This window comes from Aureimonas pseudogalii (genome assembly GCF_014196835.1).
Taxonomy (GTDB): Bacteria; Pseudomonadota; Alphaproteobacteria; order Rhizobiales; family Rhizobiaceae; genus Aureimonas; species Aureimonas pseudogalii.
In genome coordinates this window covers 1-57,099 of sequence record NZ_JACIEK010000011.1, presented here as the reverse complement: position 1 = coordinate 57,099, position 57,099 = coordinate 1, and the positions used below count along the sequence as shown (strand labels likewise).

Sequence of the window (57,099 nt, the reverse complement as noted above, 5' to 3'; positions counted from 1 at the left end):
GCAGAAGATCCTCGGCCTCGTCGAGAAGGGCATCGAGGAGGGCGCGACGCTCGCGGTGGACGGGCGCTCCTTCAGGATGCAGGGCTACGAGGACGGCTTCTTCGTCGGCTCCTGCCTCTTCGATCACGTGACGCCGGACATGGCGATCTACCGGGAAGAGATCTTCGGCCCGGTGCTCTCGGTGGTGCGCGCCGCCAGTTACGAGGACGCCATCGCCCTGCCGATGCGCCACGAGTACGGCAACGGCGTCGCGATCTACACCCGCGACGGCGACGCGGCCCGCGACTTCGCCTCCCGCATCAACATCGGCATGATCGGCATCAACGTGCCGATCCCCACGCCCCTGGCCTACCATTCCTTCGGCGGCTGGAAGAAGTCCTCCTTCGGCGACCTCAACCAGCACGGGCCGGACTCGATCAAGTTCTGGACCCGCACCAAGACGGTGACGAGCCGCTGGCCCTCCGGCATCAAGTCGGGCGCCGAGTTCTCGATGCCCGTGATGCGCTGACCGCAAGGCGCCTTGCCTCATGAGAAAGGCCGGCCCGCTCTCATCGAGCGGGCCGGCCTCTTCGTTTCAGCGGTCCGGGTTCAGCCGTCCCTGTTCAGCCGGCGCCCCAGAGCTTGGGCGCCTGCTGCACCACCGTGATGCCCGACAGGATGCCGAACAGGAGGAAGGCCCAAATGAGCGTGCCCACCCGCAAGGCGCCGGGTCGCAGTTGCGGCACCAGGAAGGTGCGGTTCAGGCGGATCAGCAGGAACGAGTACAGGAACATCATGAGACCGCCGACGCAGGCCGAGATGACGAGCAGCACCAGGGGCTGCGCGAGGCCGGCGAAGAGCACCACGATGCCGATCGTCACGAGGGTCCAGACCGTGACGAAGTAGAGCCGGCTCTCGTTCTGGCCCTTGAGGTAGGAGGTGCGCAGCACGTCGGCGACGAGACGCGCCGTGTAGTCGACGATGCCGGTGGCCGCGCCGAACAGCGAGAAGGCGCCGATGAACCAGAACAGGATGCCGAACCACGAGCCGACCCGCTCGCTCAAGACCTGCCCCTCGCGCTGCACGAAGGCGACCGAGTTCGCGAGCCCCTCCTCGCCGTAGACCGTGGCGTAGGCGAGGAGCGAGGTGAAGGTGATGGTCACGAAGGTGATGAGCACGAAGGTGACGAGCTGCTCGAAATTCGCGAAGTGCCACCAGCGGCGCCACCGCGCCATGTTCTCGGCCGTCGGTTCGAACACGAAGCCGGTGGAGGGCGCCGCTTCCGGCGCGCCGGTGACGGGGCTGGTGATGCGCGGCACGTATTTCCCCATGCCGAAGCCCTTGTCGCGGATCCAGTTGGACTGGCAGAGGTTCTGCCCGCCGCCCGCGCCCGCGAACGCCAGCGCCCCGAGGAGCAGCGCGAAGCCGAGCTCGGTCGGCACGGTGGCGGTGGTGGCGATCTGCGGCAGCGCCGCCCAGTCCTCGGCGGTGATCACGAAGAAGGCGGCGATCACGATGAGGAGGCCGACCGCCGCGACCTTCACCATCTGCAGGCGCTCGAGGATCACGTAGACCACGGGCGCGAGGGTGAGGATGAGGCCGATGGCGACGAGCATGCCGACCGCGATCCAGCGCGGCTCGCCGCCCACGATGTAGGAGAGCATCGTCGCCGAGCTGGTGACCCAGCCCGGCCAGAGATTGGCGAAGCAGGTCATGACCGCGAAGACGAGGCCCCAGTGCGGCCAGAAGCGGCTGAAGCCGGTGAGCACCGTCTCGCCGGTGGCGAGCGTGTAGCGCTCGATCTCCATGTTGAGGAAGAACTGCGTGGTGACGCCGAGGAGCGCCGCCCAGACGAAGGCCATGCCGACCTGGCTGGCGATGTAGGGGTAGAGGATGAACTCGCCCGAGGAGAGGCCGACGCCGGCCGCCACGATGCCCGGCCCGATCAGCCGGCCGGTCTTGGCGGGTGCGGCGGGCAGTTCGCGAACCTCCGGCCGGCCGAGCCTGCCGGCGGGAAATAGATCGGCGGCCGAGCCGCCCCTGTCGTCTCTCACGGTGGACATCGTTCCTCCCTCGAATCGTTCTCCTTCCCCGTGTGGGGGAGGGGAGCCGCGGCGTCAATCGCCGAACAGCTTGGGCCAGCTGCCGATCGGACGCCTTCGCCATCGGTCACTGCGACTTGCTCTCGCGGCCGGGATCGGGTCGCAGGAGGAATTGGGGCAACACCAACTGCGGGCGAAAGAGCGTGCCGTCGTCAGTCGGCGGCCGGGGCGGCGGACGGTGGTCGCCGCGCCTGCAGCACCGACCGGACCTCGGCCACCAGCCTCGCCACCGGTTCCGCCGACGAGAGGCGAAGCACGGGAACGGGCCGGGTGGACAGCCAGGCCTCGTGAGCGGCACGGCTTCGCTGCTCGTCGCCGGCCGTGTCGTAGGCCGCTGCCCAGGCGAGGAACGCCGCGCTCGGGCCGGCCATGTCGCCCCCCGGCGCGATGCGTGGGCCGAAGCGCCGGCTTTCGCGTCGGCGCAGCCTCGCCATGCGCAGCGCCGGGTCGAGCGTCAGGAAGACGACGAGATCCTGGAGCGGTTCGAGCGCCTCGGCCCATGGCCGCGCGCAACCCGACCAGACCCAAGCTGGCCGGGACTTGAGCCAATCCGAGAGGAGGTCGATCCGTTCGCCCGCCGGACGCTTCACCCCGAAGGGCGGATCGGTCGGCATCCAGAAGACGTCGTCGGTGTCGACATGCGGCAGGTCGAGGGTGTTCGCCAAGGCCTTCCCGAGGGTGGTGACGCCCGATCCGGCGGCGCCGGTGACATGGATTCGGGGCATGAAATCCCTTCGCGGCCTGCCTTGCGGTCCCGTCGCGTCAGCGCCCGCCGTCGCTGCGCAGCGCGACGTCGGCCGGGCGGCTGTTCTTCAGCACCAGCCGCATGTTGGGCAGGTCGTTGCCCTCCAGCTTCTCGATCAGCGCCTCCGGCTCGTAGCCGAAGCTGAGCCAGCGCTCGGTCAGGCGCTCGATCAGCAGCTCCTCGCGCGCCTCGACCATGACCGTGAGATCGAAGAGCGGGGCGAGGTCGCGCCAGCCGGGCGCGTCGAGGAGCAGGTAGTTGCCCTCCGCGAGGATGATGCGCGTGGTGGCCTCGATGATGCGCCCGCCCGCCCGCGCGATCTCGACCGAGCGGTCGAAGACGGGCACCGCCACGTCGCGGCCGGTGTCCAGGCGCAGCCGCTCCAGCATGGCGCGGAAGCCGTCGAGATCGAACGTGTGGGGCGCGCCCTTGCGCGGGCGGTCGCCGCGCGCGTTCAGGACGGCGTCGTCGAAGTGATAGCCGTCCATCGGCAGAATGTCGGCGACGCCGGGGCGGCGCGCGTTCAGCCGCGCCTTCAGGGATTCGGCGGCGGTGGACTTGCCCGAGCCCGGCGATCCCGCGATGGCGACGATGCGGCGCGTCGCGCCTTCCTCGGTGAGGAGCGCGTCGGCGAGCGCCGCCAGGGTGAGGCTTTCGGTCATGGCGCGTGTCTCCCATCTGCCGGCGCGTATGCGCCGCGCTGTCAGGAGGCCTTTGCCCGAAGCCGCGAGGTTTCGCCAGCCGGGGTGCCCTCTGCGGGCTCGAAGCCTTCGACGACGCTCGCCTCGCAGTCGGCGAAGACGCGGCCCACCCCGATGAGGATCGGCCGGTCGACGCCGATGCGCTCGACGATCGCGCCGAGATCGGCGAGACGGCCGACGGCCCGCGTCTCGTCGTCCCGCGAGATGTTGGCGGCGACCGCCACGGGCGTCTCGCCCGGCAGCCCGTGCGCGATCAGCATGGCCGAGATGCGCGGCGCCATGCGCCCGCCCATGTAGAAGATCGTGGTGGCCCGGTCGTCGGCGAGCGTCGCCCAGTTCATGTCGTCGGGCAGATCCCCCTTCTTCGAATGCCCGGTGACGAAGCGCACCTGCTGCGCCCGGTCGCGATGCGTCAGCGACACGCCGAAGCCCGCCGCGAGCGCCGAGGCCGCGGTGATGCCGGGCACGATGCGCACGGGAATGCCCGCGCGTTTCAGCTCGGCGATCTCCTCGCCCGAGCGCCCGAACACCGAGACGTCGCCCGATTTGAGCCGCACCACGTGCTTTCCGGCCCGCGCGAACTGCACCATCGTGCGGTTGATGTCCTCCTGGCGGCACGAGTCGCGCGAGGCGCGCTTTCCCACCAGCATGCGCTTGGCCTCGCGCCGGGCGAGTTCGAGGATGTCGTCGGAGACGAGGTCGTCGAAGAGGATGACGTCGGCGGCCTGCAGCGCGCGCACCGCCTTCAGCGTCAGAAGCTCGGCCTCGCCGGGGCCGGCGCCCACCAGCGTGACGCGCCCGCCCGCCTGTGGGGCGGCGACGAGATCGGAGACGAAGCGCCGGGCGTCGGCTTCCGCGGCCTCGTCGGGAGCCTTGCGGGTGAAGGCCTCGTCGGAGAAGCGCTCCCAGAAGGCGCGGCGCAGCGGGCCCGGCTCGAGGCGCTCCATCACCTCGGCGCGGACCTTCGCGGCGAGCTTCGCCCAGCCCGTCAACGTCGCGGGCAGCAGCGTCTCGATGCGCCGGCGAATGGCCTGGCCGAGGATCGGCGCGGCGCCGTCGGTGGAGATGCCGACGACGACGGGCGAGCGGTTGACGATGGTGCCGAAGCGGAATTGGCAGAAGGTGGGCTTGTCGATGACGTTGACGGGAACGCCCGCACTGCGCGCGGCGCAGAAGAAGGCCTGCGCGTCGGCCATCGTCTCGCAGTCCGCGACGGCGAGCGCGGCGCCGGCGAAGACGTCGAGCGCCCAGGGGCGGTCGTGGTGGGTGATGCGCCCGCCCGCGAAGCTCATGGCGAGGACGGTGCGCATCTCCTCACCGAGGCCCTCCGCGGGCTCGTAGAGATCGACGAGCGCGCCGGCGGCGGCGAGGAGCTCGGCCTTCCACGCCGCGCCGTCGCCGCCCCCCGCCATGGCGACGCGCCGGCCCTTCAGGTCGAAGAACACCGGCAGCACGCTCAGCTCGCCCACGCGTTGCGGGCGGGCGGCGGCGGCGGTCTCGGTGTCCGGCAGGCCGGGCGTGGACAGGAAACTCATCGGTCGATCCCAAAGGTGTCACCCCCGCAGAGGCCATGATTCGCGCCGGCCATCAAGGGGCGCAAGGCAAGGCGACCTGCGGTGGTGGGCCTCTCCTGCATGTCGTTCCCCGCGCCGCCCGGAACAAGGGCGGGGGCGTTTCCATGCGTGGGACCGGCGCGCCGCTCAGCCGGCGTCGGGGGTGAGGCCGACGCTCTCGATCGCGGCCACCGCCGCCGCCTCGTCGTTGTCCGACGTGTCGCCGGTGATGCCGACCGCGCCGACGATCGCGCCGTTCGAGCGAACGAGCACGCCGCCGGGCACCGGCACGAGCGAGCCGCCGCAGAGCGCGTTCATCGACTGGATGAAATAGGCCTGTTGCTCGGCGCGCGCACCGAGCGCCCGCGAGCCCATGCCCATCTTCACCGCGCCGTTGGCCTTGCCGATGGCGATGTCGGGCCGCAGCGGCGCCGCGCCGTCCTGGCGCTCCAACGCGATCAGCGCGCCGCCGGCGTCGAGCACGGCCACCGTCAGCGGTTTCAGCTTCAGCGCTTCGCCCTTGGCGAAGGCGGCGGCGACGAGGCGCCGGGCGGTGTCGAGGGTGAGGGCGGTCATGTGGGGGGCTCCGGGAGGGTCGGGTGAGGGACCTCGGGGATAGCCGGGATCGCGCTCGCCGCCAAGCATCGCGGATCGGGGGGGCGCCCGTTCAGCCGAAGCGGCGGGCGGCGTCGAGGCCGAGGCCGAGGCCGACGGAGCCGAACGCGTCCGAGAGCGCGATCCGCGCGTCCGGAAAGCGCTTCGTCGCGGCGCTCTTCACCGCCGGCACCTGCGCGCCACCGCCGGTGAGGATCACCGTCTCGATCTCGCCCGAGGCGACGCCGGCGAGGCGCAGCGCCGCCTCGATCGAGCCTTCGATGCGAGAGACGAGCTCAGTGGTCGCGCCCTCGAACTCCTCGCGGGTCGCCAGCGCGTCGAGTGCCAAGCCCGGCTCGTGCAGCGCGATCGGCACGGCGGCCTCGTTCGAGAGCGCGATCTTGGCGCGCTCCACCGCGCCGGCGAGCCGGTGGCCGGAGCGGTGGAGGAGCATGTGCTCCATCGCGCCGAGCTTGGCGGGCTCGCCCGCCTCCTTCTTCAGGGCGCGGATGTCGGCGAGGATCTTCGCGGTGTAGAGCGTGTTGATGCGGTGCCAGGTCGCCATGTCGTTGAAGTACCAGACGGGCATCCGCCGCTTGCCGTCGGCGGTGGCGCTGCCGAGGCCAAGCAGCGGCTGCATCTTGGCGATGTTCAGCAGCCGGTCGAAATCGGTGCCGCCGACATGGACGCCCGTGGTGCCGAGAATGTCGCCGGACCGGTCGGGCGCGCGGGCGCGCTCCGGCGACAGGCGCAGGATCGAGAAGTCCGACGTGCCGCCGCCGATGTCCACCACCATGGCGAGCTGTTCGCGATCGACGGTGGATTCGTAGTAGAGCGCCGCCGCCACCGGCTCGTACTGGAACTCGATGTGGCGGAAGCCTTGCGCGCGCGCCGCCGATTCGAGCTGGCCCTGCGCGGCCGCATCGGCCTCGTCGCTTTCGTCGACGAAGCGCACGGGGCGGCCGAGCACGATCGAATCGGTGTCCACCCCATGGCTCTCCGCCTCGCGTTCGAGGCGGCGCCGAAGGTTGGAGAGGAAGCGCCCGACGAGATCCTCGAAGGTCATGCGCTCGCGCCCGACCTGCGTCGTCTCCTTCATCAGCGAGGTGCCGAGAATGCTTTTCAGGGCCCGCATGAAGCGCCCCTCGGCGCCATCGACATACTCGAAGACGGCCTGACGTCCGAAATAGGTGCGCCCGTCCTCCAGGCTGAAGAACAGCGCGGAGGGGATGGTGCGGTGCTCGTCCTCCACCGCCAGAAGCTCCGGCGCGCCGCCGGGGGCGCAGAGTGCGAGCGTGGAATTAGTGGTGCCGAAATCGAGGCCGGGAAAGAGGCGGGACATGGGGGCTCGACCTTGCAGGGCATGAGAGGCAGGCAGACGCCCGCTTGCGCCGACGAGGGCGGATCGGGGAGCGGGCGGGACGAAGGGCGGCGCTATAGCGGAGGCCCGCCGCGCTGCCAAGGCAGGACCGGCGCAGTGCAGCCCTGCGCGCCGCGCGGAGCGAGATGCCGGCGCAAGCGGGGGTTGCCGCGGGGTGCCGCGACCGGGACGCGATCGTCGCCCCCGACGATCCGCGCGGCGGCTCTCCGACCGCGGGCGCGATCGACCGTACGCCGGCCGCACGACCGTTTCCGGGCTGCCGCGGTGCGGGATCGGAACGGGGGTCGAAGCGAGTCGGTGGTGCCGCAGGCCGGCACGATGGCGGAGTGACCGGACCGCGAGGACGCGAGGGCGGTCGGCAAACGTCGTCGGTGAACGCGATCAGGCCGGCGGCGGGGCGCCGGCGAGCGCCATCGCGCCGTTGCCGTAGCGCGGATCGTCGGTCACCTCGCGGCCGATCCAGCTTGGCAGCGTCACTGCGTGGTCGGCCGCCGGCAGCTCGATCTCGGCGGTGACGAGCGGCGCGAAGGGGCCGGCGAAGACGTCGACCTCGATCGTCAGGCTTCCCAACGGCACGAGATGGCGGCGCTTCTCGATCACCGTGCCGAGATGGGCGGCCTCGAGCGCGTCGGCGTCGGCATCGGGAATGTCGTATTCGAACTCGCCGCGCGAGAGGCCGCTGCCGGTCTTCAGCGTCAGCACCGCGGGCCGGCCCTCGCGCCGGCGCACGCGCACCGTGAGCCCCTCGCGCGAGGCGAGGTAGAACTGGCGGATCCGCGTGCCGGCGTCGGCGAGCGCCCGCCAGTCGTCGCTCGTCACATGGAACTTGCGCTCGATTTCCTGTGCCATTCGCCAAGAGGCGACCAAGCGCGGCGCGGCGTCAAGAGCCCGTGCGAGACGGGCCCCCCTCCGGGATCAATCGTCCTCCACGAAGACGACCTTGCGCTTGCGCCGGATGCTCGGCAGCGCGGCGGCGATCACGGCGGCGAGACCCAGCGCCAGGAGCGTCGCCGAGATCGGCCGAGTGACGAAGATCGACGGGTCGCCGCGCGAGATGATCATGGCGCGGCGCAGATGCTCCTCCAGGAGCGGCCCGAGCACGAAGCCGAGCAGCAGCGGCGCCGGCTCGCAGCCGAGGCGGATCAGCACGTAGCCGAGCACCCCGAAGACGCCGATGGCGTAGACGTCGAACGGGTTGTTGTTGATCGAGTAGCAGCCGATGGCGGCGAACAGCACGATGGCGGGGAAGAGCACCCGGTAGGGGATGGTCAGCATCTTCACCCAGAGCCCGATCAGCGGCAGGTTGAGGATGACGAGGAGGACGTTGCCGATCCACATCGAGGCGATGATGCCCCAGAAGAGGGCGGGCTGCGTGTTGATGACGTTCGGGCCCGGCGTGATGCCCTGGAGGATGAAGGCGCCGACGATGAGCGCCATCACGGGATGGGCGGGGATGCCGAGCGTCAGCAGCGGGATGAAGGAGGTCTGCGCCGCCGCGTTGTTGGCCGATTCCGGCCCGGCGACGCCCTCGATGGCGCCGTGGCCGAACTCCTGCGGGTTCTTCGAGAGGTTCTTTTCCAGCGAATAGGAGGCGAAGGAGGAGAGGACGTGGCCGCCGCCCGGCAGCACGCCGAGGATCGAGCCGAGCACCGTGCCGCGCACCACGGGGGCGGCGATGCGCTTGAAATCTTCCTTCGTCAGCCAGAGGTTGGTGACCTTCTTCACCATGACCTCGCGGTCGTTCTCGTTCTCCAGGTTGCGGAAGATCTCGGCGACGCCGAAGACGCCCACCGCGATCGAGACGAAGTTGATGCCCTGGTAGAGTTCAAGCTGGCCGAAGGTGAAGCGCGGCGTGCCGGTGTAGATGTCCTGCCCCACGGTGCCGAGCAACAGCCCGAGGCAGATCATCGCCAGCGCCTTCACCACCGAGCCGTGGGCGAGCGAGATGGAGACGAGGAGGCCGAGCACGATGAGCGCGAAATATTCGGGCGCGCCGAACTGCAGCGCGACGCGCGCCAGCGGCGGCGCCGCGACGGCGAGCAGCATCGTCGCCACCGATCCCGCGAAGAACGAGCCGAGCGCGGCCGTTGCGAGCGCCGGTCCGGCGCGGCCCTTGCGCGCCATCTGGTAACCGTCGATCGCGGTGACGGCCGAGGAGGATTCGCCGGGCAGGTTGATCAGGATGGCGGTGGTGGAGCCGCCGTATTGCGCGCCGTAGTAGATGCCCGAAAGCATGATGAGCGAGGTGACGGGCGCGAAGGTGAAGGTGATCGGCAGGAGCATGGCGATCGTCGCCGTCGGGCCGATGCCGGGCAGCACGCCAACGAGCGTGCCGAGAAGCACGCCCACGAAGCACCAGAACAGGTTGGTCAGCGTCAGCGCCGTCTCGAAGCCGAGGGCGAGATTGGAGAGGAGGTCCATCGGGCGCCCGTCAGGAGGAGAAGAGGGTGCCGAAGGTCGGCAGCGAGACGTTCAGCCCGACCTTGAAGATCAGCCAGCAGAGCGCCGCCAGGCTGAGCGCGATCGCGAGCGCGGCGAGGGGCGAGTTCTTGGCGGAGGCCAGCGCCACGGTGAAGGTGCAGACGACGACCACGGGCACGAGACCGAGCGCGAGGCCGAACTCGCCGAAGACGGCGAGCGCGGCGCAGACGAGGCCGATGGCCTTCCACGGGATGGGGGTGGGGCTGATCGTCTCGTGGCGCTTGAGGCTGGTGCCGAGCACGATCGCGCCGAAGACGGCCAGCAGCACCGCGAGGAACAGCGGCATGAAGCCCGGCCCCATGCGCAGCGCCGTGCCGAGCGGATAGGTGGACGCTTCCAGGCCGAAGGCGAGCGCGATGGCGATGAAGATCGCCCCCGCGATCACGTCGCGCCGCGAGCGCACGTCGCCGGCCTTCGGCGCCGGGCCCGGCCCGGCTCCCATTCCGGCGGGCCCGATGGCTTCCCTTGATCCCTGCATGCGTCACCTTCCCCCAAAGGCTCTTGGAACCGACCGCCGCGGCGTCGGCCCGCGGTCTTGCCGGCAGGCGAAGCCGTGGATCGGCCTCGCCTGCCGGTGCGGCGTCGCCCGTTCAGTCGGCGTAGGTGCCGGCGGCCTGGATGATCGGGCGCCAGAGCTCGATCTGCGAGGTCAGTTCCGCGGTGAGCGCGGCCGGCGTCGCCTCGCTGGCCGTGACCGGCGCGGTGCCGAGCTCGGCGAAGCGGGACTTCACGGTCTCGTCGACGAGCGCCTTCTGCAGCGAGGCCTCGAGCTTGGCGACGATCGCGGGATCGGTGCCGGCGGGCGCGTAGAGCCCGTGCCAGACGCCGATGTCCAGCTTGTCGAGTCCGACCTCCTTCGTCGTCGGCAGGTCCGGCAGCGAGGCGACGCGGGTCGGCGTCGTCACGGCGTAGGCCTTCACTTCGCCGGCCTTGATCTGGTTGGTGGTGTTGGTGGTCTGGTCGCAGAGGAGATCGACCTGGCCGCCGATGATGTCGGTCATCGCCGGTGCGGCGCCCTGGTAGGGCACGGTGATCATCTGCACGCCCGCCGCCTCCTGCAGCAGCATGCCGCAGAGATGCGAGGCCGAGCCGATGCCGGCATGGGCGTAGGTCGTGTCCGCGCCCTTCTCCTTGAGATAGGTGAGGAGGGTCTTGGCGTCGGCGGGCTCGAAGTCCTTGCGCGCCACGATGGTCATCGGCACGGCGGTGATCAGGCCGATCGGCGCGAAGGCCTTCAGCGGATCGAAGGCGAGGTTGCGGTAGAGGGTCGGCGCGGTGGACATGCCGATGTGGTGGAGAAGCAGCGTGTAGCCGTCGGGCTTGGCGTTCGCCACCTGGCCCGCGCCGAGCGTGCCGCCGGCGCCGCCGACATTCTGCACCAGCACCTGCTGGCCGAGATCCTTCGACATGACCTGCGCCACGAGGCGGGCCACGGTGTCGGTCGGGCCGCCCGCCGAGAAGGGCACCACGACGGTGATGGGCTGCGTGGGATAGTCCTGCGCGAGAGCGGCCGGGGCGAAGGCGACGGCGGCGAGCGCGCCGAGCGAGGCGACGAGCCCCTTCAGGATGTGCGACATGGTTCCTCCCAGAAATGTCGGCGCCCTTGAATGCGGGGCGTTGCGCTGTTGCACAGCATGCCGCGCGCCTTGTCCAGTCGTCCCGCCATAAAACGGCAGCCGATCGGTTCGATCGCATTTCCTCCAAGGTGGTTCATGCTTCGGAGGCCGGACGAAAGCGCCCACTCTTCTCCGATCTACTGCCGGTCATCACGAAGTCGTGTGTGTATCCTCGCGGGACGTCAGTCAGGGCGCCGCGGTGGAGGATAGCGCCTCGGCAAGGCTGAAGCGCGGGGGGGCGGGCTCGCGGAAGTCGAGGCCGTCCAGCAGCGCCGCGAGATGCGCCTCCATGGACGCCGCCGCCCGCGCTCCGTCCCGGCGCTCCAGTGCCGCCACCAGATCGTGATGCGCGACGCTTTCGCACAAGGTCTCCGGTCGCCGCCAGTAGAGTGCCACCACGAGCGAGGACCGCGACAGGAGGTCGGCGAGGATGCGTTCGAGAACCTCGTGCCCGGCAATGCCCGCGATGATCCGGTGGAACTCGGCGGAGCGATGGACGGCTTCCTGCGGGCGGTCGTCGCGCAGCGCCGCGTGCTCGCGCAGGAGGCAGGCTTCGAGCGCCGCCACGTCCGCCCCCGTGATGCGCGCGGCGGCCAGGCGCACGAGATGGGGCTCCACCAGCGCGCGTGCCTCGAAGATGCCGCGCGCCTCATCCGGGCTCGGCCGCGCGACGCTGGCGCCGCGGTTGCGCCGGATCTCCACCACGCCCTCGCGCGCCAGGGCCTGCAGCGCGGCGCGCACGATGGTGCGGCTGACGCCGAAATGTCCGGCGATCTCGTCCTCGACGAGCTTGGCGCCGGGGTCGATCCGGTGCCGCACGATCGCCTCGTGCAGGCTCGCATGAATCGTCTCCCACGTCGTTCTGGCCGACGGCTGAGCGGAGGCGGCGAGGTTCGGCGGTGGGGGCTGGGACATCGTGGGTTCAGTGTCGCAGATCGGGACGCGGGCACCAAGCGGTGTGGGCGCAAGGATTGTACACAATCGAGGCCCTTGCCTGCCTCAAAATGAGGCGACGGCAGGTTGAGGGCTTCGGAAGCCCAGATGGTTGAGGGGCTGCACGTCAGTCACGGCCGGCTCTACGGCACGACGCGCCGACTTGGCACGCGCCGTGCATAGAGGGGGAGGACAGACCTCCTTCCCAAAGGATCGCTCGTGGCCGGCGGACAGCTCGAACTCGTGAAGCTCACCAAGCGCTACGGCCCGACCACGGCCGTGGACGCCATCGACCTGCGCATTCCCCAGGGCACCTATTGCTGCTTCCTCGGCCCGTCCGGCTGCGGCAAGTCCTCGACGCTGCGCATGGTCGCCGGCCACGAGACGGCGTCGGGCGGCGACATCCTCCTCGGCAACGCCAACATCACCAACCTCGTGCCGGCGCGGCGCGGCACGGCGATGATGTTCCAGTCCTACGCGCTGTTCCCACATCTCACCGTCCTCGACAACATCGCCTTCTCCTTGAAGATGAAGGGCGCGCCGAAGGCCGAGCGCTACGCCAAGGCGCGGCAGGTGATGGAGCTCGTCGATCTCGGCAAGTTCGAGACGCGCATGCCCGCGCAGCTCTCCGGCGGCCAGCAGCAGCGCGTGGCGCTCGCGCGGGCGCTGGTCACCGATCCCGGCATCCTCCTCCTCGACGAGCCGCTCTCGGCGCTCGATCCGTTCCTGCGCCTCAAGGTGCGCACCGAGCTGAAGCGCCTGCAGCGCGAGCTCGGCATCTCCTTCCTCCACGTCACCCACGGGCAGGACGAGGCGATGGCCCTCGCCGACCTCGTGGTCATCATGAAGGATGGCCGCATCGAACAGGCCGGCACCCCGCAGGACGTATTCCACCGCCCCGCCACCGCCTTCGTCGCCCGCTTCATGGGCGGCCACAACGTGCTGACGCTGGACGGACGCCCCGTCACGGTGCGCGCCGACCGCGTGCGCCTCGGCACCGGGGGCGAGGCGGCGCGCACGATGAGCGGCGAGGTGCGCGGCGTCGAATATGGCGGCGCCACCGTCACCGTCGTGATGGCGGCCGGCGAAGCCGGCGAGATCACCGCCGTGATCCCCGAGGAGGACTACGCCCGCGCCCCCACCGAGCTCGGCGAGAGCCGCCCCATCCACTGGGCGCGCGCCGACGAATACGCCCTGGCCGCCGCCTGAGACTTTCCGCCTTCCCGCCCTTGCCAAGGAGACGCATTCCATGACCGACACCAAACAGCCCGCTCCCGAGACCGCCGGCCTCAGCCGCCGCGCCTTCCTGAAGACCGGCACCGCCGCGGCCGGCGTCGCCTTCGTCGGCGGCGCCGCCGTCACCGGCTTCCCCTCCATCTCCTCGGCCCGCGCCCAGGAGGCCAAGACCCTTCGCTATCTTGGCACCGCCGTGAACCAGTCGAAGGAGATCGCCGACAAGGTGAAGGAGGATCTCGGCATCACCATCGAGTACATCCCCGTCACCACCGATGAGGTGACCAAGCGCATCATCACCCAGCCCAACACGTTCGACATCGTCGACACCGAATATTTCGCGCTGAAGAAGTTCGTGCCGACCGGCAACCTGATGGGCATGGACGCCAAGCGCATCAAGGAATTCGACGAGATCACCACCGTCTTCACCAAGGGCGAGATCGACGGCAAGGCGATCGGCGGCCAGGGCACCGCGCCCTGGAAGGTGCTCTACCTCGCCGGCAACAAGTCCAAGGAGTTCTCGGCCACCCCGACCGAGTGGATCTCGCTGATCCCCACCACCTACAACGCCGACACGCTGGGCATCCGCCCCGACCTCATCAAGCGCCCGATCGACAGCTGGGCCGAACTCCTGAACCCCGAGTTCAAGGGCAAGGCCTCGATCCTCAACATCCCCTCGATCGGCATCATGGATGCCGCGATGGCGATCGAGGCCACCGGCAAGTACAAGTATCCCGACAAGGGCAACATGACCCGCGACGAGATCGACATGACGATCGACGCGCTGATCGAGGCCAAGCAGGCCGGTCAGTTCCGCGCCCTCTGGTCGGACTTCAACGAGAGCGTCAATCTCATGGCCTCCGGCGAGACCGTGATCCAGTCCATGTGGTCGCCCGCCGTTACCGCCGTGCGCGCCAAGGGCATCGACTGCGTGTTCCAGCCCCTGAAGGAGGGCTACCGCGCCTGGGCCAGCGGCTTCGCGCTGCCCGCCACGCTGGAGGGCCCCAAGCTCGACGCCGCCTACGAGTTCGTCAACTGGTTCCAGTCCGGCTGGGCCGGCGCCTTCCTCAACCGCCAGGGCTATTATTCCGGCGTCCTCTCCACCGCGCAGAAGTCCATGGAGCCCTTTGAGTGGGCCTACTGGATGGAGGGCGCGCCGGCCGAACAGGACATCAAGGCCCCACAGGGCCAGACCATCGCCCTCAAGGGCGCCACCCGCGACGGCGGCTCCTTCGCGCAGCGCATGGGCGCCGTCGCCTGCTGGAACGCGGTGATGGACGAGGACGCCTACATGATCCGCAAGTGGAACGAGTTCGTCGCGGCCTGACGCGCACGTGACGCCATGCAGGGGACGGCCGTCCCCTGCACCCCTGCCAAGGGGCTTGAAGCCCCTTGGAACCCACTCCTCGTCTTTCGATCATGGGGGAGGGCCGCTGGCCCTCACCCATGATCGACACATGAAAAGAAGGGTCCGGGAATTCATTCCCGGGCGGGGACCGGGGCGGCAGCCCCGCCTTGCCACGCCCGCCCCAAGCCTTGCTGGAGTCCCGATGGCCGCTTCCGACCGTCCCGGCCTCGCGCCCTACCTTCAGGTGGCGCCGATGATGCTGGTGTTCCTCGTCTTTCTCGTGGTGCCGCTCGTCTTCATCGTGATGGTGAGCTTCTGGACCTACGAGAATTATCAGATCCAGCCGGCCTTCGAGATCCAGAACTATCTCGACGTGTTCGACCGCTGCATCGTGCGGCTGCCGACCCTGTGCACGACCTTCCGCACCTATCTCTCGACGCTCGGCTTCTGCGCCATGGTCTGGGCGCTGACGCTCGGCGTCGGCTTCACGATCGCCTATTTCCTGGCCTTCGAGGTGCGCTCGAAGGAGATCCAGTCGGCGCTCTTCCTCGTCTGCACCATCCCGTTCTGGACCTCCAACGTCATCCGCATGATCTCGTGGATCCCGCTGCTCGGGCGCTCGGGGCTGGTGAACCAGACGCTGATGGGCGCGGGTCTGATCGACCAGCCGATCGAGTGGCTGCTCTACTCGTCCTTCTCGGTGACGCTGACCTTCGTGCACCTCTTCACCTTCTTCATGGTGGTGCCGATCTACAATTCGATGCTGCGCATCGACCGCTCGCTGATCGAGGCGGCGCGCGACGGCGGCGCGTCGGGCTGGCAGATCCTGTGGAACGTCATCGTGCCGCTGTCGAAGACCGGCATCGCCATCGGCTCGATCTTCGTGATCACCATCGTGATGGGCGACTTCATCACGGTCGGGCTGATGGGCGGCCAGCAGATCGCCTCGGTCGGCAAGACCATCCAGACCGAGATCAGCTACCTGCAGTTTCCCGTGGCCGCCGCCAATTCGGTGGTGCTGCTCGCCACCGTTCTGCTCATCATCTTCGCGCTGACGCGCGTCGTCGACATCCGCAAGGAGCTTTGAGATGTCCGACGCGCGTACGCCCACGTTCTACGTGTTGGCCGGCTTCTTCGCCCTCTTCGTCCTGTTCCTCTACGGGCCGACGCTCACCGTCCTCATCCTCTCGTTCCAGGGGCCGGAGGGCGGGTTGACCTTCCCGATGAACGGCGTCTCGACGCACTGGTTCGGGGTGCTCTGGGGCGGGCTCGGCGTCGTCGACGTCTGGGCGGCGTTCGGGCGCTCGTTCCGGCTGGGGCTGGTGGTGACGGTGCTCACCGTCGTCATCTCGGTGCTGGCGGGTCTCGCCTTCCGCCGTCGCTTCGTCGGCTCGACGCTCGTCTTCTACACGGCCATCGCCTCCCTCATCCTGCCCTCGATCGTGGTGTCGCTCGGCATCGCGCTCGAGTTCCGCCTCTTCGACGACTTCGTGAAGGCCTATGGCCTGGGGCCTGCCGGCTTCCAGTCGTCCATGGGGCTCTTCACCTCGGCGCTCGGCGCCCATCTCACATGGACGCTGCCCTTCGGGCTCCTCGTGATGTTCGCCGTGTTCAACCGCTTCGACCCCGCCTACGAGGAGGCGGCACGCGATCTCGGCGCCTCGCCCTGGCAGACCTTCCGCCATGTCGTGCTGCCGATCATCATGCCCTATCTCGTCGGCGTCGCCCTGTTCGGCTTCACGCTTTCGTGGGACGAGATCGCCCGCACCTCCCAGGCGGTGGGCGGGCCCAACACGCTGCCGCTGGAACTGCAGGGCCTGACCACCACCGTCACCACGCCCGCGATCTATGCGCTGGGCACGCTCACCACCGCCGTCTCCTTCGTCGTCATCGGGCTGACGCTCGGCACCGGGCTTTTGTTGCGCCGCCGCCGCCTTCGCGGCGCCTCGGACGCCGGCAAGGGCACGCTCTGACGAAGCCGCCTTGCCCGACCCTCGATCCCGTTCGGACCCCATGCGCCTTCTCTTCGTCAATCCCAACGCCACCGCCTCGATGACCGACAAGATTGCCGCCGCGGCGCAAGCCGCGGCCGGGGCGGGCACGCGGATCCTCGCCCTCACCAACACGGCCGGCCCGGCTTCCATCCAGGGCGAGGCCGACGGCGAGGCGGCGGTGCCGGGGCTGCTGGCGCTGATCGGGGCGCACGAGGGCGAGGCGGACGCCTTCGTCATCGCCTGCTTCGACGACACCGGGCTCGCCCGCGCCCGCGCGCTGACCGCCAAGCCCGTCCTCGGCATCGGCGAGGCCGCGATGCGCGCGGCCGCCGCGCATGGGCGCTTCTCGGTGGTCACGACGCTGGCGGTCTCGGTGCCCGTGATCGCCGCCAACGTCGCGGCCTATGGCCTCGGCGAGACCTGCGCCCGCGTGCGAGCCTCCGACGTCGCCGTGCTCGATCTCGAAGAGGAGGGCAGCGCGGCGCGCGAGAAGGTCGCCGCCGAGATCGGCCGCGCGCTCGCCGAGGACCGGCCCGACGCGATCGTGCTCGGCTGCGCCGGCATGGCCGATCTCGCCGGGATCTACGCCGAGCGATTCGGTCTGCCCGTGATCGACGGCGTGGTCGCCGCCGTGCGCCGGGCAGAGCGGGAGGCGGCGGCGGGATCGGCCCTCCCGGATGTGCGAGCGGGCTGACGCCCCCGCGGTTTGCGCTTGACCGTCCGGTCGGAGCCGGCGATGCGAAGGGGGCCATGCCGAGGGAGTTGAGCGATGATCAGCCGTGATTTTCAGAAGCCGGGCCGTTCCGTCGCTTTGTCCGACCGCGCGATGGCCGCGACCTCGCATCCCCTCGCGACGCTCGCCGCGGTGGACGTACTGCGCGAGGGCGGGCATGCCGTGGAGGCGGCGATCGCGGCGGTGGCGCTGCAGTCGGTGATCGACCCGCTGATGACCGGCATCGGCGGCGACTGTTTCGCGATCGTCGCGAACGAGGGCGGCACGCCGGTCGCCACCAACGGCTCCGGCCCGGCGCCGCAGGCCGCGCATCTCCCCTATTTCGTCGAGCACGGCCTCACCGCCATCGCCGACGACAGCGCCCATGCCGTCACCGTGCCCGGCGCTGTGGACGCTTGGTGCCGCCTCGTCGCGGCGCATGGGCGGCTCGGGCTGGAGCGCGTGCTGCGCCCCGCCATCGAGGCGGCGGAGGCCGGCTTCTGCATCACCCCGCGCGTCGCCTTCGACTGGGCCCTGTTCGCGGGGCGCGTCGCCCGCCACGCGCCGGCGAAGGCGCATTTCCTGGCGCGAGGCCGCGCGCCGGAGGTCGGCGAGCGCTTCGCGCAGCCGGCGCTCGCCGCGACGCTGCGGCGCATCGCCCGCGAGGGCCGCGCCGCCTTCTACGAGGGCGCGGTGGCCGAGGACATGGTGGCGACCCTGCGCGCGGAGGGCGGCCTCCACGACCTCGCCGATTTCGCGGGCTACCACGCGTTCGAAACCAATGCGATCGGCGCCGCCTACAAGGGGCACGAGCTCCTCGAATGCCCGCCGAACGGCCAGGGGCTGGCGGCGCTTCTCATCACCCGCATTCTCGACGGGTTCGACTTCGCCGCGCTCGGCGAAGCCGACCGGATCCACGTTCTCGCCGAGGCGACGAAGCGCGGCTACGCGATGCGCGACGCCCTCATTTGCGACCCCCGCCACGACGAGATCGACGTGGCCGCGCTTCTGGACGAGCGCTTCGTCGCGAAGATCCGCGAGGGGCTCGCGATGGACCGCGCCGGCCCCGCGGCGCCCTGGCTCGGGCCGACGCATCGCGACACCGTGACGGTGAGCGTCGTCGACACCGAGCGCAACGCGGTGTCGCTGATCAACTCGATCTTCTTCCCCTTCGGCAGCGGTATCTTCGCTGCACGGAGCGGCGTTCTCCTGCAGAACCGGGGCGCCGGCTTCTCGCTCGCGCAAGGCCATCCGAACGCGGTGGCCGGCGGCAAGCTGCCCTTCCACACGATCATTCCCGGCCTCCTGACGAAGGGGGGGCAGGCGGTGATGCCCTTCGGCGTGATGGGCGGGCAGTATCAGGCGACGGGCCACGCTCATCTCCTGTCGCAGATGCTCGATCTCGGCCTCGACCCGCAGCTGGCCAACGAGGCGCCGCGCTCCTTCCACCACGGGGGCGTGCTGACGCTGGAGACGACGATCGGGGACGACGTGCGCGCCGATCTCGAAGCGCGCGGCCACGCGACGCAATGGGCCGGCGAGCCGCTCGGCGGCTGCCAGTCGATCTATATCGACCGCGAGCGCGGTGTTCTCGTCGGTTCGTCCGACCATCGCAAGGACGGGGTGGCGTTCGGCATCTGAGCACGGCGGCGAGATGCTCGACCGCGGCGTCGCCAGCCCTTCGCCCACCGTCTCGCCCGGGCCGTCTCGCCTGCGCCGTCACAGTCCCCGCGGGAGGGCGACGGCGAGGACGAGCTTGCGGCTTGAGCAACGGTGTCGCGTCACACCCGCTCGAGGCGCCGGTGCGGCGGGGCGGGGCGATCGACGACGATCGGGTCGCCCGGTCTCACGGTGCCGGACGTTTCCACCACCGCCATGATGCCCGCCTGCAGGATCACGCGTCCCTCGTCGTCGCGCCCGACGAGCCTCGCCAGGAGACCGGGGCGAAAGCGCTCGATCTGCGCGCAGGGGTTCCGCAACCCGGTGACCCGGACCACCGCCTCGTCGCCGAGCCGCAGGCGCGTGTCGAGCGGCAGCGCGAGAAGATCCACGCCGGCGGTCAGGACGTTCTCGCCGAGCGCGGCAGGTGCCACGTCGAACCCTGCGGCGGCGAGGTCTTCCAGCCGTTCGAGCGACAGGAGATGCACCTGCCGCAGGTTGGGTTGCTCCGGGTCCACCGCGACGCGTGATCGATGCTGAACCCGCTCGCCCAGATGCGCGTCGCCCTCGACGCCGAGGCCGGCGAGAAGTCGGATCTCGGCCACCGGTGTCTTGGAAAAGCGGTGCGTGTCGTCGCGGGCGACACGATGAACGACGGCCATGTCACGCTCCTTCCAATCGGGTTCGTCTGGGCCAATTGGGCTCATCGGGTCAGACTGGGTTTCGAGCGGTTCGATCTGCTTCGACCTGCAGGAGACAACCGTTCTCCACCACTTCGATCATAACGCGAAAAACCCCGCCACTCGTGAGAGCGCGGGGTTCGCGGGGCGACAGGCGCTTTTTCAAGCGGGCCCGTCGCACATCGCTCCGTCGCTGAACTGCCAGTACATCCGTGGTCAGCGTCGCGGGAGCAAATTCGTGTATCAAGCCGGCCTTGCGGGAGGCTTGACCGGGGGATCCGAGGATCCCCTTTGGGCTCAGAGAGCCTTAAGGTTGTCGGCCGACATCTTGCCGGTCTTGCGGTCGGAGACGAGCTCGTACGAGATCTTCTGTCCGTCCTGCAGGTTGCTCATGCCAGCCCGTTCGACGGCGCTGATATGAACGAAGGCGTCCTGGCCGCCATTGTCCGGAGCAATGAAGCCAAAGCCCTTGTCCGCATTAAACCACTTAACGGTTCCCGTAGCCATGGGATACCTTTCTACATATCAAAGTTCTATCAGGCCGCAGACTTGCGTCCCGTTGTCATCGAAGCATCAGGAAGAAACGAGATGAGCTATCGCTGCCAATGATGCAGCGGAGGGCCAAACTGTCCGGCCGTCTATCGACTGCCCTGATATGCGCTTTCGCCGCCGCCGTGGCAAGCCGTCCGCCGATTTATTTTAGCCCGTCCGCTCCCCGAACATGCGGAAGTCGAACGCGATCAACGGCTTGGCGCACCCGCCTGCCGGTAGGGATCGGCGGCGGCGAAGGCCTCGATCGCCTCGCAGCGCGCCATGATCCGGTCGATCGTCGGAATGTCCGCCACCTCGATCGCGAAGATCTTCATGACCGCGGGAATGCTGGCGAGGCAGATGTCGGCGAGGGTGACCCGGTCGCCGTGGCAGAAGTCGCCCGTCTCTGCCTCGGCGGCGAGGCGGGCCTCCACCGCCTGGAGGCCCGTGGTGAACCACTGGATCTGCCAGCGTTTCCAGGCCGCGTCGTCGAAGCCAGCCTCCTTCGTCAGATAGCCGCGCACGCGCGGCGTGATGAGGGGGTGGGTGTCGGCGGCGAGCATCGCGGCGATCGAACGCACCCGCGCCCGCCCGCGCGGATCGGCCGGCAGGAGCGGCGGCTCGGGGGCGATCTCGTCGAGATATTCGAGGATCGCCGTCGACTGCGTCATCGCGGGATGGCCGGGCTCCACCAGCGCGGGGATCGCGCCCATCGGGCTGAGCTTCAGGAACTCGGGGTCGCGCTGCTCGCCCTTGATCAGGTCGACGTCGCGCTCGCGCGCCGTCAGACCCTTGAGGTTCAGGGCGACGCGCACGCGGTAGGTCGCCGAGGTGCGCCAGAAGGAATAGAGCTCGAATTCGGGCTGGACGGTCATCGGCGGGCGCTTCCTCTCGGGGATTTCTGCGCTGCCAACTAGCCGCCCGGCCTCCCGCGTCCAGAGGCACCGCTCGTCAGGCGATGCCGTCGCGAAGCCGCACGAAATAGTCGTCGTGCCCGACCTGCCCGCCCTTCAGCGCGATCTCCAGCCCGTCGAAGGCGGGGTCGTCGCTATGGGCGAGGCAGACCGGCGAGCCCGGCGTCTGCGCCAGCGGCAGGCGCGGCGTCAGCGCGTGCACGGCGAGTTCGCGCAGCGCGTGGCTCGACGTGTCGCCCCCCGCGATCACCGCCCGCCCGAGGCCCGCCTCGGCGACGAGGCGCGCCTGGAGGCGGCCGAGGCCGCGCGCGATGGCGTGGCGCGCTCCGTCCTGGCCGGAGAGGGCCTCGCCGAGATCGCTCGACGGCCCGAGCGCGGTGTGGACGATCAGCGAGCGGCCCTCGGCGAGCTGTGCGAGCGCGTCCGCCTGCAAGGCCGCGATCGCGGCCGTGTCGCCCGCGACGAAGCCGCGGGGATCGAAGGCCAGCGCGTCGAACCCCTGCGCCTCGGCCTCGCGGATCTGGCGCTCGGTGGTGGGTGAGCAGCTGCCCGAGACGACGGCGAGGCGCGCCACCGGCGGCAGCGGCGTGAACCTCGCGGTGCCGGCGATGCAGCCCGCCGCCGCCCAGCCTTGCGTCAGCGCGTATTCGACGCCGGACGAGCCGACCACGAAGCGGCAGCCGCGATCGGCGAGACGAGCGAGCTGGCGCCCGGCGGCGGTTTGCGTGCGCGCGTCGAGAACGTCGAGGAGGATCGCGCCGGGATCGCCCGCCAGCGCGGCGTCGGCGGCGGCATCGGCCTCCTCGCCCATCGCCCGGCCATCGACGAGCGCGATCGCGAGCGCGGTCTGCGCGCCGAGATGGCGCCGCAGATCCGCCTCGTGCATCGGCGTCACCGGATGCCGGCTCATCACTGGATGCCGGTCGATGCGGAAGACCTCGCCGCGGAAGGCAGCGAAGAGCTCGCCGAAGGCGGTGTAGCGCTTCAGCTGCGGCGCGCCGACGACGATCGGCACCGGTCGGCCCCCGAAGGCGGCGCGCCCGAGCTCGATCGCGCGCCCGATATTGCCGATCTCGGGCGAGGAATCGAAGGTCGAGCACACCTTGTAGTGGACGTGCTCGGCGCCCTGCTCCGCCAGCCATGCGAACATGGGCGCGAGATGCCGGTCCATCCAGTCCGGCGTCTCGGAGCGGCTGGTGCCGGCGATGCCGAGCGCCTGCACGCCGGCAAAGCGACGGCGCTGCGCCTCGCTCGGCCGGTCGAGAAAGAGCACGGTCTCGACGCCGCTCAGCGCCAGCGATTCCATCACGTCGGTGGAGCCGGTGAGGTCGTCGCCGTAGAAGGCGAGAAGGAGCGGCGTCGTCATCGGGTGATGCTTTCGGTCGGGGCAGGGCCTTCGGCGGGAGCGGGGGCGGGGCCGAACTTCGCCAGCGAGGCGGCGAGTTCGGGATGCTCGCGGGCGTAGGTTTCGAGCGGGATGCCGGCGCGCGCCGCCTCCCAGGCTTGGCGCACCGCGCGTACCCCCGCGCCGGGGCCGCCGGGATGGCTGACGACGCCGCCGCCGCAAAGATAGAGGAGGTCGGTGGAGCCGCCGGTGACGCGGATGGTTTCCGGCGCCTGCCCGCCCCACTGGCCCGAGCAGACCACGGGCAGCGGGCGCTCGGCGAGCGGCGGCAGCGGGCGCTGCAGCGCGGCATAGGAGCGCGCGAAGGAAGCGTCCGATTCCCAGTATTTGGCTGATATGCCGTTGATCTGGAACTGGTCGACGCCGAGCAGCCGCCAGATCGTCTCGTAGACGGAAAAATCGAGCCCGAGCGCGGGATGCCGGGTGAGGATGTCCCAGCCGTTGCGATGGGCGTGCAGCGCCAGCCCCGAGCGCTTGCGCAGGAACAGCATGGCGCCCATGCCGATCGAGTTGATGTTGACCACCGCCGCATTGCCGCCGGCCGCCAGCACGATGTCGTGGTTGCGCATCATCTCGTCGGGATCGGCGGCGGTGATGCCGAAGGCCATCATCACCTTCTTGCCGGTGCGCTGCTCGTGGTCGAGGATCGCCGGCATCACCGCCTTCACGCGGGCCTCCAGGCTCGAATAGGCCGGGCTCATCAGCTTCTCGTCGTCCTTGACGAAATCGACGCCGGCCTCCGCGAGTTCGCGGATCATCGCGGCCGACTCGTCGGGGCGAAGCCCCAGCGCCGGCTTGACGATCGTGCCGATGATCGGCCGGTCGCGCGGCACGCCGGTGAGCGCGAAGGTGCCCTCGGTGCCGAATTGCGGGCCGGGATAGCGGGTTCCGAAGGCCGACGGCAGTGCGAGACCGGTGACGCGGATGCCCGTGAAGCCCTTGATGGCGTAGACGCCGTTGATCGCGATCGTCATCAACGCCGCGAGATCGACGCCGACGGCTTCGATCGGATAGGCGATGTCGGCCTCGCCGACGCGGTACGGCTCGTCGCTGCCGGCGGCCTCGCGCCCGAAGCCGGCTTCCGCGGTGGTGCCGAGATCGCGCACCCCCAGGACGCGCGCCCCGACGCGCGCCTTCAGCGCCGGCGTCTCGCCGGGGAGCGGCGTGAACGTGCCGGTGGACTGGTCGCTGGCGATCTTCTCCGCCAGTGTCTCGACGCTGCCGGTCGTCTCGATCCGGTAGGTGACGACGATTTCGTCCCGCATCCTATCTGTCCTTCCCCGGCGTGCGCGGGTCTATCGAACGGTCCGGCTTCTCTGGTATTGTCAGCATACCAAGCGGACGGACGCACGGCTGCGGTTCCCGTCTCCTGGCTCTTTCGGAGACCCCGACCTCATGTCCGCTCCCGCCGAACCCATCGTCCGCCGCAAGCTCTCGGCCGAGGTCTTCGCGCGGTTGAGGGCGATGATCACCGCCGGCGACTTGAAGCCGGGCGACGCGATGCCCTCCGAGCGCGAGTTGATGGAGCGCTTCGGCGTCGGGCGGCCCGCGATCCGCGAGGCCATGCAGGCGCTGAGCCAGATCGGGCTCCTCGCGATCTCGCATGGCGAGCGCGCCCGCGTGCTGGCGATGACGCCGCGCTCGCTCTTCGGGCAGGTGGACGCCGCCGCCGAGATCATGCTGCAGACCTCGCCGGCCGCGCTCGACCACCTGAAGGAGGCCCGCATCTTCTTCGAGCGCGGCCTCGTCGTGCAGGCGGCGGCGCGGGCGAGCGAGGCGGACGTCGCGGCGCTGGAAGCGCTTCTCCTCGCGCAGCGCGCGGCGCTCGGCCAGGCCGAGACCTTCATCGCCGCCGACATGCGCTTCCACCAGCGCATCGCCGCCATTCCCGGCAACCCGATCTTCGAGGCGGTGGCCGAATCCATGCTCGGCTGGCTGAAGCAGTATCACACGGAGATGCTGATCTGGACCGGCAAGGAGAACCTGACGCTGGTCGAGCACGAGGAGATCGTGGCCGCGATCCGCGCCCGCGACCCAGGAGGAGCGGAGGCGGCGATGGTGCGCCATCTCGAACGCTCGCGCGCGCTCTACGTGCACGCCGGCTGAGGCGCGCGAATGACGGCGTTCGAGGGCTCTCATTGCACCAGCCGGGCGACGGCGTAGGGGCCGAGCGCAAGGCGGGCAGGGGCGGGCCGCGGCGAAGGTATCGAGCCGGCTTCCGCGGCCTCGAAGCTGGCGGCGTCGAGCACGGACAATGCGGCACCCGCCCAAGCGTCGCCGAGTTGCGCCGTCTGCTTCTCGTCGGTGAGGTTGGCGAGCCAGAGTTCGGCCGCGCCGTCGCCGCGCCGCGCCGCGAAGCCGTCGATGCGGGTTCGGTCGCCGGAGACGACGGCGAGGCGCGGGCGGCCCGACAGGGCAGCGAGCGCGCGGCCCACGTGAAACTGCGGCACCACGCCGTCGCCGGCGAGAAGGCCGCGCGGCCCGGCGAAGGCGGCGCCCGTCCACACCGCGACGTCGCTCCCTGCCAGCCGGGCGGCCATGCCGACGAGCCAGCTTGCGGCGAAGAGGCCGCGCTGGCGCGGGTCGTCGCCGGTCATGGCGATGCGGCGGCCCTCGAGGTTCGCCATGGTGCGCGAGCCGTAGGGGTTCTGCCGCATGCCGATCGTGGTGGGGCCGAGATGGTAGGGCTTGGGCCCGATGATGGCGCGCGCCGAGCGGGTGACGAAGGGCAGGGCCTCCAGCGTCTGCATCACCGAAAGGTCGTCGGCGGCGTGGACGATCGGGCAGGTGGCGTGGGTGACGAAGTCGAGACCCTCGATCGGCACGTGCTTGCGGTTGAGCTCGGTGAAATAGCTGAACATGCCGCCGCCGAGCGCCACGCCGGGAAAGGCGGCGCGAGCGGCGCGATAGACATCCTCCAGCGGCGGGCAGGGCGGCCAGTCGCTGCCGGGCGGCGTCGATTGCCGGTCCACGGAGGGGCCGACGACGACGGCATCGAGGCGAAGGCCGCTCGCGCGAACGAGCGCGGCGAGCATAGGCAGCTCGTCGGCGGGATCATCGACGCCGGGGACCACGCATTCGAGGTGGATCGCGGCCTCGGGCAGCGCGTCGGCGAGGCGGGCGAGGGCGGCGAGTTCACGGGCGCCGTGGCCGGCCACGGGATCGAAGTGGAGCAGGAGGTGCCGGGGCGCGAGGGCGCGAAGATGCGGCAGGGCTTTGAGCGCGGCCTCGACCTCGTCCGGCGCGACGGCGACGCCGAAGCGCGGCATCGGCGGACCGGCGGCCTCGTCGAGCGTGACGGCGACGGGATCATCGTTGGCCGTCGTGCGGCGTGCGGCCGGCGTTGCCGACGCCGTGCCCGCGATCTCCAGCACCACGCGCTGCCGGTTTGTCTCTCCGGCCGGCAGCTTGTAGGGCCAGGGGAGCGCGAGCGGGCGAACATAGGTCTTGTAGGAGGCGTCGGACCAGGCGCGCTGGTCCTCCATCTCGAACGTGTCGCCCTCCATCTTGCAGGTGGCGACGACGCCCGCCGCGACCTCGTGGGCGATGGCGCGCATGTTCTGGAAGGGCTGCCAGGGCTCGATGAGATCGGGAAAGCGCGAGCGTTCCACGCTCCCGTCGACATGGGTGACGGCGGCCGGGCGGCCGGCGAGCGCCTCTACGGGATGAAGGATGCAGAAGCCGCAGCGGTTGGTCTCGAAGGCGGCGTCGGGCACCGCCTCCACCGCAAACGTGAGACGACCCGCCGCGTCGGCGACGATCTCGGCAGTGAAGCGCAGCGTCGCGCCGTCCGCGGCATGGCAGGCCGCGCGGTAGCGCACCGCGAAGCCGGCTTCGCTTTCCTCCACCGCGAGATCCTCGATCTCGGGCGCATAGGTGCCCCAGTCGCGGTCGATCACGACATAGGCGACCGAGCGCAGCACCTCGACGCCGCGCCAGCACAGGGCACGAAGGCCGCCGGCGACGAGATCGACCATGAGGTCGCCCGCGGCGAGGCGCCGGACGGCGGGCGGCAGCTCGGCCGTGCCGGTAAGCTTGAAGCGGGTGGCGGCGTCCATTCTCGTCAGAGCTCGCGGGCGGGATCGATGGTGCGCCCGGTTGCGGCGGAGCGATAGGCGGCCTCGACCAGCGCCAGGGTCTTGAGGTTGTCGGCGCCGGACGTGTCGGGTGTGCGCCCTTCGCGCAGGCAGTCGACGAAATGCCGCTGGATGAGGAGGACGCTCTCCTGGATGTTGTGCCAGGGGCGCGAGGCCCAGGGGAGAAGCTCGGGCGAGACGTCCTCGTGGCGCGCACCGGCGCTCGTGGTGACACTCAGCCGATAGCCGGCTCCCAGCCGCAGCGAGCCGGCGTCGCCGTCGATCTCGACCAGCGTCTGGGGAAACAGCTCTTCCTCGTTCAGCGTCGCATAGGAGCAGTCGACGACGCTCGTCATCGCGCCCGCATGCGCGAGCAGCATGGTCGCGACGTCCTCGCCGCGGATCGCCGGATTGACGCGGGCCGTGCGCGCGGTGATCGCGGAGGCATTGCCGAACAGGAAGCGGGCGACGTCGAGCGCGTGGATGCCGAGATCCTCGACGATGAAGCGCTCGCCCTCGGCGAGATAGGGTTGGCCGGAAAACACGTCGTAGCGTGAGCGGAACGACACGCGGCCGAAGAAGGGCGTGCCGATCGTGCCCTCGTCCAGCACGCGCTTCACCGCGAGGATCGCGCTCTGCCAGCGGAAGTTCTCGTGCACCATCAGCGGCACGCCCGCGCTCTCGCAGGCTTCCACCATCGCGCGCGCGTCGGCCATGGTGGGCGCGAAGGGCTTCTGGCAGATGGCGGGGATCTTCAGCGAGGCGGCGAGTTCCACGAGCGCCCGGTGGCTCTGCGCCGTCGTGGCGATGTCCACGAAGTCCGGCCGGACCTCGCGCAGCATGGTCTCGGCGTCGGCGTAGCGCGCGGCGATGCCGAACGCATCGCCCACCGCCTGGAGCCGCGCGGGGTCGCGGTCGCAGATCGCGGTAATCGCCGCGCCGGGCACCTGCCCCCAGGCGTGCATCTGGTTCACCGCGAAGAAGCCGCAGCCGATGAGGGCGCCGCCGAGGGTCGTCATGCCGTCACTCCGTGAAACATCGATGTCGCCCGCCGCCCCCGGATCGGCCGGGGCGACGGGAAGGGGGCGCGCCGTCAGGTGATGCGCTGGATGGAATCGGCGAGCTCCTTCGGCTCGAAGACGCGCTTCCAGTCGTCCTTCATCAGCGCCGGCTTGCCGAACTCGATCGCCTTGTTGCAGGCGTCGGAGAAGACGCCGGGCGTCTCCTCGAAGATCACGGCGCCGAGGACGTTCATGTGGCCGAGCAGGAAGTCGCGGGCCGCTTCCTTCGGTACGCCGCGTCGGACCACCTCGTCCATCGCTTCGCGCATCACGTCGAGCAGCGAGGCGCAGACCGTCTCCGACAGGCCGGGTTCCAGAAGCGCCATCTGCTCCACCGTGATGCGGTGCGAGCGCATGACCGGCGCCCAGATCACCTTGGCGACCTCCTCGCCGAGCGCGTAGTGCTCTTCCGGCCCCTGCATCAGCGAGGAGACGATGTGCTGCTTGGCGGCGACGCCGCCGAAGAAGTCGCGCTTGGCGGCCGGGTCGGTCTCGTCGTTGAAGATCGGCGGATGGCAGGGATGGGTGACGAAATAGGTGAGGTCGGGGCGCACCGGCAGGTGGCCGGCAAACGGGGCGGCGGCGTCGAGCACCACGACGATCGTGCCGGGCTTCAGATCCGCCTCGATGCCGGCGGCGACCTTGCCGATCGCCGTGTCGGGCACCGCGAGCACCACCACCTCGGCGCCGTCGAGCGCGTCGCTCGCCGGCACGCAGTCGAAGCCGAGGCCGGTCTTCAGGCGCTCCCGCCCCGCGGGGCTGAGCTCGACATGCGCGACCTCGAAACGCGAGCCCTTGAGGTTGGAGGAGAGCCGGTAGCCCATCTTGCCGCCGGCCCCGAACAGGGCGATCTTGGTCATGGCTGCTTCTTTCTCTGGAATGCGAAGGCTGGGGTGGAGGACGGAGCGCGACGATCCCCGTCGCGATCGCCCGGGCGACCATTCCGGTCGCAATTGCGCAGGCGACAATTCCGACCGGAATTGGGCGGGTTCAACGACCCAGCGCCGCCTGGCGCTGGAGGGCGATGCGCTGCTGCAGGCGCTGCTGGAACTGGTCGACCACCACGGCGGCGATGATCACGAGACCCTTGATCACGGTCTGCCAGAAGGACGAGACGCCCATCATCACCAGCCCGTCCGACAGGATGCCGATGACGAAGGCCCCGATGATCGTGCCGCCGATCCGACCGCGCCCGCCCGACATCGAGGTGCCGCCGAGCACCGCCGCGGCGATGGCGTTGAGCTCGAAGGTCTCGCCGGTGGCGGGATGGGAGGCGACGAGCTGCGAGGCGACGATGAGGCCGACGATCGCGGCGCAGAAGCCGGAGAACATGTAGACGAACATCTTCGTCCGGTTGACCCGGATGCCGGACAGCGCCGCGGCGCGCTCGTTGCCGCCGACCGCGTAGATGTGGCGCCCGAGCGGGGTGCGCGCGGCGAGATAGGCGGCGCCGAGCCCCACCACGACCAGCGTCACGATCGACACGGGCACGCCGAGAACGGTGCCGGCGCCGATCAGCGGAAACGTCTGCGTGCCCCATTCCGCCGAGCCGCGAAGGTTCGGGAAGGTGGCGCCGTCCGAAGAGAGGAGGGCGAGCCCCCGCGCGACGTAGAGCGTGCCGAGCGTGGCGATGAAGGGCGCGACGTTGAGCCGGGTGATCAGGAGCCCGTTGACGACCCCGACCAGCACGCCGACGAGGAGCGTGATGCCCACGATCTCGGCAGTGTTGAAGAACACGGTCTGGCCGAGAAAGCCGATCTCGACGCCGTTCAGCACCAGCCAGCCCGCCACCATGCCGCAGAGGCCGACGATGGAGCCGACCGAGAGGTCGATGCCGCCGGTGACGATGACGAAGGTCATGCCGATGGCGAGAAAGGCGTTGAGCGCGACGTGTTCGGCCATGATCACGAGATTGGCCGTCGACAGGAAGTTCGGCGCCGCGAAGGAGAAGAAGGCGACCACCGCGATGAGCGCGATGAAGGTGCGCGCCTTCAAAAGGACGAGGGCGGGCGAGACCTCCTGGCGCGCGGCGGGCGCGGCGGCGGGAGCGAGGGTCATGGGAGGGTCTCCGCGCTGGCGGGAAGATGGGTGCGGGGGGCGTGGCCGGCCGCGGAGAGGGCGACGACATGCTCCTCGGTGGCGTCGGCGCGCGGCAGGTCGCCGGTGACGCGGCCGTTCGACATGACGATGATGCGGTCCGACAGCTCCATCACCTCCTCGAGGTCGGAGGTGACGAAGAGGATGCCGAGGCCCTCGGTGGCGAGCGTGCGCATGACGCGGAAGACCTCGGCCTTGGCGCCGATGTCGATGCCGCGGCTCGGCTCGTCCATCAGGAGCACCTTCGGCCCGGTCATCAGCGCCTTGCCGATCACGATCTTCTGCTGGTTGCCGCCCGAGAGCGAGGAGACCGGGCTCTCCAGCCCAGCGACCTTCACCGCAAGGCGCTTGACGAAGTCGGCGACGGAGCGGCGCTCGCGTCCGACGTCGAGATGGAAGAGCGTCGTGAAGCTCTTCAGCGACGACAGGCTCATGTTCTCGGTGACGGAGAGGATCTGCACGAGCCCTTCCGCCTTGCGGTCCTCGGGGATCAGCGCGATGCCCTTGGATATGCGCCCGTGCACCGTGCGGTCCTTGAGCGGCTGGCCGTCGAGCACGACCGCGCCGGTGGCGGCGTCCTCGCGGCCCATGATGCAGGAGAGAAGCTCGGTGCGCCCGGCGCCCATCAACCCGTAGATGCCGACGATCTCGCCGCGCTTGAGCGACAGGGACACGTGGTCCACCGCGAAGCCCCCGGCCTTGCGCGGCAGGGTCATGTCCTCGACGCGCAGCACTTCGCCGCCGAATTCGTGGTGGACGGTCTTGGCGAAGTCCTTGGAGGAGGCGCCGATCATGGCGCGCACGATCCAGGGCACGTCGACGTCGGTCATGGCGCGCGAACCGGTGATGCGCCCGTCGCGCAGCACGGTGATGAAGTCGCCGATGCGCACCAGCTCCTCCAGCCGGTGCGAGATGTAGACGATGGCGACGCCTTGCGCCTTCAGCTCGCCGATGACGCGGAAGAGGATGTCGACTTCGGCCGCCGAGAGCGCCGAGGTCGGCTCGTCCATGATGAGGATGCGCGTGTCCTGCGCCAGGGCCTTGGCGATCTCGACGATCTGCTGCTCGCCGATGCGCAGGTCCCCGACGAGCGTGTCGGGCGAATTGACGTGTTCGAGGCGCCGGAGGAGATCGCCGGCGACGCGGCGCTGGGCGTCCATGTCGATGTCGATCCCGGCGCGCGTCGTCTCGCGGCCGATGAAGATGTTCTCGGCGATCGTCATGTTCGGGAAGAGGTTGAGCTCTTGGAACACGATGCCGATGCCGGCCGCCCGCGCGGCGGCCGTGGAGGGCAGGGCGATCGGCCGGCCGTCGAGGATCACCTCGCCCGTGGTCGGCTGCTCGACGCCGGCGATGATCTTCATCAGCGTCGACTTGCCGGCGCCGTTTTCGCCGACGAGCACGTTGACCGCGCCGCGCCGCACGTCGAAGTCGACGCCTTTCAGCGCCTGCGTGCCCGGATAGACCTTCGTCGCCCCGCGCACGGAGAGGACGATGTCGCCGGCGGCGTCGGGATGGGGCGCCTCGCTCACGCGCCGGCTCCGAGCTTCACCGAGACCGGCGTCAGCAGCACCTTGTCGCCGGCGCTCTTCAGCGTGAACGCGCCGACCGCCTCGACGCTCTGGCCGGCCAGCGCGTCGCGCGGCAGGTCCTTCAGCGCGGTGTCGAAGGCTTGATTGTTGAAGGCCTTGGCGACGTCGGCGAACTCGATCTGGTTGGCGTAGCTGGTGAAGGTGACGAAGGGCAGGGCGTCGCGCAGCGAGGTGCCCTTGATGACGGGGCCGAGCTGGATCGTGACGTCGCCGGTGCCGTCGCCGTCGGTGTCGACGAGCGCCGTCGCGGCGCGCGACTTGGTGTCGGCGGAGACGATCGTGCCGGTGACGCGGGCGAGGAAGTTGAAGGGCTCGCCCTCCTTGACCTCGCGGTAGCCGAACTCTTCGCCCGCCGTCGGCAGACCGGCCTTCACGGCGTCGCGGATGGCGCCGTAGGGCGCAGCCTTCTCGAGAATGTAGGGCACGACCTTGGCGCCGTAGAGCGCGGTGCCCGAGGCCGAGGCGGTGGGCGCGGCGGCGGCTTGGCGCCGGGCGGCAAGCTCGGCCGTGTCGACGAACTTGCAGGCAGGCAGCGCGAGAGCAAGGAGCGCGAGCGCCAGGGCTGGGGATCGAAGAGGCTGGGGCATGGCCGGGTCGCTCGATGGGTTGGATGGGTCGCGCCAGGTGGGCGGGCCGGCAGGGGGATCGTGCGAGGCCGGCGGGGGCGACCCGCCCGCCTGGCGCTTCGTCGCCTCCGGCTCGCGAGGCGGAGACGGCCGGCGCGAACGAGCGAGCCGACCATCCCGAAAGTCAGGCTCGCTCCCGCGCGGTCTGCCGGGGAGCGAGACGGCCTCAATCCTTCAGCGCGAAGGTTTCCAGCTTGGCCGCGTTGTCGGCGTTGATGAGGATGCAGTCCATCAGCTGCTTCTCTTCCGCCCCGGTCTTGCCGGTGTCGAGATAGGCCTTGGCCTGCTCCACCGCGAGCTGCGCCTGACGGTAGGCGGGCTGCAGCACGGTGGCCTTGATGCCGCCGGCCTTGATGCTGTCGCGCACGTCGTTGGAGCCGTCGAAGCCGACCACGATCACGTCCTTGCGGCCGGCGGCTTCCAGCGCCGCCCATGCGCCCATCGCCATCGTGTCGTTGCCCGAGATCACGCCCTTGATCTCGGGATTGGCCTGCAGGATCGTCTGCATCTTCTCGAAGGCCTCGGTCTGGCTCCAGTTGGCCGACTGCTTGGCGACGAGCTTCAGGTCCGGATACTGGTCGATCACGTCGTGGTAGCCGCCCGAGCGGATGCCGGCATTGGTGTCGGCCTCGCGGCCCACGAGCTCGGCATAGGGGCCGGTCTCGCCCATCAGCTTGACGAACTCCTCGGCGCCGAGCTGGGCGCCCTGATAGTTGTTCGAGACGATCTGCGACACGGCGATGCCGGTCTCGTTGATCTCGCGATCGATGAGGAAGGTCGGGATGCCCGCGTCCTTGGCCTTCTGCACCGCGGCGGTGGTGGCGGCCGCGCCCGCATTGTCGAGGACGATCGCCTTGGCGCCGCGCGCGATGGCAGTGTCGAACATCTGGCTTTGCTTGTTGGCGTCGTCGTCGTGGACGAGGATCAGCGTCTCGAAGCCGAGCTCCTTGGCCTTCGCCGCCGCGCCTTCCGACTCCGCCTTGAAGAACGGATTGTCGTGGCTGGGCGTCATGATCGCCATCAGGTCGGCGGCCGAGGCCGAGAGCGGCGCGGCGAACGCCAGCACGGCGGCAACGGCCGTGGTCGTCAGAAACGTCTTGAACATCGAGGTCCTCCCGGATCGCGTCGACTCGAGGGGCTGCGCGCCGCCTCATGCGGTCCGCACGTCGCGCCCTCGGCCGCGGGCCGCCTCCCAGCTCCAACCCGCGCGCTTCTTATCCCGCGCTCTCCGGCACACGTCAACTGGTATAATGACATGCTTGGTCGCCTGTTCGTGGAGATTGCCAGAGTCCTGTGCTCGGGAGCGACCGGCAGGCCGACGGAACGGGGCGGCGAGGCGTCCCGTCGTCGCTCACGAACTTGGGTTCGATGCCGGCGAACTCGCCGCCGCTTCCTGCGTTCGCCCGACAGAGAGGCGTGACGCCCCAATCGCCGTTCGCCGCCGACCCCGACGAGAGACCGCCCATGACGATGTCCCGCCGCGCCGTTCTCGCCACGCTCGCCGCGCTGCCCCTCGGCGCGCTCGCGCGCCCGAGCGTCTCGTCCGCCGCGTCGATCGTCCGGGTGGACGATCCCGAGATGGCCGCGATCGTGCGGCCGGACGCAGCCTGGCGCACGATCCACGAGGGCGGGCTCTGGTGCGAGGGCGTCTGCTGGGCGCCGGCGCTCGGCGGTCTCGTCTTCTCCGACGTGAAGCGCAACCGCATGGCCGTGGTGGGCGAGGACGGGGCCGTGCGCCCGTTCCGCGATCCCTCGAACAACGCCAACGGCAACGTGCTCGACGCCGAAGGTCGGCTGGTCACCTGCGAGCACCGGGGCCGGCGGGTCGTGCGGCAGGAGACCGACGGCACGCTCACCGTCCTCGCCGAGCGCTTCGAGGGGCTCCGGCTGAACTCGCCGAACGACGCCGCGCTCGCGCCCGACGGCGCGATCTGGTTCACCGATCCCGTCTACGGCATCACCCAGCCCGACGAGGGGATCGTCGCCGAGCCCGAGCAGGCGGCGCGCCGGATCTACCGCATCGACCCCGCGACCGGCGCGCTGGAGGCGATGATCGAGGCGATCGACCAGCCGAATGGCCTCGTCTTCTCGCCGGACGGGCGCACGCTCTACGTCTCGGAGAGCGGCGGCGGGCCCAATCCCGAGGGCGGGCGCGCCGTCATGGCCTTCGAGATCGAGGACGCCCGCCGGGTCGGGCCGGGCCGCGTCTTCGCCGCGCTCGAAGCCGGCGTGCCCGACGGGCTCGCGGTCGACCGCGACGGGCGGGTCTACGTCGCATCTCAAGACGGCATCCGCATCCACGCCGCCGACGGGCGCCGCCTCGGGCGCCTCGCGACGGCGACCGCCACCGGCAACGTCGCCTTCGGCGGGCCGGACGGGCGCCGCCTCTTCGTGGCGGAGGGCGAGCGGGTCCTCGCCCTCGACCTCGACGTCGCCGGCCTCGCGATCGAGACCCGCTAGCAGGCTCCGACGCCGCCCCTCCCGCCTATTTCGCAAAAGGACATCGCCCATGCACCGCCGCCGCCTTCTCGCCGGAGCCCTCGCCGGTCTCGCCGCCCTGCCGCTAGCGCGCGGGGCGCGGGCGCAGACGCCGGGCTCGCCGAGCCCCGCGCCGGCGCTTAGTGACGCCGCGCTGGCCGCCCGTGCCTCGCCCGCCGCAGCCGGCCCGGCGATGGAACTCGCGCTGTTGGCCGACGCGCCCTCCACCCCGACCGGCCTCGCGATCTCGCCCGGCGGCCGCGTCTTCGTGATGATGCCGCGCTTCACCGGGACGGAGCCCTACACGGTGGGCGAGGTCTTCGCGGACGGACGCGTCGCGCCCTATCCCGATCTCGCGACCAACGCCGCCGACGCGGCCGAGGCGCAAGGGCGTCTCCTCCACGTGACCAACGGCGTCTTCGACACGGACGGCGGTCTCTGGCTGCTCGACGCCGGCCTGCCGAACGGCAGCGGTCCGCCCGCGCCGGGCGGGGCGAAGCTCGTGCGGATCGATCTGGCGAGCGACCGCATCGACCGCACGATCCCCTTGAGTTCCGGCATCGTGCCGACCTCCTCGCTCAACGACCTGCGCGTCGACACGAAGGATGGGCGCGCGCAGGCCTTCGTCACCGACCAAGGGCAGGACGGCCGCGGCGCGATCCTCGCCGTCGATCTCGAAACGGGCCGCGTCGCGCGCCGGCTCCACGGCCATGCGAGCACGCAGTCGCAGCCCGGCGTTCTCAAGATCGTCGAGGGACGGCCGGTGATGACGCGCCGTGCGCCCGGCGCGCCGGCGCAAGGCGTACAGGGCGGCGCCAACGGCATCGCGCTCAGCCCCGACGGCGCACGCCTCTATTACGCGCCGCTGATGGGACGCCATCTCTACGCCGTCGCCACCGCCGATCTCCTGGACGAGACGGCGAGCGACGCGGCCGTTGCCGCCGGCGTCGAGGATCTCGGCGAGAAGGGCTTCACCGGCGGCCTCGGCTGCGATGCCGAGGGCCGCGTCTATCTGGCGATGCAGGAGTTGAATGCGGTCGGCCGGCGCGACGAGGACGGCACGATCACCATCGTCCGCACCGACCCGCGCCTCGTGTGGGCCGACACGATCGCCATCACCGCTGACGGCTGGCTCTACGTCTCCGGTGCGCAGGTGAACCGGCGCCCCGAATACAACGAGGGCCGCGATCTCCAGCGCCCACCCTACGCGATCCTGCGGGTGCGCATCGACGCCGGCCCCGCGCAATAGGCGGCCGTGCCCGCCGGCAGATCGGCCGGGAAGGCATCCGCCCCCCGCTTTGACCCGCGATGCTCGGCTGCTAGGAAGCGAACCGACGAACCGGCCGCTCCCCGTGCCGAGCGGCCCGATGGAATGACGATGTATCCGGTTCCCCTCACCCTGCGCCCGCTCGCCGACCGCAACGAAGGTCGACGCGAGGGCGATGTCACCCTCTACGACACGCGGTTCGAGGATCTCGACTTCGTGCTGGAGGGGTTTCCGAACGAGCCGTCCTACGGGCTGCATCGGCTGTCGATCGAGATGCCACTGAGCGAGGCGGCCGTCTCGGCGCGCCTTCGCGCCGAGTTCGGCGACGAGCAGCGTCGCATCCGCGTCACGGTCCAGCCCCGGCGGTCGGGCATCGATTTCTTCTTCGTCCTGCTTGGCGACGAGCGCCGGCCCGTGCTGACGCTCAGCGTCGCTGGCGTGCCGCAGATCGCGCTCGGGCCCGCCATGCTGCAGCGCGCCTCGACGACGCTCTGGCGGGCCCGGCGCCTGCGGTCCTGGCTCGGCCAGCGCACGCGGCGGCCCATGAGGCTCGGCGAGGACCTGCGCTCGCTTCGATCCGATCTCCGCCACCGCGGATGGGCCGAACTGCGCCGACGCGCGGTCGAGGCGATGAACCCGTCCGTCTGGTCGGAGCGCCGCGAGATGGAGGAGGGGGTGGACCGGGTTCTTCGGCGGACCTCGATCGTCAATCGCGAGATCATCGCGCGCCTCTGCGCGGCGGCCACGGGCCGGCCGGCCTCGCTGACGATCGTCGTGCCGGTCTTCCGCACGCCGCTCGACTGGCTCGCGCAGCTGGTCGAGAGCCTCGCGAACCAGACGGATGCCGGCTTCGAGGCGATCTTCGTCCTCGACGGCCCACAGGAGGAGCAGGCGTGGGCGCTCGGCGAGGCGACGCAGGCGATGCCCCAGGCCCGCATCCTCGCCCTTCCCGAGAATGTCGGCGCCGCCGCCGCCACGAATGCGGGCATCCGGGCGGCGACCGGCGATTTCGTGCTCGTCGTGGATCACGACGACCGGCTGGAGCGCCATCTCGTCGAGGCGTTCCACGCGGCCAGCGCGGCGGAGGACGCCGACATCGTCTTCGCCGACGAGGCGATCACCGACGCCGAGATGCGGGTGGTGCGGCAGATCGAGACGCGCGGCCGCTTCGACCTTCGCTACTATCTCAGCCACCCCTACATCGTGCATCCGATCTTCGTCCGGCGCTCGCTGGCGCTGGGTGTCGGCGGTCTCGACGAGCGGCTCAAGGTCTCCCACGACGTCGAATTCTTCCTGCGCTGCGTCGGCGAGGCCCGCGTGGTGGTGCAGATCCCGCTGCTGCTGTATTTCTGGCGCACGCACGAGGCGAGCCTCGGCCATGCCGCCCGGGACGACGTCTACCGCAACACGAGCGAGGCCGTGCGCGCCTTCCTCGCGCGCCGCACGCCATGGCCCGCCTTCGAGGTCGGCCCCGGCGTCAACTTCAACGAACTCGAGATCCGCCCGCCGCTGCCACCGGGCGCGCGTGTCGCATTGGTCATCCCGACGAAGAACGGCCACGAGATCCTGCGCCAGTGCCTGGCCTCGATCGAAGCGCGCGCCAGCGCCAACCGCACCCCGGCCGACATCTTCGTCATCGACCACCAGAGCGACGACCCCGCGACGCTGCGGTTTCTCAGCGAGGCGCAGGCGGCGGGGCGTATCTCGGTGGTGCCGCATGTCGGCCCGTGGAACTATTCGGCGATCAACAACGCCGCGATCCGCGATCACGTGTCGGGGCGGGGCTACAGCCACGTCGTCCTGATGAACAACGACATCGAGCTGATCACCGAGGACTGGCTCGACCGGATGATCGAGCCGTTCTCCTGGGGCGACGTCGGCGTCACCGGATGCTGTCTCCTCTACCCGGATCGGCGCATCCAGCATGCCGGCGTGGTGGTCGGGCTGACGGGGCCGGCCGACCACGTCTCCCGCTTCGAGGAGTCGGTTGGCCCGCAGGGCGGCCCGCGCTTGCCCGGGCCCATGAGCTCGCTCGTCGTCACGCGGGACTTCAGCGCGGTGACCGCGGCACTGATGGCGGTCTCGCTGCCGGCCTTCGAGGCGGTCGGCGGCTTCGACGAGACGCTGGCGATCGGCTTCAACGACACCGATCTCTGCCTGCGGATCGGGGAGCAAGGGCTCGCCTCGACCTATGTCGGAGGCGTCGTCGCCTTCCACCACGAATCGCTCACGCGCAAGGCGAGCGGCGGCGTCGAGCACCCCGGTGACACCGCGCGCTTCCTCGATCGCTACGCGGCGATGATCCGCGAGGGCGACCCGCATTACGGCGCGGGAATGGACTGGTCGCAGACGGCCGTCCGCTATGCGGAGCGGCCGCAGAAACGGTTCGGGCTGCGGGTCGCGCACCTGCGCTGACGCCCTCGCCCCTTCGGCGTCGAAGGGCCCCGGCGTCAGGGCCGCACGAGGATCGCGCGGAAGTCGTTGACGTTGGTGAAGGTCGGGCCGGTGGTCACCAGCCGGCCGAGGCGCTCGAAGGCGGTGAAGCTGTCGTGGCGCGCCAGATGGTCGGCGAGATCGACGCCGGCGGCGCGGGCGTCGGCCGGAAGATCTGCGTCGAACCAGGCGCCGGCATTGCTTTGCGACCCGTCGATGCCGTCGGTGTCGCAGGCGATGCCCGAAATGCCGGCGCGCCCGCGGAGCGCCAGCGCCAGCGCCAGGAGATACTCGCCGTTGCGCCCGCCCCGGCCCGAGCCCGACATCGTCACCGTGGTCTCGCCGCCCGACAGCAGCACCGTGGGCCGCGCGGGCGCGAGATCCAGCGCCAGCCGCGCATGCGCCCGTCCGACCTCCACCGCCTCGCCCTCGAACGCATCGCCGAGGATCACCGGTTCCCAGCCGGCGACGCGCGCCGCCTCGGCCGCCGCCTCCAGCGCCATCCGCGGCGTCGCCAGCATCTCGATTCGGGCCGGCGCGGCGTCGTCGCTGGCGGGCGGAAGACGGTTCGCCTCCATCGCCCGCCGGACGCGGTCCTCGGGCGAGAGGCCGTAGCGCCGCAGGATCGCCTCGACCGCGCCGGGATCGGTCTGGTCGGGAACGGTCGGGCCGGAGCCGATCACGCCCACGTCGTCGCCGGGCACGTCGGAGATGACGTAGGTCACGACCTCGGCCGGCCGGGCCGCCTCGAGCAGGCGCCCGCCCTTGATCGCCGAGAGCGCCTTGCGCACGGCGTTCATCTCGTGGATCGGCGCGCCCGAGCGCAGCAGCGCCCGGTTCAGCGCCTGCTTGTCGGCGAGCGTGACGCCGGCGGCGGGCAGCGAGAGCAGCGAGGAGGCCCCGCCGGAGACGAGCGCCACCACGAGATCGTCCGGCCCCGCGCCGTGCGCCAGCGCCAGGATGCGGCGCGCCGCGTCCTGGCCCGCCCCGTCGGGCACGGGATGGGCGGCCTCCACCACCTCGACGTGGCGGGTGGGCACGCGGTGCCCGTAGCGGGTGACGACGATCCCCTCGCAGCGGCCGGGCCAACCGGCTTCATCGAGCGCGGCCTCGAACGCCGCCGCCATCGAGGCCGCGGCCTTGCCGGCGCCGAGCACGATCGTGCGCCCGCGCGGCGGGGGCGGCAGCCGGCCCGCGAAGCGCCCGGCCGGCATGGCGCTCGCGAGCGCCGCCGCGAAGAGGCTTCGCAGGAGGGCGGAATCGGTCTGGTCGCAGGGCGGCTGGTTCATCGTCGGCGATTCCCTGTTCGCTTGGGCCCGTCGCTCCTCGCGCGGCGAACGGCGCCTTCTGGCAGATCATCGGCGCGCCGCCTTGCCAAGAGGCTTTCCCGCATCGGCCGCGGTGCGGCGCGGCGGGGCTCGACGCTCGATCGCCATATTGCCCCGTCTTAAGTCCCGCGACCATGAAGCACACGAGGCTCCCTTGATCCGTTCCCTCATCGCATCCGCCGCGATCGCCGCCGTCGCGGGCATCGCGCCCGCAGCCGCGCTCACGCCCGACCAGTTCCGGGCGATCGCGGCGAAGGTCTTCGGTCCCGTGGTGGCGGCCCACGACATTCCCGGTCTCGCGGTCGGCGCCACGATCGACGGCGAGACGTTCTTCTACACGGCGGGCGAGGCGGTGCGCGCCACCCACGCGCCCGTCACGGTTCGGACGATCTTCGAGCTCGGCTCGGTGAGCAAGCTGTTCAACGTCGCGCTCGCGGCGCTGGCGGAGGAGCGCGGGCTCCTGTCGCTGGGTGACAGCGTGTCGAACCACCGTCCCGCCTTGAGCGGTTCGGCCTTCGACGCGATCACGCTCCTCAATCTCGCCACGCACACCACGGGAGGCCTGCCGCTGCAGGTGCCCGATTCGGTCGGCGACGCCGGCGCGCCGCTGACGGCCTATCTACGCACGTTCCAGCCGACCGGCGATCCGAACGCGTCGCGCTCCTATTCCAACGTCAGCATCGGTCTCCTCGGGCAGATCACCGCCGAACGCTTCGGCCAGCCCTATCCAGAACTCGCGCGGGAGAGGCTGTTCGAGCCGCTCGGCCTCGCGAGCACCTTCATCAAAGTGCCGGCCGAGGCGGCCGACCGCTACGCCTTCGGCTATACGAAGGACGCGAACCGCCCGGTCCGGGTCAATCCCGGCGTACTCGACGCCGAAGCCTACGGCGTGAAGTCGAGCGTCGAGGACATGACGCGGTTCCTCGCGGCCCATCTCGGCACGGTGGAAGTGCCGGACGAGATCTCGGCGGCGCTGGCGAGAACGCGCACCGGCGTCTTCGAGACGCAGCCCTTCGTCCAGGACCTCGTCTGGGAGCAGTATCCCTGGCCGGTGGATGCCGAACGGCTGAAGGCCGGCAATTCGAGCGCGATGGCGCTGACGGTGCAGCCCGTGCGGCGGCTGGACCCGCCGCTGGCGCCCGCTTCGAAGGGCGTGTTCCTCAACAAGACCGGCGGCACCGGCGGCTTCGGCTCCTATGTGGCGCTCGTGCCCGGCGAGAAGCTCGGCATCGTCGTCCTGGCCAACCGCAACACTCCCAACGAGGTTCGCGCCGAGGCGACCCGGCAGCTGATCGAGGCGATCGAGGCGGCGTTGCCGGACTGAGACCGGCCAGGGGGCCCAGGTCTTTCTCCGTCGGCGGTTCCGCTTTATGGGCTGACCGACGCCGCCGCGGGCGGCCTTCAGTTCCGGGAGACGACCCATGAGACCCCAGACCGCGACCGCCGCGCCGGCGGATGCCGAGGCCCGCCGGCAGGTCGCGCCGGTGGTCTGCTATCCCGTGGAGACGCTGCCGCGGCCCGATCTCGCAGCCTACCGCGCGGCGCGCGGCGGGATGGAACTCGTGGAGCGGCTGCGGATCGCGCCGCGCGAGGGCGGCAGCTGGACGGTGCCGGCGGGGCATGTCTTCCGCATCGTCTCGGTGGAGGGGCCGCAGGTCGGCGATCTCAACCTCTTCAACGCCCACGATATCGAGGAACGCTTCTACAGCGGCAAGACCCGGGCCCTCAACGGCACGCATCTGGGCGCCGGCGACCAGCTCTTCTCGTCGTTTCCCTATCTTCGGCCGATGGCGACGATCACCGACGACACGCTCGGCTGGTACGGGTTCGACGCCTTCGGCGGCTCGGTGCACGACGTCATCGGCACGCGCTGCGACCCCTACACCCATGCCCTCCTGTCGGGCGGCGACCTCTATCATCACTGCTGCCATTCCAACCTGACGCGGGCCCTCGCGCGCCATGCCGGGCTCGCGCCGCAGGCGGTGGAGCATCTCGTCCACGACGTCCTCAACGTCTTCATGTGCACCGGCTTCACGCGCGACACCGGCCAGTACTTCATGAAGGCGAGCCCGGTGCGGCCGGGCGACCATCTCGAATTCTTCGCCGAGATCGATCTCCTCGGCTGCCTCTCGGCCTGCCCGGGCGGCGACTGCTCGGCCACGCATTCGTCCGACGCGGCGCGTTGCCATCCGCTGGAGGTCGAGATCTACCGGCCCGAGCGCCGGCCGGACGGCTGGCGGCCGCCGGCGCGCAACGCCTACGATCGGAGCCACGGGGTCTGACGACGCGTTCGGGGAGGGGGCCGTCCAGAGGCGGGCGGCCGCGCGGCGGCTGAACCCAATCTGAACGTGCCCGTTCAGTCTGCCATGGGCCGCCGGGGGCTAGAGATCGCGTCATCGAAACCCCGACGGTGACCATCATGACCGAGCATTCCGACCCCATCACCCCGACCCCCGCGCACGCCGCCCCCGGGCACGGCCCCGGCCCCCATCCCAAGCCGCACCGTCCGCGTCCGCGCAACGCGGTGCTGGGCGCCGGCGCCCTCGCACTTCTCGCCCTCGGCTTCGCCGGCGGCGCCGCGGCCTGGAGTGCCACGCGCCACGAGGCGGCAAGCTTCGACACCGCGCTGGTTTCCACGCCGATCGGGCAACTTGCGGAAGCGTCCTCGGTCGGCATCACCGGCCAGGTCGAACAGATCTACGGCAACAAGTTCGTGGTGAGCGACGGCACCTCGCGCGCGCTGGTCGAGACCGGACGCGCCGGCGAGGGCGGCGGGCTCGTCACGGCGGGCGAGACCGTCACGGTGCAGGGCCGCTTCGACGACGGCTTCCTCCATGCCGCCGCTCTTCGCCATGCCGACCAGCGCATCGACGAACTGGACCCGCCGCCGCCGCACCACGGCCATGGCCCCGGCTTCGGTCCCGGCCCCGATCGTGGCCCAGACGGGGACCCGCGTTCCGCCGGTCCGCTCCCCATCAACTGACCTCGGTTCGCCGAGCACCGGTTTTCCTCATCCGGTTCGGTTCCCCGACGCCGCTTCTGCGGCGAAGAGGAGCCGGACAGCTTACGCCCCTCTGGGTTCCCGCGAAAGCGCGCGAACCACGGCGTCTCATCAGGTCCGTACAGGCTCCGGATCTGCCCCTCCCGCAAGGATCGTTTCCATGTTGAAGCCAACCCTCGTCGCGGCAGCCCTCGCCATCGGGCTGACCTCGTACGCGTCCGCGCAGTCTGCCCCCGCGCCGCTCGCCCCCGCCGGCGTTGCGGCCCCCGCTCCCGGCGCCGACCGGCCGCCGGCGCCGGGCGACGTGCCGCCCCCGCCTCCCGGCCCCGGAATGGGACCGCGTCCGGGCGACCATCGCGGCCCGCCGCCCCCGCCGCCGATCGGCAAGGGCGTCGAGATCCGCATGGGCCGCGATGCCGGCATCCGCATCGAGTGCGGCGACGAGCCGATGCAGGCCTGCCTCGCCGCGGCCAAGCCGCTGACGGACAAGATCCCGCAGCTGACCATGCCGTCCGTCCCGCCGGCCCCCCTGGCGCCCCCGGCGCCGGGCGAACTGCCGACGCCTCCGGCCAACTGAGGCCTGAGCCGGCCGAAGGCCCGTCCTTCGCGCCTCGACAATGGCCCCCGGCGGACAGGATCCGCCGGGGGTCTTCGCATGGCGGGCGCCTGCGTCGGGCACGCGGTGACCCGGAGCGTCCTCTGCTGCTCACGCCATGTTTGCGGCGCGGCGCTCGCTCCCCGCCCCGGCGGCGCTAGATTGCCCCTCGTGAACGCATCGGAAGGTCGGCGCATGGAACGGGTCGCGAAGGCGAGGGAGGACGGACCGCTTCTCCCGGTGACGGGGCTGCTCGCGACGCTCGTCGGCATCCTTCTGGTGCTGGTGGTGGGGCTGGCGCTGTGGTCGAACCTCAAGGCGCGCGGCGGCGTCGAGCGGCTGCGCGAGACCTCGGTGGTGCAGTCGGCGGCGCTGACCTTCCTCACCCGCATCCAGGAGGCCGAGACCGGACAGCGCGGCTATCTTCTCACCGGCGATCCGAAGTTTCTCGCGCCCTACGAACGCGCGGTGTCGCTCATCTCGGAGGATCTCCGGCAGCTCGAGGCCGCGACGCGCGCCGATCGCGCGCAGGCGCAGCGTGTCGCGGGGATCGCCGGCCGTCTCGGCGACAAGCTGGACGAACTGGCGCGCACCATCGCTCTCGTGCGCGAGAACCGGCGGGCCGACGCGGTGGCGCTCGTCTCGGCCGCCGCGGGCAAGACCGCGATGGACGACATGCGCACCATGGTGACGCGCATCCTGGAAGGCGAGGATGCCGAGCTTCTCGAACGCGAGGCCGAGCTGGAACGCTGGAACTCGCTCTCCACCGGCGCCATCGCGCTCGCCGCCTTCGCGACGCTCGTTCTCGTGGCGGCGACGCTGCAGCTGACGAAGCGCCAGTTCGCGCTGTCGGAAACGCTGCGCGGGCGGCTCGCCCGGCTCAACGGCGACCTCGAGGCCACGGTGGAGCGCCGCACCCGCGAGGCGGACGCGGCGCGGGCCGAGGCGGTGAGCGAAAAGGAGCGGGCGGAAGGCGAGCGGGCGCGGGTCGAGCTTCTGCTGCAGGAGGTCAACCACCGCGTCGGCAACAATCTGGCGATGGTGTCGGCGATGCTCGGGCTGCAGGTCTCTGGCACGAGCGACGAGGCGGTTCGCAGCCATCTGCGCGCCGCGCAGGCGCGCGTCGCCACCATCGCCAACGCCCAGCGCCGGCTTCGCCTGGAGGCCGACCTCGCCACGGTGCGCGCCGACGAGATCGTCGAGAGCGTGATGGCGGACCTGCGCGCCACGATCGGCGACGAGCGCGGCGTGGAGATCGAGACCCGGCTCGAGCCGCTTCTGGTCGACAGTCGCGACGCCATTCACCTCGCGATCCTCGCCAACGAGATCGCCACGAATGCCGCCAAGCATGCCTTTGCGGGGCGGGATGTCGCGAGCGGGGAGGGGGGCGGGCGCATCGTGGTTCGGCTGGTGCTCGGCGCCGAGCGCGTGCCCCATCTCTGCGTCGAGGACGACGGGTGCGGCATGCCCGGGCCGCAGGCGCCTGCGACGCGCGGCATCGGCCAGAAGCTCGTCACCCGGCTGGCCGGCCAGTTCGGCGGCGCGCCGCGCATCGAGCCCCGCACCGGCGGCGGCACCCGCGTCGAGGTGGCGCTGCCGGGCCTGGCGCTTCGCGACGCCTGACGCGCGGATCGGCGATGCGGCCGGCGTGCCGGCCGCGGGCCTTCAGTGGCTCATACGCTCGAAGTCGCCGCCGTCGCCGAGCGACATATCGAAGCGGGCACCCGGTGCGGCGGCCTTGGGGGCGGGACGGTGAGCGGCGGCGAAGCGGGCCGCCGTCGCCTGGAGGCCGCGCACGTCGGCGGGCTGCGGCGCGGCGCCGGCCTGCATGCGGGCGATCTCCTGTTGCTCGGCGGCAAGCGCCACGGCGCGCTCGCCGTCCGTCAGGCGGAAGAATCCGGCCCGCTCCTCGAGACGTCCGGCCTCCGCCGACAGCTCTTCGGCGGTGGCCGACATCTGGTTGGCTGCGCCGGCGTTCGACTGCGTGACCTGGTCGAGTTGCTGGATCGCCTGGTTGATCTGGTCGATGCCCACCGACTGCTCGCGGCACGCCGCCGAGATCTCGGACACGAGCTCCGAGGTTCGCTGGATGTCGGGCACCAGCGCGGTCAGCATGCGCCCCGCCTCTTCCGAAGCTTTGAGCGTCTCGCCCGACAGCGCGCCGATTTCCTGTGCCGCATGCTGCGAGCGTTCCGCGAGCTTGCGCACCTCCGAGGCCACCACCGCGAAGCCCTTGCCGTGCGGGCCGGCGCGCGCCGCCTCGATCGCCGCGTTCAGCGCCAGGAGATCGGTCTGCCGGGCGATCTCCTGCACCACCTGGATCTTCTGGGCGATGACGCGCATCGCCTCCACCGACTTCGCGACGGCGACGCCCGTGCGCTCGGCGTTCAGGCTCGCCTGGTTCGCGATCTTCTCGGTGGTGCCGGCATTGTCGGCGTTCTGGCGCACGTTCGCGGTCATCTCCTCCACCGCGGCCGAGGCTTCTTCCGAGGCTGCGGCTTGTTGCGTCGAGCCCGAGGAGAGCTGGCCGGCGGTGTTGGCGGACTGGGCCGAGCCGGACAGGACGTGTCCGGCGGAGGCGCGCACCGACGAGACGATGTCCGACAGCCGCTCCGCCATCGTCGACATCGCGCGATGCAGGTCGCCGATCTCGTCACGCGAGGTCACGCTCAGGCGATGCGACAGGTCGCCGTTGCCGATGGCCTCGGCCAGCGCCACGGTCTGCGTCATGCCCCGGCCGATGTGCCGGCCGAGCCAGAAGCCGCCGCCGCCGAGAACCAGGAGGATCGCGCCGAGCATCATCGCCACCGTCCCGGCCTCGCGCCACATCTGCGCTTCGAGGTCGTCGATGTAGACGCCGGTGCCGATCGTCCACTTCCAGGGGGCGAAGGACTTGGCGTAGCTGATCTTCTGCGATTGAACGTCGCTGCCGAGGCGGGGGAAGACGTAGGAGACGAAGCCGCCGGCGTCCGAGACGGCGAGCATTTCCTTCACGTAGGCGACGCCGTTCGCGTCCGTCCGCTCCAGCCCGTTCGTTCCCTCCAGCTCCTTGCGCGGATGGACGGCGAAGGTGCCGGCCTCGTCGAGGGCGAAGAGATAGTCGGCGGCCGGCCCGTAGCGCAGGCCGCGCAGCGTCGTGCGGGCGCGGTCCTGCGCATCGTCGAGCGTCAGCAGCCCGATCTCGGCCTGCTGGCCGAAATAGGCGAGCATCGTCAGAGCGCTGTCGACCTGCGACTGGATCAGCAGCCGACGCTCCGCCAGCATGTTCGTCTCGGATTTCTTCAACTCGAAGACGAAGCCGGCGGTGACGATGCAAGACGTCACGACGATCAGGGCCAGCAGCTTGCGAAAAATGGTCAGTCTCATGCGGTCCCCCACGCCAGCCGAACGGGCATCGACGCACTTCTTCTAGCATGCATCTTTTAAGAGCTTGCTAAGTTGCACGGGAGTTGGCGATCGAGTGCGATGCCAACAGCATCGCCAGTGCTTTGCTTGCTGCGCGAGAGAATTTGCCGGGTGAGTGCCGGCCCGGTCTTTCACGCCCCGCCGCCGCTTCCCATATTCTCGTCAGCGGTCGGCCGGAACGGCGACCGACTCCCCACCGAGGCGATCATGCCGGCCACCGGGTGATTCACCGACCAGGAGACGCGACGACAATGGACATGGAACGCTACACCGAGCGGGTCCGCGGCTTCATCCAGGCCGCGCAGACGCAGGCGATGGCCCGCGACCACCAGCAATTCCTGCCCGAGCATCTGTTGAAGGTGCTCGTGGACGACAACGAGGGCCTGGCGTCCGGCCTGATCGAGCGCGCCGGCGGACGCCCGCAGGACGTGCGCCTCGGCGTCGAGGCCGCGCTCGACGCGCTGCCGAAGGTCTCGGGCGGCAACGGGCAGATCTATCTGGCGGCCCCGACCGCCAAGGTCTTCGCCACCGCCGAGGAAATTGCCAAGAAGGCCGGCGACAGCTTCGTCACGGTAGAGCGGCTGCTCCTCGCGCTGGCGATGGAGAAGTCGGCCAGGACGGCCGACATCCTCGCGCGCGCCGGCGTCACGCCGCAGGCGCTGAACGGGGCGATCGAGGCGATCCGCAAGGGCCGCACGGCCGACAGTGCCTCCGCCGAGCAGGGCTACGACGCCTTGAAGAAATACGCCCGCGACCTGACCAAGGACGCGCGCGAGGGCAAGCTCGACCCGGTGATCGGGCGCGACGACGAGATCCGCCGCACGATCCAGGTCCTGTCGCGCCGCACGAAGAACAATCCCGTGCTGATCGGCGAGCCCGGCGTCGGCAAGACCGCGATCGCCGAAGGTCTGGCGCTGCGCCTCGTCAACGGCGACGTGCCGGAGAGCTTGCGCGACAAGCAGCTGATGGCGCTCGACATGGGCGCGCTCATCGCCGGCGCCAAGTATCGCGGTGAGTTCGAGGAGCGGCTGAAGGCGGTGCTCTCCGAGGTGACGGCGGCGGACGGCGGCATCATCCTCTTCATCGACGAGATGCACACGCTGGTGGGCGCGGGCAAGGGCGAGGGGGCGATGGACGCCTCCAACCTGCTGAAGCCGGCGCTCGCGCGCGGCGAGCTGCACTGCGTCGGCGCCACCACGCTCGACGAGTATCGCAAGCATGTCGAGAAGGATCCCGCGCTGGCCCGGCGCTTCCAGCCGGTGTTCGTGTCGGAGCCGACGGTGGCCGACACGATCTCGATCCTGCGCGGCCTGAAGGAGAAGTACGAGCAGCACCACAAGGTGCGCATCTCCGATTCGGCGCTCGTCGCCGCCGCGCAGCTCTCCAACCGCTACATCACCGACCGCTTCCTGCCCGACAAGGCGATCGACCTCGTGGACGAGGGCGCCGCGCGCCTGCGCATGGCCGTGGATTCCAAGCCCGAGGCGCTCGACGAGATCGACCGGCGCGTGGTGCAGCTGAAGATCGAGCGCGAAGCGTTGAAAAAGGAGCACGACGACGGCTCGCGCTCGCGGCTGGAGCGGCTGGAGACCGAGCTCGCCAATCTGGAGGAGGATTCGGCCAAGCTCACGGCCTCGTGGCAGGCCGAGAAGTCGAAGCTGGGTCTGGCCGCCGATCTCAAGAAGCGGCTGGACGAGGCGCGCAACGACCTCGCCATCGCCCAGCGCAAGGGCGAGTTCCAGCGCGCCGGCGAGCTCGCCTATGGCGAGATCCCGCAGCTGGAGCGCGAGCTCGGCGCGGCGGAGGCCGGCGACGGCAAGGCCTCGATGGTCGAGGAGACCGTAACGCCCGACCACGTGGCGCAGGTCGTCTCGCGCTGGACCGGTATTCCCGTCGACCGGATGATGCAGGGCGAGCGCGAGAAGCTGCTGTCGATGGAGGACGCGCTCGCTAGACGCGTCGTCGGGCAGGGCGAGGCGGTGCAGGCCGTGTCGAAGGCGGTGCGGCGGGCGCGGGCCGGGCTGCAGGATCCCAACCGGCCCATCGGCTCCTTCATCTTCCTCGGCCCCACCGGCGTCGGCAAGACCGAGCTGACCAAGGCGCTGGCGAGCTTCCTCTTCGACGAGGAGACCGCGCTGGTGCGGCTCGACATGTCGGAGTTCATGGAGAAGCACTCGGTCGCCCGTCTGATCGGGGCGCCTCCCGGCTATGTCGGCTACGAGGAGGGCGGCGTGCTGACGGAAGCCGTGCGCCGCCGGCCCTATCAGGTGATCCTCTTCGACGAGATCGAAAAGGCGCATCCGGACGTCTTCAACGTGCTGCTGCAGGTGCTCGACGACGGGCGCCTGACGGACGGGCAGGGGCGCACGGTCGACTTCCGCAACACGCTGATCGTGCTGACCTCCAATCTCGGCTCGGAATACCTGACGACCCTGACCGACGATCAGGACGTCGACGCGGTGCGCCCGCAGGTGATGGAGGTGGTGCGTTCGGCCTTCCGGCCGGAGTTCCTCAACCGGGTGGACGAGATCGTCCTCTTCCACCGGCTGAAGCGCTCGGAGATGGGCGCGATCGTCGACATCCAGCTCAAGCGCCTGGAGGCGCTGCTCGAAGACCGCAAGATCGTGCTCGACCTCGACGCCACCGCGCGCGACTGGCTGGCCGAGCGCGGCTACGACCCCGCCTACGGCGCGCGGCCCTTGAAGCGCGTGATCCAGCGCGAGGTGCAGGATCCTCTGGCCGAGCGCATCCTGCTCGGTCAGGTGAAGGACGAGAGCCACGTGAAGATCTCGGGTGGCACCGAGCATCTCACCTTCTACGTGGCGGGTTCGAAGACCGCCGCCGACGGCGAGCGCGTCGCGGCCTGACGGCGGCGAATTTGACGTAAAACGAAAGGGGGCGGCTCTCGTGAGCCACCCCCTTTTTCGTCCGGCCTCTCGCCGGTCAGTAGTAGGCGACGCCGTAATAGTCGTTGATGCGGCGTCCATAGGCGGGGTCGAGCCAGTCGGGCTGTGCAGTGGCACCGTAGCGGGGCGCCTCCTTCAACTGGTCGATCGTGATGCCGACGACGTAGCCGCCCTGACGCTCGTCGTATTTCAGCACCTCCCACGGCAGCGGATGGTAGTCCTCGCCGATGCCGAGGAAGCCGCCGAACGACATGATCGCGTAGCGCACGCGCCCATCGCGCTTGCCGATGACGATGTCGTGGATGTGGCCGAGATTGTCGCCGTCCGTGTTGTAGACGCGCGTGCCGTTGACGCGGCTCGCCTCGATGACGTCGGCTCCGAGCTCCATTTCGGTGGAGGCGCCGGTTCCAAGGGTGGAAGACATGGGGCTGAACTCCTGTTGCGCGTTGCATTCCCGATGGAAACGGATGGACGCTGCGGGCGTTCCCGATCGTGTGCGACGCGCCGGACCCCGCTGGCGCTTGGTGGCAACGACAGGAGCTTTCCCATGCGCAACCTTCGACTCGCGGACGGCACGTCGCTGCCGGTTCTCGGCCAGGGCACCTGGATGATGGGCGACGCCCCACGCCGCCGGGACGAGGAGATCGCGGCGCTGCGTGCGGGCATCGAGCGCGGCATGACGCTTCTCGACACCGCCGAGATCTACGGCGACGGCGCCTCAGAGACGCTGGTAGGCGAGGCCGTCGCCGGGCGGCGTGACGAGGTCTTCCTCGTGTCGAAGGTCGCGCCCTCGAACGCCTCGCGGCAAGGGACGATAGCGGCCTGCGAGGCGAGCCTGCGCCGCCTCGGCGTCGAGCGGCTCGACCTCTATCTCCTGCATTGGCGGGGCCGCCATCCGCTGGCCGAGACGCTGCGCGGCTTCGACGATCTTCTGGCCGCGGGCAAGATCGCGCGCTGGGGCGTCTCCAATTTCGACGTCGACGACATGGAGGAGCTTGTCGCGATCGAGGGCGGCGAGCGCTGCGCGGTGAACCAGATCCTCTACCATCCCGGCGAGCGCGGCGTGGAGTTCGACCTCCTGCCCTGGCTCGAAGGCAAGGGTGTGGCGGCGATGGCCTACTCGCCGGTCGGGCAGGGCGGGACGCTTTTGCGCGATCCCGCGCTGGCCGCGGTCGGCCGGAGGCACGGCGTCAGTCCCGCGCAGGTCGCGCTCGCCTTCGCCGTCCGCCGGGCCAACGTCTTCGCCATCCCCAAGGCCGGCACGACGGCGCATGTGATCGAGAATGCCGCCGCCGCCGATCTCGTGCTGACGCCGCAGGATCTCGCGGAGATCGACGCCGCCTTCCCGCCGCCGGCGCGCAAGAGGCCGCTTTCGATGCTCTGAACGGAGCGGAGAGGACGAAGCTCCATCTTCACACCCGGTTCATTTGCGATCCGTTAACCATTGGCACGCCAGCATGGCCGCAAAACCGGCGCGCTTGCCTGCGCATGACGGTCTCGGGCGAACCGCGAGACGAGGGAACGAGGCGATGAAGACGGTCTGGGCAATGAGCCTTCTGGCGCTCTGCGTGGCGGGCGCCGGACCTCTCGAGGCGTCGGCGCAGGGGTTCGACCCCTATTACGAGGACTATGGTCCGGGCACCGAGAGCTTCGTCGACGACAACGGCAACATCGTCACGGTCGATGCCTATGGCCGCGTCATCGCCGTGGAGCGCCCGCAGCCGCGGGCGCCGCGCGATCGCGGGGCCTCGCGTGGCGGCGTGCTCGAAGGTCGTGCCGGCGAGGTGCCGCCCGGCGTCGAATACGGCCTTCCCGATGCTGCCTCCGGCGGCTTCGCCGACGTGCCGGTCGAAGCTGAGCCGTTGCCTCTGCCCGGCTCGCAGCAGGCCTCGCAAGGGTCCGGCCTGCCGAATCCCGATTTCGGCGGCCTCGACGGCTACACGCCTTCGATCGGCGGCGCGCCCGAGGGCACGACGCTGCGCGAGAGCCATCCCGCGCCCCGCATCTCCGGCCCCAAGGGCCGGAACGCCAAGACCGAGATCGCCGCGCTGCAGGTGCTGCTCGACCGCGCCGGCATCTCGCCGGGCGTCATCGACGGGCGGCTCGGCGGCAATGTCGACAAGGCCGTGGCCGCCTACACCGAGATGACCGGGCGCACGATCGACGCTACCAACGCGCAGTCGCTGGTCGAGGAGCTAGACGTCACCGGCGGCCCGGCGATCGCGACCTACGAGATCACCAACGAGGATCTCGGCGGGCCCTACGTCGCCTCGATCCCCGAGGACTACGCGCACAAGGCGATGCTGCCGGCGATGTCCTACACGCGGGTCACCGAGATGCTGGCCGAGCGCTTCCACATGGACGAGGACTATCTCAAGGAGATCAATCCCGGCGCCGACTTCAACCGGCCGGGCACGCGCATCAAGGTGATGGCGGTGGGCGAGAACGTCACCGGCGCCGAGGTGGCGCGCATCGTCGCCGACAAGGGGCGCGAGCAGGTGCGGGCCTACGACGCCACCGGCCGCCTCGTCGCCGCCTACCCGTCCTCGATCGGCTCGACCTCGACGCCCTCGCCCTCCGGCACGGTGGAGGTGGCGCGCATCGCCTTCGATCCGAACTACACCTACAATCCGAAGATCAACTTCAAGCAGGGCGACAACGACAAGATCCTGACGATCCCGCCCGGCCCCAACGGGCCGGTGGGCACGATCTGGATCGCGCTTTCGAAGCCGACCTACGGCATCCACGGGACGCCCGAGCCCTCGAAGATCGGCAAGTCCAACAGCCACGGCTGCGTGCGCCTCACCAATTGGGACGCGAACGAACTCGCCAAGCTGGTGAAGCCGGGCGTCGTCGTCGAGTTCACGGAATAGCATCCTCATGACACCCTCCCGCGCCCTGCCGCTCGCGATCCTGCTTCTCGGCGCGGCGCTGCCCGCGGCCGCCTACGCGCAGGCCAACATTCCCGTGCCCACGGCCTCGCCGGAGGCGCCCGCTGCCCAGCCAGAGCCGCCGACACCCGAGCCGGCGCTGGATCCTACCGCGGCGCCGACCGGGCCCGCCGCCCTGCCGGCGGACGGACCCTTGCCCGAAGCCCGCCCGGCCGCACCCGGCGACGCGACGCCGCCCCCGGCCGAGGCGCCCACCGAGGCTCCGGCCGCGCCGCTGCCGACGCCATCGCCGGCTCCGCCCGAGGCCCCCGCTGCCGACGCGGCGACCCCCGCGCCCGAAGACGCGCCCGAGGCGACCCCGGCGCTCCAGCCCGCCGTCCCCCAGCCCGCCTATGTCGTGCCCGAAAAGGCCCGCACCAGCCCCGAGCCGAGCGCGCCGGAGACGCCGGCGATGGAGGTGACCCCGGCCGAGACGGTGGAAGCGGCCGCCGCGGTCGAGGACGCCATGGCCTGCGAGGGCGAACTCAAGGCGCGCGGCGCCGTCTTCACGGTCGGCGAGACCGTCGCCGACGGCGATTGCGGCGTGCTGCGCCCGGTGTCGCTGACGAAGCTCTCTTCGGGCGTCACGATCGCGCCGGGCACGCAATTCCTCTGCCGCACGGCGCTGGCGCTCGACATCTGGACGAGCGACAGCGTGGTGCCGGCGGCCAAGACCGAGCTTCCCGGCGTCAGCGTGAAGGCGATCTCGCAGGCCTCGACCTATGTCTGCCGGGCGCGGGCGAGCGAGTCCAAGATCTCCGAACATTCGCGCGGCAGCGCCATCGACATCGCCGCGCTCGACCTCTCCGACGGTCGCTCGCTGACGGTGGAGGCGCAGGCGCCCGGCTCGGCGGAAGACCGCTTCACGGCCGCGATCCGTCGCGGCGCCTGCGGGCCCTTCAAGACGGTGCTGGGGCCGGGCACCGACAGCGACCACGGCACGCATTTCCACCTCGACATCGCCGCCCGCTCCAACGGTTCGCTCTACTGTCGGTGATGGGACGCGGCGCAGGCCGCTTCCCTCCGCGTCGTCGCGGTCTAAGTTCCGCGAGTTCGTCATCAAGCCGAACGATTCGTGGAGGAATCCCATGCCCTATACCGCCGCCGACAACCGCTACGGCGAGATGCCCTACCGCCGCTGCGGGCGCTCGGGGCTCGACCTGCCGGCGATCTCGCTCGGGTTGTGGCAGAATTTCGGTGGCACCGACGTGTTCGAGACCGGCCGCGCCATCCTCCGGCGCGCCTTCGACCGGGGCGTGACCCATTTCGATCTCGCCAACAATTACGGGCCGCCCTACGGCTCGGCGGAGGAGAATTTCGGCCGCTGGATGGATCTCGACTTCCGGCCCTATCGCGACGAGCTGCTGATCTCGTCGAAGGCGGGCTGGGACATGTGGCCCGGTCCCTACGGCAATCTCGGCTCGCGCAAGTATCTCGTCGCCAGCCTCGATCAGAGCCTCAAGCGCATGGGGCTCGACTATGTCGACATCTTCTACCACCACCGCCCGGACCCGCGCACGCCGATCGAGGAGACGATGGGCGCGCTCGACCACATCGTGCGCTCGGGCAAAGCGCTCTATGTCGGCGTCTCCTCCTATTCGCCGGAGCTGACGCGCCAGGCGCACGGGATCTTGAAGGCGATGGGCACGCCGATGCTTATCCACCAGCCCTCCTATTCCATGCTCAACCGCTGGACGGAGGACGGCCTCCTCGACACGCTCACCGAACTCGGCGTCGGCTGCATCGCCTTCTCGCCGCTGGCGCAGGGGTTGCTGTCGAACAAGTATCTCGGCGGCGTGCCCGAGGGTTCGCGCGCCTCGAAGGGCAAATCCTTCTCCGCCGATCTCGTCAGCGAGGACAATCTCGCCCGCATCCGCGCGCTCGACGCCATCGCGAAGCGGCGCGGCCAGTCGCTCGCCCAGATGGCGATCGCCTGGGTGCTGCGAAATGACCGGGTGACCTCGGCGCTGATCGGCGCGCGCACGGTGGAGCAGCTGGATTCCTCGCTCGACGCGTTGAAGAGGACCGATTTCACGGCCGAGGAACTCGCCGAGATCGACGGGCACGCGAGCGAGGGCGGCATCGACCTCTGGCGCTCGCAGTCGGCGATCCGCCCGAAGGCCTGACGCGGCGGTCGGGCGGCGGTGCCGCCCGAGGCGCACGTCCCGCGAATGTCGGTTCGTCGGACGTGCGTTGCGCCTTCGCTTCATCCGAAAGGGCGCGACGAAGAGGCCACACCTGCCGGCGTTCTGCAAAGGCGTCTAGCGCCCGGCCACCTTCATCTCCTCGACGCTCTCCTTCAGGAGGTTGTCGATGCGCTGGCGCTCGCGGTCGAAGGCCTCGAGCTGCTCGCCCTGCAACTGGCGCCCCGTCGGCAAGCGGATGCGCAGCGGGTCGACGCGCGTGCCGTTCACCGAGACCTCGTAGTGCAGGTGGTTGCCGGTGGAGAGGCCGGTGGAGCCGACATAGCCGATGATCTGGCCCTGGCGCACCCGCGCGCCGGCGGTCACGCCCTTGGCGATCACGCTCTGGTGCGAATAGGAGGTCTCGTAGCCGTTGGCATGGCGGATCAGCGTCTGCTGGCCGTTGCCGGTGGACCAGCCGGCGCGCTCCACGACGCCCGCGCCCGACGCCAGGATCGGCGTGCCACGCGGCGCCGCCCAGTCCACCCCCCAGTGCATGCGGGCATAGCCGAGGATCGGATGGCGCCGTGAGCCGAAGGGCGAGGTGAAGCGTCCGTTCGGCACGGGATTGCGCAGCAGGAACTGGCGGGCGCTACGCCCGGCCTCGTCGTAATAGTCGGTCTGGTCGTCGTCGTCGGTGAAGAAGCGGTAGTAGCGCTTCGTGGTGCCGCCGAAGCTCGCCTCGACATAGAGGATCTGCGACTGGTCGCTCGCCTTGTCCTGCCCGTCCTCCAGCGAATAGAGCAGCGTCAGGCGGTCGGTGGGGTCGAGGCGCGCCTGGTAGTCGACGTCGGGCGCGAGGATCTTCACCAGGCGTCGGCACAGCCGGTCGTCGAGCCCGTAGGCGAGGCCCGCCTGCCAGACGCCGTCGTAGACGGTGGGCATCGAGGGGCGCAGCGGCGCCTCGGTGGCGTTCTCGTCGAAGGCCTCGGCGACGGAGCGGCTGAGCGCCGGCTCGGGCCCGCGCGTGAAGCGCCCGTCGTCGCTGAGCGCGGCGGTGGCGAGGTGGCGCTCGCCGCGATAGGCGGACACGCGCACGATGCGAGAGCCGCCGTCCTCCAGCGGTTCGAGCCCTAGTCGCAGCACCTCGCCGGCGCCCATTTCGTCGCGGCCGAGAAGGTTTGCGAGCGCCGTCGCGGGCGCTGCGGCGTCGGCGTGGCCGCTCTCCTCCAGCGCCTCGCCGATCGGGCGATCCTCGCGAAACGGCACGATCTCCTCGCCGTAGCGCGTGGCCCGCGAGGCCGCGACCTCGGCCGCCGAGACCGAGACGTTCTCCTGGATCACGCGGAACGCGGCGCCGGGCAGATAGACCTGCGGATCGCCGAGGCCGCCGAAGCGCGTGGCGTCGAAGGGCTGGATGGCGGCGACGCGCACCGGCGCCTGGTCGAGGCGCGGCGAGGCCGCGCGCACCAACTGCTCGGCTTCCTTGGTGCCGATGTCCGCGAAATCGTCGAGCGTCGTGCCGGCGAGGTCGAACGCCTCCACCGCGAGCTTCACGTCGCCCTCGACCTTGGCGCCGTAGATCTGGCCGTTCTCCGCGGGGGGCGCCTCGTCGGCGTCGTCGTCGTCGCCGAACACGCTCATCGCGTCGAAGGCGGGATAGGAGCCGGACGCGGGATGGCGCGCCCCGAGCAGCATCGAGGCATAGGCGAAGGGCAGGCTCTTCACCACCTCGCGCCCGCCCTCGCGCAGGATGGTCGGCACCTCGATCGTGGAGCGGTTGCGCTCGATGGGGATGGCGGTCGCGAAGACCCGCTCGCCCCGCTCGGTCAGGTCGCCGGAGGCGGCCTGCAGGGTGTTGGCAATGGCCGGCGCCGAAAGCGTTCGATGCCCGTCATGGGCCGCCGACAACGCGATGCCCATCATCGCGGTCGAGGTCACGCCGGTGAGCAGCGTTCCCGCCAGCCAGCGCGCCGAGACCTGGCGCCGGTCCGGCTTGCGGCGACGATCGGCCACCAGAGCGGGCTGGTTTCCGAAGTCGGGCTTGGCGTGGCGCTCGTGGTTCATTCCCGTCCCGTCCGTTTGCCGGCGGGTCTCGGCCGGCCATGCGGCCAAATCGCGACGACGTCCGGTCCCGGTGCCCGAACAGGCAGGGGGTGTCGCCATTCGGCCACATCCCGGCGGGAATGCACGATAGAGCGGATGGAGCCCACGCCTGTCAACCGGGGGAGGAGTGCCACCGCTTCGGTCCCCAGGATGGTGCCGAAGACAGCTGGGAAGAAGGAGGCGGCACCGCCGAATGCCAGCAGGAACACGGCAGGGAAAACGAGGCGGGCAGAAGAAAACGCGCAGGCATCGCATTTTCTTGTTGACGGTGATTCGCCTCCAGCCGTATAAGCCCTTTCATCGACGACGGCGTTGGCGCTGCGGGGATTTGTTCCCTGGTTGATTGAGCTGCGGGTTCAGGGTCTGGGTTTCACCTGGGGTTTGAGCGTTTGCGGCTCGGTTTTGCGCCTTTGGAGTTGGTTGGCGAGATTTCACGAGGGTATCGCGAGATGCTTTTGTGCTGGGTTCCCTTGGGGGATTTGGCGAACGGCGAGCTTTTGGGTTTTTGCCGTGT

48 protein-coding genes (1 of these 48 only partly in view) are annotated in these 57,099 nt (G+C 70.4%); 21 read left to right on the top strand and 27 right to left on the bottom strand.

What is annotated here, in order from left to right:
- On the top strand, nt 1–508 hold the 3' end of the coding sequence (locus GGR04_RS17200) for a CoA-acylating methylmalonate-semialdehyde dehydrogenase (protein ID WP_183201169.1). Its footprint begins 989 nt before the window's first position; only the last 508 of its 1,497 coding nucleotides appear in the window; the start codon falls outside the window, past its left edge; it ends in the stop codon at nt 506–508.
- Between the two features lie 94 nt (nt 509–602).
- On the opposite strand, the gene GGR04_RS17195 is transcribed toward GGR04_RS17200, so the two are convergent.
- The 11 genes from GGR04_RS17195 to GGR04_RS17145 all read right to left on the bottom strand — a co-directional run bounded on the left by GGR04_RS17195 (nt 603) and on the right by GGR04_RS17145 (nt 12,067).
- On the bottom strand, nt 603–2,042 hold the full coding sequence (locus GGR04_RS17195) for an Nramp family divalent metal transporter (RefSeq protein ID WP_183201168.1): 1,440 nt from the start codon (nt 2,040–2,042) through the stop codon (nt 603–605).
- A 191-nt stretch (nt 2,043–2,233) separates the two neighbouring features.
- Nucleotides 2,234–2,806, bottom strand: a complete 573-nt coding sequence (locus GGR04_RS17190) for a P-loop NTPase family protein (protein WP_183201167.1) — start codon at nt 2,804–2,806, stop codon at nt 2,234–2,236.
- 37 nt (nt 2,807–2,843) lie between these two features.
- Nucleotides 2,844–3,488 (bottom strand): nucleoside/nucleotide kinase family protein, encoded by a 645-nt coding sequence (locus tag GGR04_RS17185; RefSeq protein WP_183201166.1) that lies wholly within the window; start codon nt 3,486–3,488, stop codon nt 2,844–2,846.
- A gap of 41 nt (nt 3,489–3,529) precedes the next feature.
- Entirely contained in the window at nt 3,530–5,062 is a 1,533-nt protein-coding gene (gene cysG, locus GGR04_RS17180) for a siroheme synthase CysG (RefSeq protein WP_183201165.1), read from the bottom strand.
- A 165-nt stretch (nt 5,063–5,227) separates the two neighbouring features.
- Nucleotides 5,228–5,656, bottom strand: a complete 429-nt coding sequence (locus GGR04_RS17175) for a GlcG/HbpS family heme-binding protein (protein ID WP_183201164.1) — start codon at nt 5,654–5,656, stop codon at nt 5,228–5,230.
- Between the two features lie 91 nt (nt 5,657–5,747).
- Complete coding sequence (locus tag GGR04_RS17170; RefSeq protein ID WP_183201163.1) at nt 5,748–7,016, bottom strand: Hsp70 family protein; 1,269 nt, start codon at nt 7,014–7,016, stop codon at nt 5,748–5,750.
- A gap of 420 nt (nt 7,017–7,436) precedes the next feature.
- Nucleotides 7,437–7,904, bottom strand: coding sequence for a CYTH domain-containing protein (locus GGR04_RS17165; protein ID WP_183201162.1), 468 nt, complete (start codon nt 7,902–7,904; stop codon nt 7,437–7,439).
- A 66-nt stretch (nt 7,905–7,970) separates the two neighbouring features.
- Entirely contained in the window at nt 7,971–9,476 is a 1,506-nt protein-coding gene (locus GGR04_RS17160) for a tripartite tricarboxylate transporter permease (protein WP_183201161.1), read from the bottom strand.
- 10 nt (nt 9,477–9,486) lie between these two features.
- On the bottom strand, nt 9,487–10,014 hold the full coding sequence (locus tag GGR04_RS17155) for a tripartite tricarboxylate transporter TctB family protein (RefSeq protein WP_246393265.1): 528 nt from the start codon (nt 10,012–10,014) through the stop codon (nt 9,487–9,489).
- Between the two features lie 112 nt (nt 10,015–10,126).
- Nucleotides 10,127–11,113 (bottom strand): tripartite tricarboxylate transporter substrate-binding protein, encoded by a 987-nt coding sequence (locus tag GGR04_RS17150; RefSeq protein ID WP_183201160.1) that lies wholly within the window; start codon nt 11,111–11,113, stop codon nt 10,127–10,129.
- Between the two features lie 225 nt (nt 11,114–11,338).
- Nucleotides 11,339–12,067, bottom strand: coding sequence for a GntR family transcriptional regulator (locus GGR04_RS17145; RefSeq protein WP_183201159.1), 729 nt, complete (start codon nt 12,065–12,067; stop codon nt 11,339–11,341).
- Between the two features lie 237 nt (nt 12,068–12,304).
- On the opposite strand from GGR04_RS17145, the gene GGR04_RS17140 reads away from it, so the two are divergent.
- From GGR04_RS17140 to GGR04_RS17115, 6 genes are all read left to right on the top strand, one after another.
- On the top strand, nt 12,305–13,294 hold the full coding sequence (locus tag GGR04_RS17140) for an ABC transporter ATP-binding protein (protein ID WP_183201158.1): 990 nt from the start codon (nt 12,305–12,307) through the stop codon (nt 13,292–13,294).
- 40 nt (nt 13,295–13,334) lie between these two features.
- On the top strand, nt 13,335–14,645 hold the full coding sequence (locus GGR04_RS17135; RefSeq protein WP_183201157.1) for an ABC transporter substrate-binding protein: 1,311 nt from the start codon (nt 13,335–13,337) through the stop codon (nt 14,643–14,645).
- Between the two features lie 223 nt (nt 14,646–14,868).
- A complete protein-coding gene (locus tag GGR04_RS17130) occupies nt 14,869–15,753 on the top strand; it encodes an ABC transporter permease (RefSeq protein WP_183201156.1) in 885 nt (294 codons plus the stop codon).
- A 1-nt stretch (nt 15,754) separates the two neighbouring features.
- The gene (locus tag GGR04_RS17125) at nt 15,755–16,639 is read left to right on the top strand and encodes an ABC transporter permease (RefSeq protein ID WP_183201155.1); all 885 of its coding nucleotides are present in this window, start codon (nt 15,755–15,757) and stop codon (nt 16,637–16,639) included.
- Between the two features lie 40 nt (nt 16,640–16,679).
- The gene (locus tag GGR04_RS17120; RefSeq protein WP_183201154.1) at nt 16,680–17,354 is read left to right on the top strand and encodes an aspartate/glutamate racemase family protein; all 675 of its coding nucleotides are present in this window, start codon (nt 16,680–16,682) and stop codon (nt 17,352–17,354) included.
- 75 nt (nt 17,355–17,429) lie between these two features.
- On the top strand, nt 17,430–19,013 hold the full coding sequence (locus tag GGR04_RS17115) for a gamma-glutamyltransferase family protein (RefSeq protein WP_183201153.1): 1,584 nt from the start codon (nt 17,430–17,432) through the stop codon (nt 19,011–19,013).
- Between the two features lie 140 nt (nt 19,014–19,153).
- On the opposite strand, the gene GGR04_RS17110 is transcribed toward GGR04_RS17115, so the two are convergent.
- The 5 genes from GGR04_RS17110 to oiaX all read right to left on the bottom strand — a co-directional run bounded on the left by GGR04_RS17110 (nt 19,154) and on the right by oiaX (nt 23,826).
- Nucleotides 19,154–19,693: an MOSC domain-containing protein gene (locus GGR04_RS17110; protein ID WP_183201152.1), complete on the bottom strand. Its 540-nt coding sequence runs from the start codon at nt 19,691–19,693 to the stop codon at nt 19,154–19,156.
- Nucleotides 19,694–20,008: 315 nt separating this feature from the next.
- Nucleotides 20,009–20,218: a cold-shock protein gene (locus tag GGR04_RS17105; RefSeq protein ID WP_183201151.1), complete on the bottom strand. Its 210-nt coding sequence runs from the start codon at nt 20,216–20,218 to the stop codon at nt 20,009–20,011.
- Nucleotides 20,219–20,451: 233 nt separating this feature from the next.
- A complete protein-coding gene (gene maiA, locus GGR04_RS17100; RefSeq protein ID WP_183201150.1) occupies nt 20,452–21,117 on the bottom strand; it encodes a maleylacetoacetate isomerase in 666 nt (221 codons plus the stop codon).
- A gap of 76 nt (nt 21,118–21,193) precedes the next feature.
- A complete protein-coding gene (locus GGR04_RS17095; protein ID WP_183201149.1) occupies nt 21,194–22,522 on the bottom strand; it encodes a four-carbon acid sugar kinase family protein in 1,329 nt (442 codons plus the stop codon).
- The gene (oiaX, locus tag GGR04_RS17090) at nt 22,519–23,826 is read right to left on the bottom strand and encodes a 3-oxo-isoapionate-4-phosphate decarboxylase OiaX (RefSeq protein ID WP_183201148.1); all 1,308 of its coding nucleotides are present in this window, start codon (nt 23,824–23,826) and stop codon (nt 22,519–22,521) included. Before oiaX ends, GGR04_RS17095 begins: the two co-directional genes overlap by 4 nt.
- 130 nt (nt 23,827–23,956) lie before the next feature.
- Here oiaX and GGR04_RS17085 point away from each other — a divergent pair, with 130 nt between their 5' ends.
- Nucleotides 23,957–24,667: a transcriptional regulator NanR gene (locus GGR04_RS17085; protein WP_183201147.1), complete on the top strand. Its 711-nt coding sequence runs from the start codon at nt 23,957–23,959 to the stop codon at nt 24,665–24,667.
- Nucleotides 24,668–24,696: 29 nt separating this feature from the next.
- Here the strand turns inward: GGR04_RS17085 and apnL are convergent, their stop codons facing one another.
- From apnL to GGR04_RS17050, 7 genes are all read right to left on the bottom strand, one after another.
- On the bottom strand, nt 24,697–26,619 hold the full coding sequence (gene apnL, locus GGR04_RS17080) for a D-apionate lactonase (protein ID WP_183201146.1): 1,923 nt from the start codon (nt 26,617–26,619) through the stop codon (nt 24,697–24,699).
- 5 nt (nt 26,620–26,624) lie between these two features.
- Complete coding sequence (locus GGR04_RS17075) at nt 26,625–27,656, bottom strand: Gfo/Idh/MocA family protein (RefSeq protein WP_183201145.1); 1,032 nt, start codon at nt 27,654–27,656, stop codon at nt 26,625–26,627.
- 74 nt (nt 27,657–27,730) lie between these two features.
- The gene (locus GGR04_RS17070; protein WP_183201144.1) at nt 27,731–28,558 is read right to left on the bottom strand and encodes a phosphogluconate dehydrogenase C-terminal domain-containing protein; all 828 of its coding nucleotides are present in this window, start codon (nt 28,556–28,558) and stop codon (nt 27,731–27,733) included.
- A gap of 130 nt (nt 28,559–28,688) precedes the next feature.
- Nucleotides 28,689–29,756, bottom strand: coding sequence for an ABC transporter permease (locus GGR04_RS17065; protein ID WP_183201143.1), 1,068 nt, complete (start codon nt 29,754–29,756; stop codon nt 28,689–28,691).
- Nucleotides 29,753–31,327 (bottom strand): sugar ABC transporter ATP-binding protein, encoded by a 1,575-nt coding sequence (locus GGR04_RS17060; protein WP_183201142.1) that lies wholly within the window; start codon nt 31,325–31,327, stop codon nt 29,753–29,755. The genes GGR04_RS17065 and GGR04_RS17060 overlap by 4 nt, the downstream gene beginning before the upstream one ends.
- Nucleotides 31,324–31,974 carry a DUF2291 family protein gene (locus tag GGR04_RS17055; protein WP_183201141.1) on the bottom strand — a complete coding sequence of 217 codons (651 nt, stop codon included), beginning with the start codon at nt 31,972–31,974 and terminating at the stop codon, nt 31,324–31,326. The genes GGR04_RS17060 and GGR04_RS17055 overlap by 4 nt, the downstream gene beginning before the upstream one ends.
- A 205-nt stretch (nt 31,975–32,179) precedes the next feature.
- Complete coding sequence (locus tag GGR04_RS17050) at nt 32,180–33,118, bottom strand: D-ribose ABC transporter substrate-binding protein (protein WP_183201140.1); 939 nt, start codon at nt 33,116–33,118, stop codon at nt 32,180–32,182.
- 359 nt (nt 33,119–33,477) lie between these two features.
- Between GGR04_RS17050 and GGR04_RS17045 the strand changes: the two genes are divergently transcribed.
- The 3 genes from GGR04_RS17045 to GGR04_RS17035 all read left to right on the top strand — a co-directional run bounded on the left by GGR04_RS17045 (nt 33,478) and on the right by GGR04_RS17035 (nt 38,173).
- Nucleotides 33,478–34,473 carry an SMP-30/gluconolactonase/LRE family protein gene (locus tag GGR04_RS17045; protein ID WP_246393263.1) on the top strand — a complete coding sequence of 332 codons (996 nt, stop codon included), beginning with the start codon at nt 33,478–33,480 and terminating at the stop codon, nt 34,471–34,473.
- 49 nt (nt 34,474–34,522) lie between these two features.
- A complete protein-coding gene (locus tag GGR04_RS17040) occupies nt 34,523–35,740 on the top strand; it encodes an SMP-30/gluconolactonase/LRE family protein (protein WP_183201139.1) in 1,218 nt (405 codons plus the stop codon).
- A gap of 129 nt (nt 35,741–35,869) precedes the next feature.
- Nucleotides 35,870–38,173: a glycosyltransferase family 2 protein gene (locus GGR04_RS17035; protein ID WP_183201138.1), complete on the top strand. Its 2,304-nt coding sequence runs from the start codon at nt 35,870–35,872 to the stop codon at nt 38,171–38,173.
- Nucleotides 38,174–38,208: 35 nt separating this feature from the next.
- On the opposite strand, the gene GGR04_RS17030 is transcribed toward GGR04_RS17035, so the two are convergent.
- Nucleotides 38,209–39,480, bottom strand: a complete 1,272-nt coding sequence (locus GGR04_RS17030) for a glycerate kinase type-2 family protein (RefSeq protein ID WP_183201137.1) — start codon at nt 39,478–39,480, stop codon at nt 38,209–38,211.
- A gap of 193 nt (nt 39,481–39,673) precedes the next feature.
- Between GGR04_RS17030 and ampC the strand changes: the two genes are divergently transcribed.
- The 5 genes from ampC (at nt 39,674) to GGR04_RS17005 (ending at nt 44,738) form a co-directional block, all read left to right on the top strand.
- A complete protein-coding gene (gene ampC / locus GGR04_RS17025) occupies nt 39,674–40,843 on the top strand; it encodes a class C beta-lactamase (RefSeq protein WP_246393261.1) in 1,170 nt (389 codons plus the stop codon).
- A 97-nt stretch (nt 40,844–40,940) separates the two neighbouring features.
- Nucleotides 40,941–41,801: an urea carboxylase-associated family protein gene (locus GGR04_RS17020; RefSeq protein WP_183201135.1), complete on the top strand. Its 861-nt coding sequence runs from the start codon at nt 40,941–40,943 to the stop codon at nt 41,799–41,801.
- 137 nt (nt 41,802–41,938) lie between these two features.
- Nucleotides 41,939–42,502, top strand: a complete 564-nt coding sequence (locus tag GGR04_RS24030) for a hypothetical protein (protein ID WP_246393259.1) — start codon at nt 41,939–41,941, stop codon at nt 42,500–42,502.
- 178 nt (nt 42,503–42,680) lie between these two features.
- Nucleotides 42,681–43,097 (top strand): hypothetical protein, encoded by a 417-nt coding sequence (locus GGR04_RS17010; protein ID WP_183201134.1) that lies wholly within the window; start codon nt 42,681–42,683, stop codon nt 43,095–43,097.
- Between the two features lie 213 nt (nt 43,098–43,310).
- A complete protein-coding gene (locus GGR04_RS17005) occupies nt 43,311–44,738 on the top strand; it encodes a sensor histidine kinase (protein ID WP_183201133.1) in 1,428 nt (475 codons plus the stop codon).
- A 42-nt stretch (nt 44,739–44,780) separates the two neighbouring features.
- Here GGR04_RS17005 and GGR04_RS17000 read toward each other — a convergent pair whose 3' ends face one another.
- Nucleotides 44,781–46,481 (bottom strand): methyl-accepting chemotaxis protein, encoded by a 1,701-nt coding sequence (locus tag GGR04_RS17000; protein WP_183201132.1) that lies wholly within the window; start codon nt 46,479–46,481, stop codon nt 44,781–44,783.
- A gap of 290 nt (nt 46,482–46,771) precedes the next feature.
- Here GGR04_RS17000 and clpB point away from each other — a divergent pair, with 290 nt between their 5' ends.
- Nucleotides 46,772–49,387, top strand: coding sequence for an ATP-dependent chaperone ClpB (clpB, locus tag GGR04_RS16995; RefSeq protein ID WP_183201131.1), 2,616 nt, complete (start codon nt 46,772–46,774; stop codon nt 49,385–49,387).
- Between the two features lie 76 nt (nt 49,388–49,463).
- On the opposite strand, the gene GGR04_RS16990 is transcribed toward clpB, so the two are convergent.
- Nucleotides 49,464–49,850 (bottom strand): PRC-barrel domain-containing protein, encoded by a 387-nt coding sequence (locus GGR04_RS16990; RefSeq protein ID WP_210291848.1) that lies wholly within the window; start codon nt 49,848–49,850, stop codon nt 49,464–49,466.
- A gap of 123 nt (nt 49,851–49,973) precedes the next feature.
- On the opposite strand from GGR04_RS16990, the gene GGR04_RS16985 reads away from it, so the two are divergent.
- The 4 genes from GGR04_RS16985 to mgrA all read left to right on the top strand — a co-directional run bounded on the left by GGR04_RS16985 (nt 49,974) and on the right by mgrA (nt 54,482).
- Nucleotides 49,974–50,810: an aldo/keto reductase gene (locus GGR04_RS16985; RefSeq protein WP_183201130.1), complete on the top strand. Its 837-nt coding sequence runs from the start codon at nt 49,974–49,976 to the stop codon at nt 50,808–50,810.
- Nucleotides 50,811–50,955: 145 nt separating this feature from the next.
- Nucleotides 50,956–52,299 (top strand): L,D-transpeptidase, encoded by a 1,344-nt coding sequence (locus GGR04_RS16980; protein ID WP_183201129.1) that lies wholly within the window; start codon nt 50,956–50,958, stop codon nt 52,297–52,299.
- Between the two features lie 7 nt (nt 52,300–52,306).
- Complete coding sequence (locus tag GGR04_RS24315; RefSeq protein WP_183201128.1) at nt 52,307–53,353, top strand: extensin family protein; 1,047 nt, start codon at nt 52,307–52,309, stop codon at nt 53,351–53,353.
- 91 nt (nt 53,354–53,444) lie between these two features.
- Nucleotides 53,445–54,482 carry an L-glyceraldehyde 3-phosphate reductase gene (mgrA, locus tag GGR04_RS16970; protein ID WP_183201127.1) on the top strand — a complete coding sequence of 346 codons (1,038 nt, stop codon included), beginning with the start codon at nt 53,445–53,447 and terminating at the stop codon, nt 54,480–54,482.
- Between the two features lie 135 nt (nt 54,483–54,617).
- Here the strand turns inward: mgrA and GGR04_RS16965 are convergent, their stop codons facing one another.
- Complete coding sequence (locus tag GGR04_RS16965; RefSeq protein ID WP_183201126.1) at nt 54,618–56,546, bottom strand: M23 family metallopeptidase; 1,929 nt, start codon at nt 56,544–56,546, stop codon at nt 54,618–54,620.
- Nucleotides 56,547–57,099 lie beyond the last annotated feature (553 nt).

Coding starts and splice junctions, on each gene's coding strand:
- GGR04_RS17185 (WP_183201166.1), bottom strand. CDS start 3,488: ATGACCGAAAGCCTCACCCTGGCGGCGCTCGCCGACGCGCTCCTCACC.
- GGR04_RS17120 (WP_183201154.1), top strand. CDS start 16,680: ATGCGCCTTCTCTTCGTCAATCCCAACGCCACCGCCTCGATGACCGAC.
- GGR04_RS17165 (WP_183201162.1), bottom strand. CDS start 7,904: ATGGCACAGGAAATCGAGCGCAAGTTCCATGTGACGAGCGACGACTGG.
- GGR04_RS17055 (WP_183201141.1), bottom strand. CDS start 31,974: ATGCCCCAGCCTCTTCGATCCCCAGCCCTGGCGCTCGCGCTCCTTGCT.
- GGR04_RS24030 (WP_246393259.1), top strand. CDS start 41,939: ATGACCGAGCATTCCGACCCCATCACCCCGACCCCCGCGCACGCCGCC.
- GGR04_RS16990 (WP_210291848.1), bottom strand. CDS start 49,850: ATGTCTTCCACCCTTGGAACCGGCGCCTCCACCGAAATGGAGCTCGGA.
- GGR04_RS17135 (WP_183201157.1), top strand. CDS start 13,335: ATGACCGACACCAAACAGCCCGCTCCCGAGACCGCCGGCCTCAGCCGC.
- GGR04_RS17095 (WP_183201149.1), bottom strand. CDS start 22,522: ATGACGACGCCGCTCCTTCTCGCCTTCTACGGCGACGACCTCACCGGC.
- GGR04_RS17030 (WP_183201137.1), bottom strand. CDS start 39,480: ATGAACCAGCCGCCCTGCGACCAGACCGATTCCGCCCTCCTGCGAAGC.
- GGR04_RS17175 (WP_183201164.1), bottom strand. CDS start 5,656: ATGACCGCCCTCACCCTCGACACCGCCCGGCGCCTCGTCGCCGCCGCC.
- GGR04_RS17075 (WP_183201145.1), bottom strand. CDS start 27,656: ATGACGACCCTCGGCGGCGCCCTCATCGGCTGCGGCTTCTTCGCGGTG.
- GGR04_RS17195 (WP_183201168.1), bottom strand. CDS start 2,042: ATGTCCACCGTGAGAGACGACAGGGGCGGCTCGGCCGCCGATCTATTT.
- oiaX (WP_183201148.1), bottom strand. CDS start 23,826: ATGCGGGACGAAATCGTCGTCACCTACCGGATCGAGACGACCGGCAGC.
- GGR04_RS17070 (WP_183201144.1), bottom strand. CDS start 28,558: ATGACCAAGATCGCCCTGTTCGGGGCCGGCGGCAAGATGGGCTACCGG.
- cysG (WP_183201165.1), bottom strand. CDS start 5,062: ATGAGTTTCCTGTCCACGCCCGGCCTGCCGGACACCGAGACCGCCGCC.
- clpB (WP_183201131.1), top strand. CDS start 46,772: ATGGACATGGAACGCTACACCGAGCGGGTCCGCGGCTTCATCCAGGCC.
- GGR04_RS17020 (WP_183201135.1), top strand. CDS start 40,941: ATGAGACCCCAGACCGCGACCGCCGCGCCGGCGGATGCCGAGGCCCGC.
- GGR04_RS17190 (WP_183201167.1), bottom strand. CDS start 2,806: ATGCCCCGAATCCATGTCACCGGCGCCGCCGGATCGGGCGTCACCACC.
- GGR04_RS17145 (WP_183201159.1), bottom strand. CDS start 12,067: ATGTCCCAGCCCCCACCGCCGAACCTCGCCGCCTCCGCTCAGCCGTCG.
- GGR04_RS17000 (WP_183201132.1), bottom strand. CDS start 46,481: ATGAGACTGACCATTTTTCGCAAGCTGCTGGCCCTGATCGTCGTGACG.
- GGR04_RS17170 (WP_183201163.1), bottom strand. CDS start 7,016: ATGTCCCGCCTCTTTCCCGGCCTCGATTTCGGCACCACTAATTCCACG.
- GGR04_RS16980 (WP_183201129.1), top strand. CDS start 50,956: ATGAAGACGGTCTGGGCAATGAGCCTTCTGGCGCTCTGCGTGGCGGGC.
- GGR04_RS17035 (WP_183201138.1), top strand. CDS start 35,870: ATGTATCCGGTTCCCCTCACCCTGCGCCCGCTCGCCGACCGCAACGAA.
- GGR04_RS17125 (WP_183201155.1), top strand. CDS start 15,755: ATGTCCGACGCGCGTACGCCCACGTTCTACGTGTTGGCCGGCTTCTTC.
- GGR04_RS17130 (WP_183201156.1), top strand. CDS start 14,869: ATGGCCGCTTCCGACCGTCCCGGCCTCGCGCCCTACCTTCAGGTGGCG.
- GGR04_RS16985 (WP_183201130.1), top strand. CDS start 49,974: ATGCGCAACCTTCGACTCGCGGACGGCACGTCGCTGCCGGTTCTCGGC.
- GGR04_RS17085 (WP_183201147.1), top strand. CDS start 23,957: ATGTCCGCTCCCGCCGAACCCATCGTCCGCCGCAAGCTCTCGGCCGAG.
- maiA (WP_183201150.1), bottom strand. CDS start 21,117: ATGACCGTCCAGCCCGAATTCGAGCTCTATTCCTTCTGGCGCACCTCG.
- apnL (WP_183201146.1), bottom strand. CDS start 26,619: ATGGACGCCGCCACCCGCTTCAAGCTTACCGGCACGGCCGAGCTGCCG.
- GGR04_RS17110 (WP_183201152.1), bottom strand. CDS start 19,693: ATGGCCGTCGTTCATCGTGTCGCCCGCGACGACACGCACCGCTTTTCC.
- GGR04_RS17115 (WP_183201153.1), top strand. CDS start 17,430: ATGATCAGCCGTGATTTTCAGAAGCCGGGCCGTTCCGTCGCTTTGTCC.
- GGR04_RS17040 (WP_183201139.1), top strand. CDS start 34,523: ATGCACCGCCGCCGCCTTCTCGCCGGAGCCCTCGCCGGTCTCGCCGCC.
- GGR04_RS16965 (WP_183201126.1), bottom strand. CDS start 56,546: ATGAACCACGAGCGCCACGCCAAGCCCGACTTCGGAAACCAGCCCGCT.
- GGR04_RS17010 (WP_183201134.1), top strand. CDS start 42,681: ATGTTGAAGCCAACCCTCGTCGCGGCAGCCCTCGCCATCGGGCTGACC.
- GGR04_RS17160 (WP_183201161.1), bottom strand. CDS start 9,476: ATGGACCTCCTCTCCAATCTCGCCCTCGGCTTCGAGACGGCGCTGACG.
- GGR04_RS17045 (WP_246393263.1), top strand. CDS start 33,478: ATGACGATGTCCCGCCGCGCCGTTCTCGCCACGCTCGCCGCGCTGCCC.
- GGR04_RS24315 (WP_183201128.1), top strand. CDS start 52,307: ATGACACCCTCCCGCGCCCTGCCGCTCGCGATCCTGCTTCTCGGCGCG.
- GGR04_RS17050 (WP_183201140.1), bottom strand. CDS start 33,118: ATGTTCAAGACGTTTCTGACGACCACGGCCGTTGCCGCCGTGCTGGCG.
- GGR04_RS17065 (WP_183201143.1), bottom strand. CDS start 29,756: ATGACCCTCGCTCCCGCCGCCGCGCCCGCCGCGCGCCAGGAGGTCTCG.
- GGR04_RS17150 (WP_183201160.1), bottom strand. CDS start 11,113: ATGTCGCACATCCTGAAGGGGCTCGTCGCCTCGCTCGGCGCGCTCGCC.
- GGR04_RS17155 (WP_246393265.1), bottom strand. CDS start 10,014: ATGCAGGGATCAAGGGAAGCCATCGGGCCCGCCGGAATGGGAGCCGGG.
- GGR04_RS17105 (WP_183201151.1), bottom strand. CDS start 20,218: ATGGCTACGGGAACCGTTAAGTGGTTTAATGCGGACAAGGGCTTTGGC.
- GGR04_RS17005 (WP_183201133.1), top strand. CDS start 43,311: ATGGAACGGGTCGCGAAGGCGAGGGAGGACGGACCGCTTCTCCCGGTG.
- mgrA (WP_183201127.1), top strand. CDS start 53,445: ATGCCCTATACCGCCGCCGACAACCGCTACGGCGAGATGCCCTACCGC.